Genomic DNA, 57,154 nt, shown 5'->3' with positions numbered 1-57,154 from the left:
ACCGCCTTGTATGTCAGTGCTACGCACTCACGCGGCAGGTATAATGAAAAATCTTGCATTGTCTTCGCCGTTTCCGCGGAGTCGAGGTAATCCTGAAGGATAATGAGCTCATAACATGGATAGTCAATTCAAATACTCTGATTTCGTCCCGGCCGACGAGAGTCATTCAAGCGTCTGTTTACAACCCGAACTTGAAAACCTGTTGGGGGACCTTCAGGGATTAAGCTATGCCTACTTTGCTGTTCCTCGAAATCGTGAAGCGGCTCCCCTTATTGTTTCAAATTATCCATCGCCCTGGCTGAAAGCCTATAAGGGAGCCAACTATCATTTGATCGATCCGATCATTCAACACGGTCTTAAAAGTTGCGCGCCATTTTCTTGGAGTGATGCGCTCCAGGCCGTTTCCTGTGACAAGAGTCGGGAGTTGTTTCGACGTTCCAGCCAATACCGGATCTGCTCCGGCGCCACCTTTATCCTGCATGACCCCTGTGGAGTGTTCAGTTCGTTGAGTCTTTGCAACGGCGGGCAGCAAGCCGACTTCGATCGCCGCATGGCCGACCAGCAGGGGCAGATACAGATGGCACTGATCCGCTTTCATAGCCGACTGTTGAGCCTGCGGACGGTGGATGAACTGTTTTCCAAACTTCAGAGTGGGCCACTTTCGGGCAAGGAGATGGGGGTGCTCAAGTGGGTGATGATGGGCAAGTCCTACCGGGAAATCGCGCTGATCTGCGCGATTTCCGAGCGTACGGTCAAATTTCACATGTCCAACATTTCCGGAAAACTGCAGGTCTGCAATGCCAAGCAGGCGGTTTATGAGGCTCGGCGCCAAGGCATCCTCTGACTCAGGCGCTGATCCGCTTGGGCTAACCGAGCGGTGTGTCGCGGATGTGCAGACGATGCGGCCACTGGCTTGCCTGCGTGGATGACAAGGGTTGCTTGCGCGCAATACTGGACATCAGCCGCTGACGATTGAACTCGGTTACCGGCATGTTCAGCAGCAGCACCTTTTCCCCCGGAGAGGCTTCGCCGGTATCCAGCACTTCGTAGTGCCAGCCGGCGTTGCGTACGACCCGTCCCATGGCATTGCTGACCACGGTGATGATCGATTCCAGGCCACTGCCTGCGGCATAGTTGTGCATGCAAAGAAGCAGCATTTCGGTCAGCGGTACCTGGGCCAGGCCGTGTTGGCGTGATCGGATCTTGTCGACGAAGAAGCGACTGGACTCGGCCATCAGCGCGTGTTTGGGCAGCTCGCAGCGGAAAAAATCACGGAACGGCCCTTCGACCATATAGGGATCCAGAGTGCTGATCAGGCGCAGGCCGGCCAAGGGGACACCCTCCCAGGTACCGATCAGGTAGGTCGTCCGCTCGCTGTCGTATTCATCGAACTCGATGCCGTTGTTTATATTGACCTTCCAACTTAAACGATCAGCGAATACTTCCTTGCGCAGGCGATACAAGTCGGCGACCCAGGCGTGGGGCGTCGCACTATAGTCAAGCGCGTGAAACTCGATAGCTTTCATGTTATTAACGTTCTTCCATGGGGACTGGCACTTAAGTACTAAGTGGTGCGGCTCGTACAGGTCGCGGGGGAATGAACTTCCGGGTACGAAAAATCAATCGCGCGACCATTGTTAGTTTATCAATGTCCGCCCAGCGGCAACCTGTACTTAGGTGCAGTTGCAGGTTGCATAATTTGATTTTCATCGCGCTATCTGCACCTAGATACAGTTGTTCTCTCTGGGTAACTACGGCAACTTATGCCGGGCAGTGGTTAAGCCCCCTATGACGCCGCAGCGCTGAACTTTTCAATGCTGGACGAATGTTCCAACCAAGGCGTCATGGCTTGTACTTGCGAGTGCTCCACTTGCCTATATCGCCGAACATGCCAATGACAGTCTGAGCGTCTGGATCAGGCTTATTCACGCTGTGCGGCATTCCAGTCAAGACATCGAAACAGGGAAGATCATGGAAAAGTCCGCTTCTTCAGAACCGCGCCGGGTCGTTGTAACCGGTTATGGCGCCATCTGCTCGCTCGGCGAGAATGTCGACGCCATCTGGGACGCAATGATGGATTACCAGGTCGGTTACCGTCAGCACAGGTTCGACGATCCGAGCATCCATGCGCGTTACTTTGGCTTTATCGATGACTTCGGTCGTGAAGCGATGCGTCCGTTTTCGAAGAAAATCTCCAAGATGTTGCCGTTGTTCGCCAAATACAGCCTGGTGGCCACCCACGAGGCGATCCGCATGGCGTTCGGTGATACGCCCTTGGATGAGATCGTTTCGCCCTTTGATCGCGGCGTGATCCTGGGCACCGGTTGGGGTGGGCTCGACACCGCCAACTGCAACAACAACGAATACCGTAAGCACGGCATCTCCACTTCCTTCGCCACCGTCATGTCGATGTGCAATGCCGCGACCGCCGGTATCACCATGAACTGGAACATGCGTGGTATCCAGAACAGCCCGGTTGCAGCCTGCGCCACGGGCACCATCGCCATTGGTGAGGCTTACGAGGCGATTCGCAGCGGCCGCGCCAAGGTGATGATCGCTGGTGGCAGTGAGTCCTTGAAAGAGCAGTTCAACGTCTGGTCGGTGGATGTCATCCAGGCCCTGAGCAAAGAGCAGGAAAACACGCGCCTGGCCTGCTGCCCGTTCAGCAAGGGACGCAGCGGCTTCGTGCTCTCCGAGGGCGCGGCTGTGCTATGCCTGGAGGACTATGAGTCGGCCCGGGCACGGGGCGTGAAGATTCTCGGCGAGATCACCGGCTACGCTAACTATTCGGACGCCTACGACATGACAGCCCCGGCCGAAGACATGCAGGCCCGGGTACGGGTGATCAATGACGTCTGCAAGCAGGCAGGAGTGCAGGCATCGCAGATCGACTACGTCAACCTGCACGGCACCTCGACACCGCTCAACGATGTCAACGAAACCCGCTCGATCAAGCTGGCCCTGGGGGACGCCGCATACGGCATTCCGATGTCCAGCACCAAGTCCTACACCGGCCACCTGATCGGTGCCGCCGGTTCCATGGAGGCGGTCTTCTGCCTCAAGGCCATGGCCCGTGGCACCATCCCGGCGACTATCCACATGGATGAGGCCGATCCTGACTGCGACCTCAACTACGTGCCCAACGAGCATCTGCATGGGCAGACCCTGAATAACGTGCTGAACCTGAGCTTCGGCTTCGGTGGTGCCAACGCCGGCATCATGCTGCGCAAGGTGGTCTGATCATGCAGTTGCAATTCGGAGCCGAGCAGATCGAGGCCTGGGCCGGCCTCTCCGGTGATCGCAACCCGATCCACTTCGACCGTGAGGCGGCGCGCCGCATGGACGCAGCCGATGTGGTGGTGCATGGCATGCTCGCGCTACTGCCGGTCAAGCATCGCATGGGGCGCGTCAATCAGGTGCTGCCCCAGGACTGGATGCAGTTCAAGGCGCTGCTCAAGGCTCCGGTGCTGCGTGACAGCCCGGTAGCCCTGTCGACCCGCGAGCGCAGCGACAGCACGGGGTTCAAGTTGCACTCGAGCGGCGGCGACAGTGAACACATGATCGGCCATGTACGTATCGTCGACGCGCCGGTCTGGTTATCCACAACCCCGGGATTCCTGCTGGCACGCGAGGAGGTCGCGGCCTGGCTCGCACAGTTTCGTGATGACCTGGGCCGGGGGGTCGATGATTGGGTCGCGCTCGATGCACTGATCTTTTCCCACTTCATTCGTAACCATCTGGGAGTGATCTTCGATTGCCTGTCCCCGCAGTTCCGTCAACGACAGCGGCCGGACCGGCTTGAGGATCTGTCTGATCACCTGGTGGTGCAGACCAGCCACCAGATCACCTTCTGCACGTCGCTGCGCTCGCTGGGCAAGTTGCAGACCGATATTCGCTGTGAGATCGACAACATCCACCTGATTGAAAGCCCTGGCAAGGCCGTGGGCACCCTCGATCTTGGGGTGCATGTCAGCGATCGCCACGTGATGACCATCACTCTCGGGCTGATGGCAAAGACACTTTCAACCCACCAAGGAGCTGTGCAATGACCACTGTAGAGAAAGTATTTGCTGTTGTTCGCGACCTCATTCTGGAACTCAAGGATGTCGACGAAAACGATGTGACCCTCGATACCAACATCGAATCGATGGCGTTCGATAGCCTGGACTTCGTCGAGATGCAGCTAGTGGTGCAGAAGAAGATCGGCGTGGCGCTGGATCCCGATTCGTTCGCCAGCCGCAAGATTTCCACGCTGCGCCAGCTGTGCGAGTTCGTGGTCGAGTTCAAGGAATCGGCCGCCGTCCCTGCCTGACTGGCAGGTCTACCGTTACGGATAGGAGCAAGGGAATGCCCACGCAGACCAATAGTGTATTCACCATTTCAGAAGCAAGGGAATCGAAGGTCCGCAAGCTGAGCGAGGTCTCGCACCACAAGACCATGGACCACGCGACCGTATTGCCCTGGGACCAGGAGGTCGATCGCAGCCTGTACCCGAAGGACCCCGATCATCTGTGGATCAACGGCACTCGTTTCTGTGAAGGCCTGAGCGAGGCACAGAAGCTGGAACTGGCCTGGCTGGAAACCGGCCGTGACATCTCCATGTTCATCTGGCTGGAGCAGACTATTCCGCCGCTGTACATGGGTTATGTCACCCAATTCCACGATCGCATCTCCCAGGACCTGCAGGAGTACCTGATGATCTTCTCCAAGGAGGAGATCGTTCACACCCTGACCTTCAAGCGCTTCATGGGCAAGGCCGGCCTGCAATTGTGGAACCCGCCGGTGGGTCTCTACGAATTGCTGACCGAGACACTGCCGAAAATGGAGCCCGCGGTGGGCGTGCTGTTCACTCTGCTGATCGAGTGGGTCGCGGAAATGGGTGCGATGCACACGTCCCAGGGCCCAGGCATCGAACCTATGACCCGTACCATGTTCCGTGAGCATCATCATGACGAGGCCCGGCACATCGCCTTCGGTCGCTGGATCAGCGAGTCGTTCTTTGAAACGGCCAGCCCGGAGTCCATCGCCCAGGTGAAGGCCATGAGTCGCAGAATCATTCCGGCGTTGATCGACATGTTCACCTATAACCCGGAAATCGCCCGGCACACCTCGTTTGAGTTTCCGATCGCGGTGGATGACAAGGCGAAGATCGAGGAGGTCTGGCGCTCGGCCCACAACGCCCGGCTCAATGCCATGCGCTTTGCCGAGATCTACGCCTGGGTCGACAAGTTGGGGCTGCGCCAATGAGCCAGCCGTCCTGGGACGCGATCTTCGTCGGTGCCGGGATCACCAGCCTGGCCTGTGCGGCCATGCTGGTCAAACGTGACCCCGGGGTGCGCTTGCTGGTAGTCGACAAGCATATTGTTGTCGGCGGGTATGCCTCCACGTTCAGTCGGCCGAAACAGGACGCGGTGTTCGACTGCAGTCTGCATAAGCTCAGTGGCATGGCCGAGGGCGGCAACCTGATCCGTATCCTGCGTAATCTGGAGCTGGAAGAGACACTGGACCTGGTCTATCCCCAGGACTACTTCTGCGCCTACCAGGACGGCATGGCGCTGCCGCTGGCCAATGACGCGGACGGTGTGCAACAGCTGTTGGTCGAGCGCTTTCCCCATCAGGCCGAGGCCATCGCGACCTTCTTCGAGCACGTTCGAACTTACGGGCGCAACGGCTACTACCAGTTCCAGATGCTGGACGGCACCTTTGAGCCGGACATGGCCCAGTTGCGTTTCGCGCATCGCAACCTGAAGCACAAGACCGTGCGTCAGGCGCTGCACGAGCTGTTCGACGATCCGTACCTGATCGAGATCCTGGCGGCACCGGGAATCTACGTCGGTGGCTACTCGGAAGACCTGGGCTACCTGTACTACCTGCATGTGGTGTACGCCACGCTCAACCGTGGCAACGCCTATGTCAAGGGCTCCTCCCAGCACCTGTCCAATCTGCTGGCGCAGCGGATTGAACAGGCCGGTGGGCAGATCCTGCTCAGCACAGGTGTCGATGGGGTGCTCACCGATGGGCAAGGCAATGCCACGGGCGTCAGCACCAATCGTGGCGTATTCCATTCTTCGCGGGTGTACATCAACGTTTCACCGCACTACGCGGTGCAGTCGCTGTTCGCGGCGGATGTGGAGCTGGCGGCCACTCGGGAGAAACTCACCGCGCTGAAACCGGCACGCTCGACCACCACGGTGTACCTGGTGACCGACCTGCCACCGGCGCAACTTGGCCTGCTGCATAGCGAATCTATGCTGTTCGCCAGTGATCCGGCGGCAGGCGCCGAGCTGCGCATGGCCGCCGAACGCAGCGGTTATGAGGCGGCGCTCAGTGAGCGGGCATTCTGGGAGATGTCGCCGATCGAGGTCACCAACTATCACGCCCTGGACCCGGCTGCGGGCCTGGTGGTGTGTATCAACGTGCTCGACTCGATCGCCCATTGGCCGCAGCGCCGCACAGCGCAATACCGCGCCAAGAAACAACGGGCCAGCGACACCCTGGTGGAGCGTCTGTTGAGCCAGGTGCCGGGGCTGCGCGGACATGTGCTGCATACCGAGGTTGCCACGCCCCACACCTATGTGCGCTTCACCAACAACACCGACGGTTCGGGTTATGGGGCGATGGTGGGTACCGATCTCAGCGGCCATGTATTCCATCACGGCTTCCCGGTGCAGGGCGTGCAGTTCCTCAGCGCCTGGGTGGCGGGTCCCAGTTACGAAGCGGCATTCGGTTATGCCGAGATGAAGGCCAGACAATGGAAGCGAGCATGAGCAAAAACGAGCAATCGACCGGTTGGCTGGGTGTCGCCATTTCCAAGCTGTTCATCCGGACAATGTTCCGCCAGGTACAAGGCTGGAAGCGCGACGTGCCAAGTCGTGCGGCAGGCTTTGTCGAAGTCGCACGCGACGGCAGCCGGCTCGAGGGGGCGTCCCTGCGCACCACCGCCATGCACCCTCGGGGCGTGGTGCTCTTGTGCCATCCGTTCCTCAAGTACGGCATGCATTACTTTTTCGAGAACAAACTGGATCAGGCGTTTCTCGACCAGGGTTATCACGTGGTCGCCTTCAACTTCAAAGGCTTCGGCCGCAGCACCATCGGCGGCCACGCGTTTGCCGACGATGTGCTGGCGATTGCCCGGCGAGTGACCCGGGACAACCCCGGCCTGCCCATCCACCTGGTGGGCTGTTCGTTTGGCGGCTATCACCTGTCCCATGCCCTGGCGCGCGATACCACGCCCTTTACCTCGGCGGTGCTGGACAGTGTGCCGGTTTCGGTGCGCAGCTACTTCACCCGCGGACCGCTGCGACTCGCTATGCGCTGGATCAGCGGCAGCCGTCTGGCGGTCCCCACGGGGACCTGTGCCATTGATCACTCGTTGCAGGGCGTGCGCGATCTACCGATCGCCTATTTCTACGGGCTCAACGACCGCTTTATCCCGGCTGCCAGCGTGGCGGGGCTCAGCCTGGATTGCGAGGCGCTACATATGGTCGGTTTCGAGGGCTGTCGTCACTTGGAAAACCACAAGAAGCATCGGGACCGCTACTTCGAGGAAATCTTCGATTTCTTCAATCGTGCAGAAGCTCAAACACCCGTCGTGCCCGCGTAACAACGGCAAGGACCATCAGGCTAAAGGATGTAGATCATGGATGTTCAGCAGTCTTCAAACGGCAAATGGGTGCTGGTCAGTGGCGGCAGTCGTGGCATTGGACGCGCACTGGTCTCGGCCCTGGCACGGGAAGGGTATCAGGTCGCTTTCACCTACCAGTCCTCGGCCGACGCGGCTTTGCAACTGGAGCGGGAAGTGGCGGCCAGCGGTGGCTGGGCCCTTGGGCATGCCTGTGACGGGCGGGACCACGGTTCGGTCGAGGCGGTGTGTGCACAGTTGGTGGAGACCCTCGGCGAGCCCTACGGCTTGATCAACAACATGGGGGTGACCGGCGATCAGCTGTTGCTGAAGTTCGATATCGAGCGTTACCGCGATGTGGTCGCGACCAACCTCGATTCGGCGGTGTATTTCAGTAAATGCCTGGCGCCGGCGATGGCCGCCGAGCGTCGCGGCAAGATCTTGCACATGTCCTCCGTCAGTGGGTTCAAGGGTAACAAGGGACAGTTGAGTTATTCAGCGACCAAGGCGGCGATGATCGGCATTACCAAGACCATGGCCCTGGAATTGGCGCGGTTCAAGATCAACGTCAACGCCATCGCCCCAGGTTTCATTGCCACGGAGATGGTCGAGCAGATCGCCGACCCGGTGCGCAAGTCGATCACCGACACCATCCCCCTCAGGCGCTTCGGTGAAGTGCGTGAAGTGGCGGCCTTGGCCAGCTTTCTGCTGTCGACCCAGGCCGACTACATCACCGGTCAGACATTCGTAATCGACGGCGGCCTGACGGTCTGATTTAGCTGTCCGGATCTGGCCGCAGAGCCTGGAGATGTAATGAGTCAAGAATACGATACCGTTTTCGTCGGCGCGGGCCTTGGCGCGCTGGCGAGTGCCAGCCTTATGGCGCAGCGAGGCCAGAAGGTACTGGTGGTGGAAAAGCACAATGTACCCGGCGGTTATGCCAGCAATTTTCGGCGCAAGGATTTCAACTTCGATGTTTCACTGCATTCGTTCGACGGCGTGGTACGTGGCGCCGAGTCGTTCAATGTCATCGAGGCCTGTGGCGTGGCGGACAAAGTCGAGTTTCTTCATCACCCGACCCTGTATCGCTATCGCTCTCAGGACATCGACATAACGGTTGGACACCGAGACCTGGAAGGTTACAAACGCGAGTTGTTCCGTTTCTTTCCCGAGGAAGTCGACAACATCAATCGCCTGTTTGCCGAGTCTCAGCGCAACTACAAGGACCTGTGCGGCTTTCTGTATTCGCGCAAACCTTTCTGGATGAGGTTGGTGGCCACGCCCATGATCTATCCGCGGGTGCTCAAGTATGGCCATGAAACGGTGGATCACTACTTCTCGCGTTTCACCTCCAACGAACGCTTGAAGGAAGTGCTGTCGGCGCAATGGAGCTACTACGGTCTACCGGCCAAGGACCTGGCGTTCGGGTACTTTTCCTATCCCTTTATCGACTATCTGGAGAACGGCGGCTATTCGATCAAGGGCGGCTCCCAGGCATTGTCCAATGCCCTGGTCGAAGTGATCGAGCAACATGGCGGCCGGGTCGAGCTGGAGTCAGCGGTCAACCAGATCGTGATTGAACGCGGGCGAATCGGCGGCGTGGTAACGCGCAAGTCGGGCAGGGTCAAGGCGCGCAATGTTGTGGCCAATATTTCGCCCCATGCGGTCGTGGCACTGGCTGGCGAGCAGCACTTCGACGCCAGGTACCGCTCGCGACTGCGCCGGCTCAAGTTGTCGGTGTCCGGGTTTCAAGTCTACCTGGGGCTCGATTGCCCGCTGAGCGAGTTGGGAGTGGGCCCCGAGGAGTACATCCACTTCTTCGCCCCGCAGAAAACCCAGCGCGAACAGTTCGAGCATATCCAGGCCGGGGAGCTGCATGGCGACAACACCAGTTGGTCGATCAACTACTTCTCCAACGTCGATGCTTCGATGGTACCGGCCGGAAAGTCCAGCCTGGGCCTGTTCACGCTGACGGGCGCCAGCGAGTGGCACTCGCTGGGCAAGCTCGACTACAGGCGCAAGAAGCTTGAACTCACCGAGCTGCTGATCGCCAACGCCGAACGAGTCATTCCAGGCCTGAGTCGGCACATAGAGGTCTGCGAGAGCGGCTCGCCACGCACCATGACCAAGTTCACCCATAACCCGGAGGGCGCGATCTACGGCTTCGAGCAGAACACCCGACAATCCGGCCTGTTCAACCGTTTCCCGCAGAAATACCCGGTCAAGGGGCTGTACCAGGTCGGGGCCTGGACATTCCCGGGCGCAGGTTTCATCGGGACGATGTTGTCGGCGCGTTTGTTGGTCGACCGCTACTTCTGAGTGGCGACTTCCCCGTCAAACCAGATTTTTACGAGACGCACCATGACCTACGTAGTGACTGACAACTGCATTCAATGCCGCCACACCAGCTGCGTCGATATCTGCCCCGCGGATGCTTTCCACCTGGGGCCCAACTTTATCGCCATCAACCCTCAGGAGTGCGTCGACTGTGGCCTGTGTCTGCCCGAGTGTCCGGAGGAAGCGATTCAGCCGGAGAACCAGCTCGATGACAGCAACCGGCATTTCATCGAACTCAACGCCGAGCTGGTCAAGCACTGGCCGGTGATCCTGCAGCAGATTGCGCCATTGGCGAACCATGAACACTGGAGCCGCAAGCCGAACAAGCTGCCCCACCTGATACGTGAGGCCGAGGCGGTCGATCCGACCCGTGACCACCACCTGGCCCATGCCTGATGCGCGACTGGAACCTTATCCATGCAAAGTTTTGATCGATTCAAGACCCTCGAAAGCGACACCTTTGACGTGATCGTGGTTGGCGCCGGCATCGGTGGCCTGACGGCTGCCGCGACCCTGGCCAATCGCGGCAAGCAGGTACTGGTGCTCGACATGCACTATGAAATGGGCGGCTGTGCCACGGTGTTCCACCGCAAGGGCAAGGACTATGAGTTCGACGTCGGCCTGCACTACATCGGTGACTGTGGCAAGCACGGTCTGATTCCGCGGATTTTGCGGGGTGCAGGTATCAATGATGGTGAAATCAAATTTATCGAGCAGGACCCGGAGGGGTTCGAAACCCTGTGTTTTCCCGACTTCCAGTTCGCGGTTCCCCGTGGCTATGAACGCTTTCGCGAGAAGCTGCTGGAGGCATTTCCCAAGGAGCGAGCGGGAATCAACCGCTACTTCAAGATGCTGCAGCAGGTCTGGGATTTCATGGGCATCCACTCGCGGCCGCTGACCGCGCTGTGGGTGCTGCCACGCTCTTGGATGCTGATGCGGCATGCCAAATCGACGGTGGCGCAGTTCCTCGACACCTGTACGCAGAATCAACGCCTTCGGGCCATCCTGACCGGGCAGCTGGGGGTCTATCACCAGCCGCCGAGCCGCGCGACCATGGCTGGCCATGCCGCGGTGGTCAACCACTTCCTGCAGGGTTCCTATTACCCCTCGGGTGGCGGCCAGATGTTCTCCGACAAGTTGGGCGAGGTGGTCGAGCGCAAGGGCGGCAAGATCCTCCTGCGATCCAAGGTCGAACGTATCCTGATCGAGAACGGTCGTGCCGTGGGCGTCGAGTTCAGCAACAAGCACTTGGGCAAGCGGGTGGTCAAGGCGGACGCGGTGATCTGCAACGCCGATATCAAGCAGGCCCTGCTTGGCCTGATTGGCCGTGAACACCTCAAGCCACAGACCGTGCGTCGTGCCGAACAGTTCGAGATGTCACCGGCCATGGGCGTGGTCTATCTCGGCATCGACATGGACCTCAAGGCCATGGGCCTGAAGAACACCAACTACCGCATCTACCCTGGCTGCGATTATGAGAAGGCCTACCGCGAGGTGTTCGCCGGAGAGTTTCCCGAGGAGCCCCATCTGTTCATCGGTAACGCAACGATGAAAGACCCGGATAACCCGGCCATCGCCCCGCCAGGCATCTATAACCTGCAGCTTATGTCGGCGGTGCCTTCCACCCCGCAAAGCTGGGGCGTGACCCAGGCCGAACTGACGGATGGCAGCTACCGGACCAACCCTGTGTACCTGGAGAAGAAAGAGTGGTACGCCCGCCAGCTGATTGCCCTGGCTGAACGGGTGATTCCGGGAATGTCGGGCCACATCGTGTATCAGGAAGTCTCGACCCCTTTTTCAGTGACGCGCTTTATCGGCTCCGAAGGGGGCACGTCCTACGGTCTGGCCTTTACCCCGGAGTACTTCCTGCACAACAGGCCAGGGGCCAAGACTGAAATCCGCAACCTGTACCTGTGCGGCGCATCGACCCGTACCGGGCATGGTATTTTTGGCGCCATGACTGGCGGGGTGGAAGCGGCCGCTGCGGTCTGCGGTCGTCACGTGCGCTACCAGGTGATGGACGTCGGCACCCGCGCCGAAGCGGCAACCAGCTGAGTACGTGGTCAAGGCGGGCCCTGCCGACGCGCCACGACGTCTATGGGGCTCACCGTGGCGCATTTGCATCAAGGAGCGATGGAATGGCAAACGAATACAACATGGCGCTGGTGATCGGCGCCGGGCTCAGCCTGCTGGCGGCCCTGATGCATGTCGGGGTGATCATGGGAGGGCCTTCCTGGTATCGCTTGTTTGGCGCTGGCGACCGCTTTGTGCGTGCGGCCCAGGCCGGTCGCTGGTTTCCCGCGGTGGTCACGACGGGGATTGCCCTCGTGCTCGCCGCATGGGCGGCGTATGCACTGTCCGGTGCCGGGGTGATCGATCCCTTGCCCCTGCTGCGCCCGGCATTGTGCGCGATCACCCTGGTCTACCTGCTGCGCGGCCTGTTGGGACCGTTCGCGCTGGCAGGCACTGGGCGTAGTATTCGCTTCATCGTGATCAGCTCGGCGGTCTGCCTGGTCTATGGGCTGGTGCATCTGTTCGGCCTGGTGCAAGTGTGGGATTCCCTTGCCTAGTGTCCTGTCTCAGAAATAAATTTCTAGCCTGAGCCATGCTTCTGTGGTCAGTCAGTGCCTGGAGTGATCACATGAACTCTCAGGACATCGTGCTCAGTGAAGACGAACAAATTGAACTGAGTCGATGCATAGGGTTGGCCACGATCAGTCCTCTTCGCTTTCGGGAATTTTTCCGAGAGCATCAGTTCCTTATTCGGTGCTTCAGAATTACAGGGACAAGAGACCATTCGAAAAACTAGCCGCTGGTCGAAAAGCAAGACTCCACCCAGGGTGTGGGCTGAAGTGTGGGCTGGCAGGTTTTTCCAAAAGCCAGAAACGACAAAGCCCTGAATAATCAGGGCTTTGTCGTATAAAGATGGCGGAGGCGATGGGATTCGAACTCATGGACCTGTTACAGTCGACGGTTTTCAAGACCGTTGCCTTAAACCACTCGGCCACACCTCCGTTTGCGTTGCGGGCGCCATAATACCTGAATGAAACACACTGTCAAACTCTCTGCGTAGCTTGTTACAGAGCGTCTGTTATGATCTTTGCGACTGAACGTTTCAAACCAACAGGAGTGTCGCCATGCGCGAACAGGATTACGCAGTTAATAACAGCGTGCAGGCTGAGCAGCTAGAGGTTAGCCGCGTCCTGCGCAACACATACGGCTTGCTCGCCCTGACCCTGGCATTCAGCGGTGTGACGGCCTACGTTGCCCAGCAGATGCGTGTTGGCTACCCGAACATTTTCGTGGTGCTGATCGGCTTCTACGGTCTTTTCTTCCTCACCAACAAACTCCGTGATTCGGCCTGGGGCCTGGTATCGGCATTTGCCCTGACCGGTTTCATGGGTTTCCTGCTGGGCCCGATCCTCAACCGTTACCTGGGTATGCAGGGCGGCGCTGAAGTGGTCAGCTCGGCTTTCGCGATGACGGCGCTGGTGTTCGGCGGTCTGTCGGCGTATGTGCTGATCACCCGCAAGGACATGAGCTTCCTCGGCGGCTTCATCACGGCAGGCTTCTTCGTGCTGCTGGGTGCGACACTGGCGGGCATGTTCTTCCAGATCAGCGGCCTGCAACTGGCGATCAGCGCAGGTTTCGTGCTGTTTTCCTCGGTCTGCATCCTGTTCCAGACCAGCGCCATCATCCATGGCGGCGAGCGTAACTACATCATGGCCACCATCAGCCTGTATGTTTCGATCTACAACCTGTTCGTCAGCCTGTTGCAGCTGTTCGGCATCATGGGCCGCGATGATTGATCGTAGGCATTAAATAAAAAACCCGCTCAGGCGGGTTTTTTATTACCTGAAATTCAGGGTCACTCCACAATGACGATGCTGCCGTCGGCTTGCTGGCGGTAGATGGTGTAGGGCAGCAGCAAGGTATCCATCGCCCCGGACACGACCACGTCGAGCAGCACGATAGCGGGGGCGGGACCATGTACCTGCGCATCCCGACCGTCTTCCAGGGGCGCGTTCAGGTAGCAGAAATCGTAGGTCACACCGCTGTAGATTCGTGGTACCGCGCCGCAATAACTCTTGTGGTCCTTGAGGCTTTTTGCAGCCACTTCGTCACCGCGCACAACCGTTTGAATCGTGCCGCAACCCGCCAGCAGCATCGCCACGAGTAGCATCGCCTGAATTTTCATACCGTCAATCCTTCGCCGGAAACCGTCAATCTACTTCAGGCTGAAATAAATATCACTCACGCCATCGGCGGTAACCGGCGCTTGACCGGAGTTTTCTTGACGATTGCCGTATTGGTTTCAGCATGGGTGTTGAGGCGGTCGAGCAGGGTGTCCAGTTGTTCCATCGAGCGCACATGCAGGCGCGCAATGAAACAGTCGTCGCCGGTGACCTTGTCGCACTCGGTGAATTCGGGAATGGCCATGATTTGCCGTTCCACTTCCTGCAATTGCCCCGGCAACGGGCGAATACGCACGATGGCCTGGAGTTGATAGCCAAAGCATCTCGGGTCGATTTCAACGGTGTAGCCCTTGAGCACGCCGCGTTCTTCCAGGCGGCGCAGACGCTCGGCAACACTGGGGGAGGACAGGCCACTGATTTGCGCCAGGGCCTTGAGCGAGCGTCGCGAGTCTTCCATCAGGGCCGTGATCAGCACCTGGTCGATATCATCGGTCATGGCGAAACCCTCTGTTAGGCATTTTTTCAAAACGGCCTTGATAAAAAAGGCAGATCTCGAGTTTAGCCTGCTTTTTGCTCTGGAGTAGCGTCTGGGGGCATTGGCATACTTTGGTCACAAACACAGGAGTCTGATGATGGACAAATCCCTACGCCGCGGTTCGTTCGAAATGACGGCCGCCATGCTGATCTCCGGCACCATCGGCTGGTTCGTGCTGGTGTCCGGGCAACCGGTGCTGGACGTGGTGTTCTGGCGCTGCCTGTTCGGTGCCGGCACCTTGCTGCTCATTTGCGCGGCTTTCGGCTTTCTGCGCCCTGGCATTCTGACCCGCACGACCTTCCTGCTCGCGGTGCTGAGCGGTGTGGCGATTGTCGGCAACTGGGTGCTGTTGTTCGCGTCCTATTCCCGGGCGTCGATTGCCATCGGCACCGCCGTCTATAACGTCCAGCCGTTCATGCTGGTCGGGCTGGCGGCTTTGTTCCTCAATGAAAAGATCACCGCGCAGAAACTGACCTGGCTGGGCGTGTCGTTTCTCGGCATGCTGGCAATTGTCAGTGCCCATGGCAGCCAGGGCGAGAGTGGCAGCGATTACCTGACGGGCATTGCCTTGGCGTTGGGTGCGGCGTTTCTCTACGCGATTGCCGCGTTGATCATCAAGCGTTTGACGGGAACTCCGCCGCATTTGATCGCGCTGATCCAGGTCAGCACGGGTGTGTTGTTGCTCGCGCCATTCGCGAATCTTTCGGTATTGCCCCAGGCACCGAGTGCGTGGGCCAGCCTGGTGACGTTGGGCATGGTGCACACCGGTGTGATGTACGTGTTGCTGTACGGCGCGATTCAAAAACTGCCGACTGCGCTGACGGGGGCGCTGTCCTTCATCTACCCGATTGCGGCGATTTTCGTCGACTGGTTTGCTTTCGGCCATCGTCTGGAGCCGCTGCAATGGATCGGTGTCGCGGCAATTCTGCTGGCCGCTGCCGGCATGCAACAAGGCTGGTCGCTGAAGTTTCGGCGCACGGTGACGCCGTAACCCGCGATCCAGGTGTCAGATGTTCCAGCGCGGCGCATTGCTGGCCAGTCGCTGGCGCATCTCGCCGACGTTGGCAGCCAGTTGTTGAGTCAACAAACGATAGCCGTCCAGCGTGTTGTAGACCGGCGCATCGAGGCTGACCAGCGGCAAATCCATTGGGCGATCGAGCCGTTGGGCGGCGCCTGATTTCAACGCCCTGGCCATACCGATCAATTGCACGCGAATCTGTCGATGCTCGGCTTTCAATGCCGTTTGCAGGAGCCTCATCGCCTCGGGGTCATTGGCATCCGGTCGGGTATTGCCGAGGATTTCCAGGGTACTGACGCACATGCGCAGGTTGCGCTGGATAGCATCCAGTTCGGTCATGGAAATCTTCACTTCCTTGGACACCGACGGCATCAGTGAGCGAAGTTGCACCATCACCGCGTTCAGGCGGGTCATGAGCTTGAGGTGTTCGTCGGCGGTGATGGCCTGGCCGTCAATGATGCGCCCGTAGATTTTCGCGCAATCGCGCAGCGCATCGGCCAGGTTGTAGCGCCAGGAATAAACCGCGTACAGCGGCAGGGCGAAGGAAAACGCCAAAGCCAGGGCAATGCCGATCAGGATATCCACCCCGCGCCACAAGCCATCGGTGACCGGGTTGTCGCCGTGCCCCGCGACGATGAACACGGTAATCGCCGACAGCAGCGCCGTGTAACCACCCTTGCCGATGGCGTGATACGAGAAAAAACCGCAGACCACCGACATCGCGAAATAGGTCAGCCAGGGCATCCCGAGCCAGGCCTGTTGTGCCACCAACGCCAGGCCGACACCGGCGCCGATCAAGGTGCCAATGGCACGCTCGGCGGCTTTTTTGCCGATGTTGCCGTGATGCTGCAAGCCGCCGATCACCACCAGCATCGTCACCGACGCCCACTCACCGTGGGGCAGATGGATGCCGGTGGTCAGCAGGATGGTCGCCAGCAATCCGAGCGACACCCGCACCGCATGGATTACCCGGGCATGGCGATAGCGCCGATACGGGTCCAGCAGCGGACGCAGCAATCGGCGCAACAGCGGTGGCAGTCGTTGGGCTCTGGATGTACTCAGGCTGGCTCTCCTCAGAAGATGTAGTCGGTGGTCAGGAAGCTCGAACTGCGGCCGCTGATGATCTCGCTGATCAGGTCCTTGTTGGTCTCCTGGAATTTGGTGGCCACCAGGGTGCGGATCGAAAACACCCGCAATGCGTCATGGACCGACAAGGTGCCTTCGGCGGAGTTCTTGCGACCATTGAAGGGGTAGGTGTCCGGGCCGCGCTGGCACTGGGCATTGAGGTTGATGCGCCCGACCTGATTGGCGAAGGTGTCCACCAGCCGGCCGACCGCCACCGGGTTGGTGCCGAAGATGCTCAACTGCTGGCCGAAGTCCGACTCCAGCACGTAGTCGATCACCGTATCCAGATGGCGGTACGGCACGATGGGGATGACGGGGCCGAACTGTTCTTCCTGATAGACCCGCATCTGCGGCGTGACCGGGTACAGCACCGCCGGGTAGAAGAACGATGCACGAGCCTCGCCACCGTTGGGGTTGACCACTTTGGCGCCCTTGCTCTCGGCATCCGCTACCAGAGAATGCAGATAGTCGACCTTGCCCGATTCCGGCAGGGGCGTCAGGGATACGCCACTTTCCCAGGGCATGCCGGGTTTGAGGTTGGCAAGCCGGGCATTGAATTTGTCGATGAAGGACTCGACCACGTCTTCGTGAACAAACAGGATCTTCAGGGCCGTGCAGCGCTGGCCATTGAATGACAGCGAGCCGGTCACCGCCTCACTGACCGCGTTGTCCAGATCCACTTCCGGCAGGACGATGCCTGGGTTTTTCGCATCCAGGCCCAGCGCCGCGCGCAAGCGGTGGGGTCTCGGATGGAGTTTTTTCAGGTCACTGGCGGCCTTGTTGGTGCCAATGAACGCAAAGATGTCGATCTTGCCACTGGCCATCAGCGCACTGACTGTCTCGCGGCCACTGCCGTAGATGACGTTGATCACCCCGGCCGGGAAGCTGTCGCGGAAGGCTTCCAGCAGCGGGCGAATCAGCAGCACGCCCAGTTTTGCGGGTTTGAACACTACGGTGTTGCCCATGATCAGCGCCGGGATCAGCGTGGTGAAGGTTTCGTTCAATGGGTAGTTGTAAGGCCCCATGCACAGGGCGACACCCATCGGCACGCGACGGATCTGACCGAGGGTGTCCTGTTCCAGTTCGAAACGGCTGGAGCGGCGGTCGAGTTCTTTGAGCGCGTTGATGGTGTCGACGATGTAGTCGCAGGTGCGGTCGAACTCCTTTTCCGAATCCTTGAGGTTCTTGCCGATTTCCCACATCAGCAACTTGACCACGGCGTCGCGCTGCTCGCGCATGCGCCCGAGGAAGGTTTCGACGTGCTGGATGCGTTCGGCCACGCGCATGGTCGGCCACAATCCCTGGCCCCGGTCATAAGCACGGACGGCAGCGTCGAGGGCGGTCAATGCGGTCTCGGCATCCAGCAGCGGCGTGCTGCCGAGGATCACTTGCTCGTCGCCATTGGCGCCGGTCAGGTACACCGGGCTGCGGACCTGGGCCAGTGGACCGTTCCAGGTTCTCAGTACGCCATCGACCAGGTACTCACGCTGCTCGGTCTGGCCGTCAAGGCGGTACTTTTCCGGGATGTCGGCGGGGCTCGGGAACAGGTTCTGGAGAATATTGGCTGTGGTCATGTCGCTACCCCTCTGGATTGGATAATGCACTGATGAATCGTTTTAGCAGACCTCAGCAACCCTTGTCATGACTCATTTCAGCGTTTTGCCGCACAGCGTGAAGGATCACGGATTCATCGAGCCCTACATTCATGGCCTCAGAAGCGCCCCTTGTTGGCCCCCAATGCCCTCAACCCGATTAACTGAAAAGCCTAGCCTTTGTTTGGCCTTGGGTGGGGGGGCTTCTGTGGCGAGGGGGCAAGCCCCCTCGCCACAGAAGCCCCTTTGCCACAGGTTCCTGGCCTCTGACGGCACACAAACCTTCGTACTCCGGTTAAACTCCGTGCTCTTTTTCAAGGAGTTCATATGAGCTATTACCAGCCGGGTATTCTCGCCACCCCCGTTCCGCCTCAAGCCCGCCATATGTTCTTCGCCCTCGAATCCGTCGAGGCATTGCCGGTTGCGCTCGACAACTTGATGCAACTGGTGGACGGGAAATCGGCTGTCGTCGGCTTCGGTGAATCGCTGGTCAATGCGCTGCACGTTCAGATCGATGGCCTGCGTACCTTTCCGGCGTTGACCGGTGTGGGCGTCGAAAATCCGTCGACCCAGCACGCGCTCTGGTGCTGGCTGCACGGTGAAGACCGTGGTGAGTTGCTCAACCGCAGCAACGTCATCGCCGCCGCGTTGGCCCCGGCATTGCGCCTGGTGCAGATGAACGAAACCTTCCGCCACATGACCGGCCATGACCTGACCGGCTACGAAGATGGCACCGAGAACCCCCACGACGAAGCCGCTGTCGCCGCCGCGCTGTTGAGCGAAGGCGCTGAGGGCCTGGTCGGTGGCAGCTTCGCCGCGATCCAGCAGTGGCAGCATGACTTGAAAGGTTTTCATGGGCTGTCGGCGGACGAAAAAGACAACATCATGGGCCGCCGCTTGAGCGATAACGAAGAGATCGACGACGCGCCGGTTTCCGCCCACGTCAAACGCACCGCCCAGGAAAGCTTTGCGCCTGAAGCCTTCGTGGTGCGCCGTTCGATGCCGTGGATCGAAGGCGACCGCGCCGGCCTGATGTTCCTGGCCTTCGGTTTTTCCCTCGACGCCTTCGAAGCCCAACTGCGCCGCATGAGTGGCCTGGAAGACGGCGTCACCGACGGTTTGTACCGCATCAGCCGTCCGATCACCGGTGGCTACTACTGGTGCCCGCCGCTCAAGGACGGTCGACTGGACCTGCGCGTATTGCGCATTGGCTGAGCACCAAGGAGAGCCTGTGAACCTGGTGCGCTGGGGCATGATCGGTTGTGGCAGTGTCGCGGAACGCAAAAGCGGGCCGGCCTTCTACAAGGCACCCGGATCGGCGTTGGTGGCGGTGATGGGCCGGCGCCTTGAAGTCGTCACCGACTACGCCGTGCGCCACGGCATCGCGCGGGTCTACACCGATGCGCAGGCGCTGATCAACGATCCCGAGGTCGACGCGGTGTACATCGCCACGCCGCCCGACAGCCATCACGCTTACGCCTTGCAGGTGGCCGCCGCCGGCAAGCATTGCTGCGTCGAAAAACCGATGGCGCTGAATGCCGGGCAAAGCCGCGAGATGACGCAGGTGTTTGCCGATGCCGGGTTGCACCTGTTCGTGTCCTATTACCGGCGTTCGCTGCCACGCTTCCGGCAAGTGCGGCAGTGGCTGCAAGAGGGGCGGATCGGTGAGGTCCGGCACTTGACCTGGACCCTCACCAAAGCCCCGTCGGCAGCGGACCGCAACGGCAGTGAAAACTGGCGCACCGATCCGGCGATTGCCGGTGGTGGCTACTTCGCCGATCTGGCCAGCCATGGCCTGGACCTGTTTCAGTACCTGTTCGGCGATATCGTCGAAGTCGCCGGGTTCACCGCGCGGCAGGCCGGTTTGTACGCGGCCGAAGATGCCGTCAGCGCCACTTGGCGGTTTGCCAGCGGGGCACTGGGGATGGGCTGCTGGAACTTCGTTGCAGACCGGCGCGAAGACCGGGTCGAAGTGATTGGCAGTAAAGGCCGGATCACCTTTTCGGTATTCGATGAACACCCGGTCGAGCTACACGCCGATGAACACCTCAGCCTGAACATCGAGCATCACGCACACATTCAGTGGCACCACGTACTGGGCATGAATGCGCATATCCGTGGCGAGGCGCAGCACCCGGCGGTGGCCGAACAGGCGCTGAAGACCGATTGGGTGATGGACCAGATCCTCAAGCGGCACTGAACCTTCAGATTTAACGCGGTCCTGTGGGAGCGAGCTTGCTCGCGATGACGTTGTGTCAGTCAGTATCAATGCTGGATGTGCCGACGCTATCGCGAGCAAGCTCGCTCCCACAGGGGACGGTGGTGAGTCTAACCTTATGCGCATTCGGTATTTCTCAATCGACATCACGGCTCTTTAAGATCACGTCATAACTCGTTATAACAAGTGATCCGCCATGACCGATAACGTTCTATCCCTGAGCAGCGTCCCGTTGCACACCCAGCTGCGAGACGTGCTGCGTACCCGCATCCTCGATGGCAAATACCCGCAAGACAGCCAGATGCCTTCCGAAAGCGAGCTTGGCACGTTGTTCAAGGTCAGCCGCATCACCGTGCGCCAGGCCTTGGGTGACCTGCAAAAGGAAGGGTTGATCTTCAAGATCCACGGCAAAGGCACCTTCGTCGCCAAACCAAAAACCTTCCAGAACGTCAGCACCCTGCAAGGCCTGGCCGAGTCCATGACCGGTCGCGGCTACGAGGTGATCAACCGCCTGCGCAGCTTCAAATTCATTGCCGCCAGCAAGCTCGTCGCCGAGCGTTTACAGGTCGCCGAAGGCGAGGTTGTGGCGCAGGTCAAACGGGTGCGCCTGATCAATCGCGAGCCGATTTCCCTGGAGATCACTTACCTGCCCAAGGCCATTGGCGAGCGCCTGGAAAAAGCCGACCTGGTCACCCGCGACATTTTCCAGATCCTGGAAAACGACTGCGGCCTGGCCCTGGGGCACGCCGACCTGGCCATCGATGCGGTACTGGCCGACAGCGACCTGAGCCGGGCGCTGAACGTCGAACCTGGTTCAGCAATCATGCGTATTGAGCGCCTGACCCACGATGTCGACGGTTGGCCGCTGGACTTCGAACACCTTTACTACCGTGGCGATGCCTTCCAGTACCGCCTGCGGATCGACCGGCAAAAAGGGGAGCAGGCATGACGCGCAGCACGCTGGAGCAGGAATACGACATCGTTGTCATTGGCGGCGGCACCGCCGGCCCCATGGCGGCGATCAAGGCCAAGGAACGCAACCGCGACCTGCGGGTGTTGTTGATCGACAAGGCCAACGTCAAGCGCAGCGGCGCGATCAGCATGGGCATGGACGGCCTGAACAACGCGATCATTCCTGGCCACTCGACGCCGGAGCAGTACACCAAGGAAATCACCATCGCCAACGACGGCATCGTCAACCAGGCCGCGGTGTACGCCTATGCCACCCACAGCTTCGAAACGATCGGGCAACTGGACCGCTGGGGCGTGAAATTCGAGAAGGACGAAACCGGCGACTACGCGGTGAAAAAGGTCCACCACATGGGCGCTTATGTGTTGCCGATGCCGGAAGGGCACGACATCAAGAAAGTCCTCTATCGGCAGTTGAAGCGCGCGCGGGTGAGCATCACCAATCGCCTGGTCTGCACCCGATTGCTGACGGATGAAGAGGGCGCGGTCAACGGCGTGATGGGCTTTGATTGCCGCACAGCTGACTTCCATGTGATCAAGGCCAAGGCGGTGATCCTCGCCTGCGGTGCCGCCGGACGCCTGGGGTTGCCGTCTTCGGGCTACCTGATGGGCACCTACGAAAACCCGACCAATGCCGGCGACGGCTACTCGATGGCCTACCACGCCGGGGCCGAACTGGCGAACCTGGAGTGCTTCCAGATCAACCCGCTGATCAAGGATTACAACGGCCCGGCCTGCGCCTACGTCACCGGCCCCTTGGGCGGCTACACCGCCAACAACAAGGGTGAACGCTTCATCGAGTGCGACTACTGGAGCGGGCAGATGATGTGGGAGTTCCATCAGGAACTGGAAAGCGGCAATGGCCCGGTGTTCCTCAAGCTCGATCACCTGGCCGAGGAAACCATCCAGAACATCGAAGAGATCCTGCACAGCAACGAGCGTCCGAGTCGCGGCCAGTTCCACGCCAATCGCGGTACCGACTACCGCACGCAGATGGTCGAGATGCACATCTCGGAAATCGGCTTTTGCAGCGGGCATTCGGCGTCGGGGGTGTGGGTCAACGAGAAGGCCGAGACCTCGGTCAAGGGCTTGTACTCGGCCGGTGACATGGCCGCCGTGCCGCACAACTACATGCTCGGCGCGTTCACCTACGGCTGGTTCGCCGGTAACAACGCGGCGGACTTTGTCGCCGGGCGTGAGTTTTCAGCGCTGGATGCCGCGCAGATCGAAACCGAAAAACAACGGGTCTACGCGCCGCTGGACCGCGAACACGGCCTGCCACCGGCTCAGGTCGAGTACAAGCTGCGGCGCTTCGTCAACGACTACCTGCAACCGCCGAAAGTGACCAGGAAGATGCAGATCGGCCTGCAACGCTTCAGCGACATCCAGCGCGACCTCGACCAGATCAAGGCCCACAACGCCCACGAACTGATGCGCGCCATGGAAGTCAGCATGATCCGCGACTGCGCCGAAATGGCCGCCCGCGCTTCATTGTTCCGCGCCGAAAGCCGCTGGGGGCTTTACCACCATCGCGTCGATCACCCACAACGCAACGACCGCGACTGGTTCTGCCATTGCCACCTGAAGAAAGACCAAAACGGTTTGATGAGCAGTTTCAAGAAAGCCGTCGAGCCTTACATCATCGCGCTGGATGCCGACGAGATGCAGGCCTACGACCGGCTGCGGGTCGGTGCCGATGCGGCTTGATGCCGACAACAAAAGAGAGACCGAACATGGCTTACCAACCCCAGGAAATCTTCTTTCGCTCCAACGCACCTGTCACGGTCGATGAGGACAAATGCATCGCCCACAAAGGCTGCACCGTGTGCGTCGACGTTTGCCCGATGGACCTGCTGGCGATCAACCCGGCCACGCAAAAGGCCTACATGGCCTTCGATGAATGCTGGTACTGCATGCCCTGTGAAAAGGACTGCCCGACCGGGGCCGTGAAAGTCGAGATCCCCTATCTATTGCGGTAATCGCTTTTGTAGGAGCTGGCTTGCCAGCGAAGACGCCAGAACAGACAACCCAAAACGCCATCCGGCAACCACCGGACGCTTGATTAAAAACACCCCTCGTTTCCCACCGCGCCCTGATCGTGGCGGAGACGAACATCCAATAAATGATTCGAGGGGAAACACTCATGATGTTGCGTGCAGCTTTGGCCGGTCTGGTACTGGCTTCATTCACCCTGTCGGCCTCGGCCGAAACCATCCGCATTGCCATCGGCACCCAGGACACCACCATCAACTGCGCCGCCGGCGGATTGTTGATTCGCGAACTCGGGCTGCTGGACAAATACCTGCCCCACGATGGTCCCTACAAAGACGCCCAATACGAGGTGCAGTGGAAAAACTTCACCAGCGGCGCCCCCCTGACCAACGAGATGGTGGCCGGCAAACTCGACTTCGGCGCCATGGCCGACTTCCCCGGCGCGTTCAACGGCGTGGCGTTCGAAACGGCGGGCAAGCACAGCCTGTTCATCAGCGTGCTGTCGGGCAGCATCAAGGGCAGCGGTAACGGCATTGTGGTGCCAAGCGCATCGGGCGTGCAGTCGCTGGCGGAGCTCAAGGGCAAGACCATTTCCGTGCCGTTCGCTTCCACCGCCCATGGCATGCTGCTGCGCGCCGTCGCGGCGCAGGGCTGGGACCCGCTCAAGGACGTGAACATCATCGCCCAGCCGCCGGAAGTCGCCGGCTCCGCGTTGCAGGCCGGCAAGATCGATGCTCACGCTGACTTCGTGCCCTTCGCCGAACTGTTCCCCAGCCGCGGTTTCGCGCGCAAGATTTATGACGGCGCCCAGGCCAACGCGCCGACCTTCCACGGTGCGCTGGTCGATCAGGCCTATGCGAAGAAGTACCCGGAAATCGTCGTCGCTTACCTGCGGGCGAGTATCGAAGCCAACCAGTTGCTGACGGCTGAACCGGAGAAATACAGCGAGTTGATCGCCAAGGTCACCGGGGTCGATGCCGAGGTCAATTACCTGTTCCATGGCCCTCTCGGTGTGCAGACCCGCGACCTGAGCTGGAAGCCGGAATATCGCCAGGCCGTGGGCACAGCCATCGAGACCCTCAAGCTGTTGAAGAAGGCGGATCGCGGTCTGGATCTCAACACCTTCATCGACGACCAATACATCCGCGCTGCCTTCAAGGCCTCGAACCTCGACTACAGCGCGCAGTTGGCCAATTACGCCCAGGCACCGCTCAAAGCCGTCGATGTCACCAGCGGTAAAACCATCACCGACTTCAGCCACGTGGCGGAAATCTGGGTGCGCGGTGAGCCGAAGGTTCGCCAGTACGCCTCGGCGCAAGCGGCGTTTGCCGCGCTGGCAGCCCTGAAGCAGGAAGGCAAAAACATCCGCGCGGTGTACGCCCAGGCCAGCGACAGCGGGATCAAGTTGCTGGCGGACCAGGCGTGGTTTGCCACCGACGGGAAAGGGCAACTGAGTGCGTTTTTGCTCAAAGGCCAGGCCCAGCAGTTCGCCACGGCCCAGGGCGGGAAGGTCTTTGACTTCACCGATGCCACTGCCCAGGCCGTGGCCGTTCGCTAACCGGCAAAACACTACAGTCCCCTGTAGGAGCGAGCTTGCTCCGGGCGGCGTTCCGACGAAAAACGTCCAGATAACGCGATCCTTCAGACAGAACGCATCATTGTTGGCGTTCTTCGCGAGCAAGCTCGCTCCTACAGGAGGCGGGTTAAGAGGAAAAATTGTGTACCGATCCTATTCACGCTGGCTCCCCAGAGTCGCTTCACTGCTGCTCTGCCTGCTGTTCTGGCAACTCGCCGCCAGCCACCACTGGAACCTCGGCCTGGTGACCTTCGCCAATGTCCCGACACCCGTGGCGGTCATTGAAGCCGCCCTCGGCCTAGGCGACTCGGGCAAGCTCGCGCAGCACCTGGGCAGCAGCCTCGGCCGGGTGTTCGCCGGTTACTTCGCGGCGCTGATCATCGGCGTGGCCCTGGGCCTGGCCATCGGTCGCTCGAAATGGGCCGAAGATCTGTTGCTGCCACCCCTGGAAGTACTGCGCCCGATCCCGGCCGTGGCGTGGATTCCCCTGGCAATCCTGATGTTTCCCTCGTCGGAGCTGTCGATGGTGTTCATCACCTTCACCGGCGCACTGTTCCCGATCCTGCTCAACACCGTGCATGGCGTCGAAGGCGTCGACCCACGGCTGATCGCCTCGGCGAAAAGCCTCGGGGCAGGGCGCCGGGCCATCCTGCTGGAGGTGATTCTTCCGGGCGCCGCGCCGAGCATCATCACCGGCCTGGCCATCGGCATGGGCACCTCGTGGTTCTGCCTGGTGACGGCGGAAATGATCTCCGGCCAATTCGGCATCGGCTATTACACCTGGGAGTCCTACACCATCCAGAACTACGCCGACATCGTCGTCGGCATGTTGCTGATCGGCGTGCTCGGCATGGGCAGCAGCCTGCTGATCAAGCGTCTGGGCGGGCTGTTCACGCCCTGGCATCGACCACGAGGAAAAGCCTGATGAGCGTTTTTCAACACCTGGAAGGGCGCATCGACATTCGCGGGCTGTCGATCAGCCTTGGCGAGGGAGCCGCGGCTTTCGAAGCGGTGCAGGGCCTCGATTGCCAGATCGAGCCGGGGCAGTTCGTGTGCATTCTCGGGCCGTCCGGTTGCGGCAAGTCCACCTTGCTCGGCGCGCTGGCCGGCCACCTGCAACCGCGCACCGGCACGCTCAACGTCGATGGCGCAGCAGTCTCCGGTCCATCGCCCCAGCGCGGCATGGTGTTCCAGCAGCACACCCTGTTTCCGTGGCGCACGGTGCGCGACAACGTGGCGTTCGGCTTGAAAATGCGAGGCGTCGGCAAGGTCGAACGGCACAAGGCGGCGGATGAAATCCTCGCACTGGTGGGCCTCGAAGGTTTTGCCGGGCGTTGGCCCGACCAGCTCTCCGGGGGCATGCAGCAACGGGTGGAAATTGCCCGGGTGCTGGTCAACCGTCCGAGCCTGTTGCTGATGGACGAACCCTTCGGCGCCCTCGATGCACTGACCCGATTGAACATGCAGGAACTGCTGCTGGACATCTGGACGCGCATCCGCACCACCGTGGTCTTTGTCACCCATGACATCGACGAAGCGCTGTTCCTCGCCGATCGCTTGCTGGTCATGAGCTCGCGCCCCGGGCGGATCATCGAAGACCTGCGCCTGGAGTTCCCCCGGCCGCGCAGCACGGAGCTGATGACCCGCCCTGAATTCTCGCATCTCAAGCGCCATTGCCTCGAACTCCTGCGACACGAAGACAGTCGGCAACTGCCGCGCCTGAACCCGCTCGGACTTCCCCCTGAAAACAAACTGCCGCGATTTGCCCTATGACCTCACTATTCGATGTAACCGATAACGACGACATTCTGGCCCTGCAACCGCGCCTGACCGACGAGGATGCCGGTGTGCGCCGGATCGCGCTGATCGAACTGGCCGATCTCGAGGAACCGGACGGCCTGCTGTGGTTGATCAATCGACTGGCCGAAGACCCGATTGCAGACGTTCGCGCCGAAGCCGCGCGGTTGCTGGAAGCCTGGGAGGACGCGCCGGTGGTCGAGGCGTTGTGCCAGGCGCTGACGGATCCATCCCCGGTAGTGCAGGTGGCCGCTGCGCAAAGCCTCAGCCTGCTCAAGAGTGAAGCGGCGGGCCGGGTCATTCTGCCGTGGACCGGGCACGCCGACAGCGGCGTACGCATTGCTGCGTTCCGGGCGTTGCGCGAGTTGCGTTGCCCCGATGCCGCCGAAGCGGCTGCCCGGGCACTGGACGATGCAAGCGCCAGCGTGCGCCGCGAGGCGGTGGGCGTACTCGGCTGGCTCAAGCAACTCGATGCCTTGCCGGCACTGGCGCGGCTGGCCAGCGCTGACCCGGACACTGAAGTTCGGCGTGCCGCCACCGGGGCCTTGGGCCTGGCGTCTGACGCACAGGTGCTGCCGGCCCTGCGCCAGGCCTTGCGGGACGCTGCCTGGCAAGTCCGCGAAGAAGCCGCCACCACCCTGGGCAAGGTCGGCCACCTCGACGCCGGCCCGGCCCTGATCGACGCCCTGGACGACGATTACTGGCAAGTGCGCCTGCGCGCCACCCGCAGCCTCGGTCGCTTGCGTTTTGTACCTGCGCTCGAAGCGCTGATCGACACCCTCGGCCACCGCATCAGCAACCTGCGCAAGGAAGCCGCGTTGGCCCTCGGCGAATTGAACGACCCACGGGCCATTGCGGCATTGCAGGACGCACAAGACGACGGCGACCCTGAAGTGCGCAAGGCCGTGCGCATTGCCTTGAGTCAACTGCAATGAACCCGCTGGCGATTGGCAATTCCCGCAGCAAACAGCAGTTGCGACTGAACTGGCCGGATGGTCGCGAGCAGGTGTTCGAACATGCCGAATTGCGTCGGCAGTGCCCGTGCTCGCAGTGCCGGGCGTTTCGGTTGCGGGGGATGGCGCCGTTGGTGGATGCGCGGGTTCAGGTGATCGAGTTGCACTCCCAGGGTTATGGCCTGCAACTGGTGTTCAGCGACGGGCATGAGCGGGGGATTTATCCGTGGGCTTATCTTGCCGGGCTTACCGACTGAATCGAACTCCATTCCTTATCGGGAGTTGTCGCGGTCTGCGGCAGCTCCCCCGTGTGCGCTTCCAGTTGCTTATGTTGCGAATACAGGTTCAGTAACGGCTCGGATAAACGCATCGTCCACAGTCTTTACGCCATACCGATGCATGAACTCACTACCATTGGCAAAGCGATTGAAGCGTTGCTGGCTAATCATATAAAAATAATCACAATGGTTAATTACCTCATCAACATTGTGCGATGAAACCAGAATAGCGGTGCCCTCCCTGGCGGTGCCGTGAAGGCATTGCCAAATATAGCGGCGAAATTCAGGATCTACACCGGCAGTAGGTTCGTCGAGAATCACGAAATCTGCAGACATTGAAAGAAGAGAGAGCGTAAAGAACCAGCGTGTCTCTCCGTAGCTGCACAGCGATGATTTTTTGTTCCATATGTCTTGGTATCGGTTAACTATCGCAGGGCTCCACGCACTTAGTTTTTCTAAGGTTGTTTCTTGTGTCATGGGCTCGCTTGATGACAGTGCAGTCACCATTTTAAAAATGTCACGCATGCGCAATGGTGGGGGGGTGGAGATGATTTGAGAAAGGTATAAAAAGTGACTGAAGTCGTTTTTTATGAAGCCGGACTTTGCTTTTTTAAGGTCGCAGACGATATCGAAAAAAGTTGTTTTTCCAGATCCGTTGGGCCCCAGAATGCCGACAATGTTACCTTGAGCAACCTCAAGAGATGCCTGGGTCAAGAGGGGGTTGTCTGTATAGGAGAAATCGATGCTCTGCGCCGTGAATTTTTTCATCAGTATCGGCTCCATACGGGATTGACTCTCAGGTGCTTGAACGTTCTGTGCAGTACTGAAATAAATAAAATAATTATTGCTGTCGTGATGAGTTTGTTGGATTCAAGACCTTGTTCCATTATCTGGCTTGCAAGTGTCAGTGGGTTTGCGAGGTTCAAAGTGTCGGTGATGGGGTTTGATCTGCTGGCACTCATTACGCCGAGAATCAGCATGCAGAACGAAAAAATGGAAAGCAAAGTGTTCGAGTTCTGAAAGTTGATCGGTAACAATGAAAATGCAGCCCCGAAAGTGCAAAACATGATAAAACAGATGTAAAAGCGTAGTGCGATATTCAGTAGTTCATTGAGGTTGTAGTTTTCAAATGGGAATTTGGTCGTTAAGTAAAAGGTTGTGCAGTAAGATATTGATATTAGCGAGTAGGCAGTGAAGTGCGATAAGAGAAAAATCAGTTTTGATTCCCTGGAGTAAATAAATGATCGGGTGAACCCGCTTTCCCTTCTTCCGATTATGTAAAAGGCGAATCCAAATAATGCGACACTAGAAGAGATATAAGCATAAAACCATGCTGAAATCGTAATGTAATTGCTCGAGAAATAGTTGGGGTCTTGCCTGGTTGTTGCAAAAAAATAGAACATCGCACAAGGTGATATCAAGATCCAGAAAAAGGCAATGGGTTCTTTTAATTGTTCTTTTATGAATATGGATACCAGGGAAGAAACTCTGGGTATAATATTTTTGGTCATTGGGTGGCGATTCTCCATGTTTGTTGTTTTTCATTTTGCTTTTGTTTTGGGGCGCCACTTGGTGTTAAGTGGTGTTGCAAGGATTAGTTGATTTTGCTGTTGGATGCAAGCGAGAGAACTTTGTGTTGTAGGGGGATTCCTGCATGTTTTTAAGATGCGTCCTGCATGATGTTAGGAATCTTAGTGGCTTGGTTTTGTTTTGGTGTGGATAGTTTTTAGCGTGGAACTGTGGAATTCCTTTTTGAATCTGTATTTTAGTTATCGGCAAGCAGAAATGATCTTGCTATGTTGAGTAGAATATTTCTGTAAGAATAAATGTGCGGTTTGTACTTTTTTTATGGATTTTTATTTTCTTGAGAGGCTAATTTTTTAGAAAGGCGACGAACGGTAGGCCTTATTTTTTGATCGTCCGTTTTGTTCGAGTACGGAGCGCTGGACGTTACGTTTGAACCGGCTTCCTGTAGGAGCTGCCGCAGGCTGCGATCTTTTTGCTCTGGTCTCAAGAGATCGCAGCCTCGTTTCACTCGACAGCTCCTACAAGTCCTTGCCAGGAAAAAGCCAAAAGAGTACAAATGTACTCCATGACGACTCTGACTCCCCGCCGTACCGCCATCCTGACCTTTATCCGCGATCGCATCGCCGAGCACGGTCAGCCTCCGAGCCTCGCTGAAATCAGCGAGGCGTTCGGTTTCGCCTCCCGCAGCGTCGCGCGCAAGCATGTGCTGGCGCTGACCGAAGCCGGGTTTATCGAGGTCAACCCGCATCAGGCCCGGGGCATTCGCCTGCTCGGGCAGCCGCCGCGTCCCGAATTGCTGGACATCCCGGTGCTTGGCCGAGTGGCGGCCGGTGCGCCGATTGGGGCCGATGCGGAAGTCCATAGCCGCTTGCTGCTCGATCCGTCGATCTTCTCGCGGGTGCCGGACTACATGTTGCGGGTGCGGGGTGACTCGATGATCGAGGACGGCATCCTCGACGGCGATCTGGTGGGCGTGCACCGCAGCCCCGAGGCCGTTAATGGCCAGATCGTCGTGGCGCGGCTCGACGGCGAAGTCACCATCAAGCGCTTCGAGCGGGTCGGCGATGTGGTTCGCCTGCTGCCGCGCAACCCGGCCTACCAGCCGATCATTGTCGAAGCCGACCGGGACCTGGCCATCGAAGGCGTGTTCTGTGGCCTGGTGAGGCAAGGCTGATGGGTGCCGTCGTTGCGCTGGATACGCTGTTCAATGGCGGCCAGGTCTGGAAGGGCCGGCCTGCGCCACCGGCTGCCAGCCCGCAACCCACCGGGCATGCTGCGCTGGACGCCGCGTTGCCCAGCGGTGGCTGGCCGGAGGCGGCACTGACGGAAATCCTGTTGGCCGGGCAGGGCGTGGGCGAGTTGCAACTGGTGTGGCCGACACTGGCACGGCTGTCGGCGGCGGGCGAGCGCATCGTGCTGGTGGCGCCGCCTTGTGTGCCGTACCCCCAGGCGTGGCAGGGCGCCGGAGTGGATCTGCGTCAGTTGTCGATCATCCAGGCCAGCGAGCGCGATGCGCTGTGGGCCGCGGAACAATGCCTGCGCTCGGGCAGTTGCGGCGCGGTGCTGTGCTGGCCGCACAAGGCCGATGACCGCGCCTTGCGCCGCTTGCAGGTGGCGGCGGAAACCGGCCAGACCCTGGCCTTCGCCTATCGTCCCCTCGGTGAAGCGATCAACCCTTCGCCAGCGGCCCTGCGCATTGCCATCGATGCCCGACCGGCACAACTGCGCGTGCTCAAGTGCCGCGGCGGCCTGGCCCGTTCGGCGCCGATTGCCTTCGCCGTGGGGCATTGAGGTTGCCATGCGCTGGGTCTGCATTGTTTTCCCGCAATTGGCGCTGGACGCGGTACTGCGTCAGCGCGCCGATCCCGATGAACCCCTGGCGTTGCTGACCGGCCCGGCCCAGCGCCGGGTGCTGCAGGCCGTCAACAGTGCGGCGCGGGCGCTGGGTTTGCGTCCCGGCCAGTCCATGAGCGCGGCACAGGCCTTGAGCAAAGGCTTTGTCACGGCCGAATACGACGCCGCTGAAATCGAACACTGGCAGCAGTTCCTCGCCGCCTGGGCCTATCGCTTCAGTTCCCAGGTCAGCGTGCATTACCCCCGGGCCCTGGTGTTCGAGATCGAATCCAGCCTCGGCTTGTTCGGTGCCTGGCCGCAATTCGAAGCGCTTTTGCGCCGTGAGCTCGACGAGCTGGGGTTTCGGCACCGCATCGTGGCCGCGCCCAACCCGGTGGCGGCGCGGGTGCTGGCCAATGCCTATGACGGTCTGGTGGTCCCGGACGATCAAGCCTTGCAGCATCACCTGGGGCAAATGCCCGTCGACCGGATCGGCCTCGAAGCCTCGGTCGCCACGGCCTTGTCGCGCATGGGCTTGCGCATCTTGAGCCAGGTGCAGGCGCTGCCCCGGCATAGCCTGGCCCGGCGTTTCGAGGCCCAGGTGCTCAAGCATCTGGATGCCCTGTCGGGGTTGCGGCGGCTGGCGTTGACGTTTTACCTGCCGCCGGACCGCTTCGATGTGCGTATCGAACTCAATTTCGATGTGCAGTCCCATCAAGCCTTGCTGTTTCCGTTGCGCCGATTGACCGGCGACTTGTCGGCGTTCCTCTGCGGTCGTGACAGCGGCGTACAGCGTTTCGACCTGCACCTGGAGCACGCCGGGTTGCCGGATACGCTCATCAAGGTCGGCCTGCTCAGCGCCGAGCGCGATCCGGCGATGCTCTTCGAACTGGCCCGGGGGCGACTGGAGCAGGTCCAGGTCGAGGCACCGGTACGCGGTTTTCGCCTGCGTGCCGAAGACCTGCCGACCTTTGTGCCCCAGCATCAGGAACTGTTCGACGATCGCCCGCAGCAGTCCTTGCCCTGGGAGCAACTGCGCGAACGCCTGCGTGCGCGGCTGGGGGATGACGCGGTGCATGGCCTGCGCTTCCAGGCCGACCACCGCCCCGAGTGTGCGTGGCAGGCCAGTGCCGACAGCCAGCCTTGCACGGTGCCGGCCGCGGTGAAGCGGCCGGGCTGGCTGCTGACTGATCCGCTGGCTGTGCATCAGGGCTCGGCGCGCATCCTCATGGGGCCGGAGCGTATCGAGTCCGGCTGGTGGGATGGCGACGACGTACGCCGCGACTATTACCTGATCGAAACCCGTGCCGGCCAACAGGGCTGGGCCTACCGGGCGGTCGGTGAGGACGGCCCGTTGTGGTTGCAGGGCTGGTTCGCATGAGCATCGACTATGCCGAATTGCACTGCCTGTCGAACTTCAGCTTCCAGCGCGGTGCCTCCAGTGCCCTCGAGCTGTTCCAGCGCGCGAAAAAGCAGGGTTATCAAGCCCTGGCGATCACCGACGAATGCACCCTGGCGGGCATCGTTCGCGCCTGGCAGGCGGCGAAGTCCGTGGAGTTGCCGCTGATCATCGGCAGTGAAATACGCATCGAGACCGGTCCGAAACTGGTGCTGCTGGTGGAGAGCCTCGAGGGCTATCAGGCGCTGTGCCGATTGATCACCCGCGCCCGGCGCCGCACGCAGAAAGGCCAGTATCAGGTGCTGCATGAAGACTTCAGCGAACCCTTGCCGGGATTGCTGGCGTTGTGGGTGCCGGACGCTGTCGATGCCTTTGAACAGGGCCGCTGGCTCAAGCAGGTCTTCGCCGAGCGACTGTGGCTGGCGGTGCAGTTGCATTGCGGTCAGGACGATGCCCGGCGCCTGGACGATCTGCTGACCCTGGCCAGGGAGTTGCGTATTCCTGCGGTCGCTTGCGGCGATGTGCACATGCACGCGCGCGGCCGGCGCGCCTTGCAGGACACCATGACCGCGATCCGTCATCACCTGCCGGTGGCCGATGCCGGGTTGCGCCTGCATCCCAACGGCGAACGCCATCTGCGCGGTCTCGATGTGTTGCAGGCGCTTTATCCGCCAGACTTGCTCGCGGAAACGCTGAACATCGCCCGGCGCTGCACCTTTGAACTTGGCCAGTTGCGTTACCAGTACCCCCGCGAACTGGTGCCGCAAGGGCACTCGGCCACCTCGTGGCTGCGTCATTTGACCGCGGAAGGCATCGAGTGGCGCTGGCCAAAAGGGCCGAAAAGCGAAGTGCTGGTGCAGATCGACAAGGAGCTGCAACTGATCGCGGAGCTGGGCTATGAAAGCTATTTCCTGACGGTCCACGATATCGTCCGCTTCGCCCGCACCCAGCACATTCTTTGTCAGGGGCGCGGCTCGGCCGCCAACTCGGCGGTGTGTTTTGCCCTGGGCATCACTGAAATCGATCCGGATCGCACCACGCTGTTGTTCGAGCGTTTTCTCTCCAAAGAGCGTAACGAACCGCCGGACATCGACGTCGATTTCGAGCATGAACGCCGCGAGGAAGTCTTGCAGTACGTGTTCCAGCGTTATGGCCGGGCCCGGGCCGCGTTGACGGCGGTGGTCAGCACTTACCACGCCGCCGGTGCGGTACGGGATGTGGCCAAGGCATTGGGCTTGCCGCCGGACCAGATCAACGCCCTGGCCGATTGCTGCGGTCACTGGAGCGATGAGACACCGCCCGTGGAGCGTCTGCGCGAGGGCGGGTTCGACCCCGAGAGCCCGATGCTGCACCGGGTGCTCCGCCTGACAGGGCAACTGATCGGCTTCCCCCGGCATTTGTCCCAGCACCCCGGCGGTTTCGTGATTTCCGAGCAGCCGCTGGACAGTCTGGTACCGGTGGAAAATGCCGCCATGGCCGAACGCACCATCATCCAATGGGACAAGGATGATCTCGATGCGGTCGGTTTGCTCAAGGTCGATATCCTGGCGCTGGGCATGCTCAGCGCGATTCGCCGATGTTTCGATCTGCTGCGCCGGCACCGGGGGCTGGACCTGAGCCTGGCGAGCATCCCGTCCGAAGATGCGGCCACCTACGAAATGATCGGTCGGGCCGACACCATCGGCGTGTTCCAGATCGAGTCCCGGGCGCAGATGTCGATGCTGCCCAGGCTCAGGCCGAAGACGTTTTACGATCTGGTGATCGAGGTCGCCATCGTTCGGCCGGGGCCGATCCAGGGCGGCATGGTGCACCCGTACCTGCGGCGACGGAACAAGGAAGAACCGGAGGCCTATCCGTCGCCGGAACTGGAAGTGGTGCTCAAGCGCACCCTCGGTGTGCCGCTGTTTCAGGAACAGGTCATGCAGATCGCCATCGTCGCCGCCGACTACAGCCCCGGCGAGGCCGACCAGCTACGTCGCTCCATGGCCGCGTGGAAACGCCACGGCGGGCTCGAACCGCACAAGGAAAGGCTGGCCGCCGGGATGAAGAAAAACGGCTACACCGCCGAGTTCGCCGCGCAGATCTTCGAGCAGATCAAGGGCTTTGGCAGCTACGGTTTTCCCGAATCCCACGCGGCCAGTTTTGCCTTGCTGACCTACGCCAGTTGCTGGTTGAAATGCCACGAGCCGGCGGCCTTCGCCTGTGCGCTGATCAACAGCTGGCCCATGGGGTTCTACAGCCCGGACCAGATTCTGCAGGACGTTCGGCGTCATCATTTGCAGGTTCGCCCGGTGGACGTGCGCGCCAGTGACTGGGATTGCAGCCTGGAGCCGATCGCCGGTGCGCAACCGGCGATTCGCCTGGGCCTGCGCATGATCAAGGGGTTTCGCGAGGACGATGCCCGACGCATCGTGGCGGCACGCTCCAAAGGCGCGTTTGCCGACCTCGCCGACCTCGGCGAACGGGCACGACTCGATGCCCGCGCCCAGGAGCAACTGGCCGATGCCGGCGCGTTGCGTGGCCTGGCCGGTGATCGCCATCGGGCGCGCTGGGAAGTGGCCGGGGTACAAAAGCAGCTGGGTTTGTTTGCCGGCCTGCCGAGCCAGGAGGAGGACGCGGTGGCGTTGCCCAAGCCCACCGTGGGCGAGGACCTGCAAGCCGATTACGCCAGTGTCGGCACCACCCTCGGGCCGCATCCGTTGGCCCTGTTACGCGGTGAGTTGAAGGCGCGACGCTGCCGCAGTTCGAAGGAATTACTGGACGTCGAGCACGGTCGGCCGGTCAGCATCGCCGGGCTGGTCACCGGCCGACAACGCCCAGCCACCGCCAGCGGCGTGACCTTCGTCACCCTTGAGGACGAGTTCGGCAACGTCAACGTGGTGGTGTGGCGCGACCTGGCCGAGCGGCAGCGCCAGGTGTTGGTCGGCTCGCAGTTGCTCAAGGTCGATGGCCGCTGGGAGAAGGAGGGCGAGGTACGGCATCTGATTGCCGGCCGCTTGAGTGATCTGAGTGAGTTGCTGGATGGCATCACCGTGCGCAGTCGGGATTTCCACTGACACATGCACTCCCCCTGTAGGAGCGAGCTTGCTCGCGATGGACTTGAGAGCGCCGCGTTCATTCAGAAAGCCCGCGTTATCGTTATCCACCATCGCGAGCAGGCTCGCTCCTACAGGGTTGTGTCATTGCGTGCTACTTGGTCAGCGGCCAAAACCGCTCCCCACCGCCCGGTGCATCCGTCCACGCCTGTAACGACCGTGTCGGCAGATCGAAGTAATCCCGCGTGCGCGCATAGCCATGCCCGCCCATGCGTCCGATGGCGTCGAGCCCCAGTTGATCGATGTACAGGGTTTTCGGGTCGATCAGTTCGTCCCGCACATGGGCCATCAGCACTTCACCGAAGATGATCTCCCGGGATTGGCCGATGGACAGGGCCATCATCCGCCGGCACTCCAGCGCCACCGGGGCTTCGCCGATGCGCGGGCATTTGACCGTGGTGCCGGGGATGGCGGTGAGGCCGGCGGCGGTCAGTTCATCGAAGCCGGGGGCGAAGGGCACGGCGCAGACGTTCATGGCTTCCACCAGGGCATCGCTGACGATGTTCACGGTGAATTCCTGGTTGAGCTGAATGTTGCGGGTGGTGTCCTTGGGGCTTTGGTCGCCGTAGTTTTCCACGCCCAGGGCGAGGATGGGTGGATCGGCCGACAGCGCATTGAAGAAGCTGAACGGCGCCGCGTTGACCCGGCCTTCGCCGTCGACGGTGGTGACCAGGGCGATCGGCCGTGGCACGACGCTGCCGATCAGGATCTTGTACTTGTCCCGTGGGCTCAATGTGCTGAAGTCGAAGCTTTGCATGGGCAGAAATCTCTAGAGAAGTGGATCAATCGCGCTCAGTGGCGAATGTGCGCTGTAGTCGTCGGCGAACGGGATGGCGGGCTGAAACAGGCTCTTCCAGTCCGGTTGGCCAAAGGCCCGGTCACTGTGGCTGCGCATCAGTTTTTCGAATTGGCGTTGGGCCTGGCGTTGCAGGGCGGGGTAGTCGACGCCCTCGACCTGGCCGTCCTGCATCACGCAACGGCCGTCGATGTAGCTGGCGATGCAGTCATCACCGCGCCCGGCCAGCACCAGATTTTTCAACGGATCGAAGAGAGGTCCCAGGTGCATCCCGCGCAGGTTGAACACGGTGATGTCGGCCTTGCAGCCCGGTGCCAGGCGGCCGAGATCGTTGCGGCCCAGTGCCTTGGCACCGCCGAGGGTCGCGGCGTTGTATAGGTCCAGCGTGCTGGTCAGCTCGTTGCCACCCTCCATCAGGCGAGCGATGTTCAATCCCTGGCGCATGTTGTCCAGCAAGTCCGCCGGCCAGGTGTCGGTGCCCAGGGCGAAGTTGATGCCCTTGGCCCGATAGCGGCCAAACGAATTCAGCGCCTCGCCGTCCCGGGCGAACACCACGGGGCAATGCACCAGGCTCGCGCCGCCATCCACCAGCCGTTGCAGGTCGTCATCGCCTCGGGTGTAGATGCCGTGGGGCAGCAGGCTGCGCGGGGTCAAAAACCCAAGCTGCTGCAACCAGCCCAATGACGAGGTGCCGCGCAGTTGCTCGACCATCGTCACCTCGCCGAGGCCCTGGCAGCAGTGCAAGCGCATCGGTGCGTTCAGTTCCCGACTCAGCGCGGCGGTGCGTTGCAGCAGCGCCGGGGTACAGGTCTGGATGCGATCGGGCAGCAGCGCGCCGCGAATCAGACCGCTGTTCGCACCGTCGAAATCCCGGAAAAACCGTTCGGCGGCATCGAGGCCGGCCATGCCCCGGGCTTCGTCCCAGTGGTGCGCAAGGGTTCCATCGGTGCGCCAGTAACTCATGCCGCTCATGTAGCAAGGGCCGAGGTAAGTGCGTAGCCCCAACTCGGCCACCACACCGGCTACCGCTGCAAATTCGTCATAGGTCTCGGCCCATTCGCGGTAGTACATCGAGGTGATCGGCATGGCGGTGGTTATGCCGTTGCGGATCAGCTGGGTGAAGGCGTAGCGGTATTTGAAGACTTCCTCTTCGGGGCTGTAGCTTTCCCGCGATCCACGCGCCAGATACTGCGCCGACCACATTCGGCCCATGGCGCGCTCGTCGCCATTATCCAGGGTCAGCACCGTGGAATCGAGATCGCCCAAGGCATCCAGATCGATGAAGCCGGGGCCGATCAACGCGTTGCCGTAATCGATCCACCGATCCACCGGCCCCGGATAACCGCGCCCGACAAACTCGATGCGCGAGCCTGTGAACACCACTTCGCCGTCGCGCCACAGCACATGCTGCGTGCCGTCGAAGCCGACTACGCAACTGGCCCGCAAGCCGATGCGCTTCACAGACGGCTTTCCAGCAAACGGCCACCCGTAGCAATTAACCGACCTGCGCGATAGACCTGACGCAGCGGTCGCGAAACCACGGCTTCGCCCAGCGTTTGCACCGGCATCAGCAGGAAGTCCGCCGGCTGGCCGATCTCCAGGCGATTGGCTTCGCAACCCAGCGCCTGGGCGCCGTTGACGGTCGCCGCTTCGAACGCCGCCGCCAGTTCTTCGTCCTTGTTCAAATCGAAACGGAACGCCAGCAACATCGCCCGTTCCAGCATGTCGCCGTTGCCCATGGGCGACCAGGCATCACGAATGCCGTCCGAGCCCAGGCACACATTCACGCCGGTTTCGCGCAAGGCCATGAATGGCGGCACCGCGCAATCGGCCGGGGCCGAGCTCATCAGCGAAATACCCAGCGCCGCCAGGCGCTCGGCCACCGGTTTGACCTGGCTCCACGGCAACATCCCCAGGCAATACGCGTGGCTGATCATCACCCGGCCCTGGCGGCCGTAGCGCTTGGTGTAGTCGGCGATCAGCGCGATCTGCCACAGGCCCAGCTCACCCTTGTCATGCAGGTGAATGTCGACGCCCCGGTCGAACTCGCTGGCCAGTTTGAAGACGAAATCCAGTTGTGCGATGGGGTCGTTGTCGATGCCGCACGGGTCCAGTCCACCGACGTTTTCCACACCCAGGGCCATGGCTTCGCGCATCAGTTCGGCGGTGCCGGGGCGACTGATCAGGCCGGTCTGCGGGAACACCACCAGTTGCAGGTCGATCAGGTCGCGGTATTTTTCGCGCAGTTGCTGCATGGCCTCGACATGATGCAGGCCGAACTCCGGATCGATGTCGACGTGGCAACGCATGGTCAGCGAGCCACGGGCGATGCAGTTTTCCAGCAGGGCACCGGCCCGTTGCGCAATCGGTGTGGTGACTTCGCGCAGGATGCGCCGTTCGTTGGCAATGTAGTCCTTGAGGGTCGGGCCGGCGCTGTTGGGGCGCCAGGGTTGACCCCAGAGGGTTTTGTCCAGGTGCACGTGGCTTTCCACCAGGGCGGGGGTGAGCAACTGGTTCTGGCCGTCGATGTCGGTGGCGAGCAGCTCGGTGGTCGAGGCCAGGCGGCGTTGGCTGAAGCAGCCGTTTTCGATCAGCAGGTCTTCGGCGGTTGAGCCGTAGGGGCGCACGTTGCGCAGCCAGCGGGGTTGACTCATTGCAAACCTCAAATTCAGTGGTGTCTTGGCGGGCCCCATCGCGAGCAAGCTCGCTCCCACAGGGTTTGGGGGTGTTCACAAAATGTGTGATCAGCACAAATCACTGTGGGAGCTGGCTTGCCTGCGAAGGCCACGACTCGGTTTCAAGTCAGGCAATCAGCCCTTGAGCTTGGCCCAAATGCGGTCCTGCAGTTCCCGCGCCTTGTTGCTGCATTCCTTTTCCGGGCGCAGGCGCGAGGCGAACTCGTCGGGCATGTTGATGGCGTCCATCACCCGCCATTTGGCGTCGATCAGCTTGTCGCTCTGGATGCCGTTGGCGTAGGCGATGGCGTTGGACACGGCGGCGGCGTTTTCCGGTTTCATCATCCAGTCGATGAAGATCTTCGCGTTGCCGGGGTGTGGTGCGCTTTTCGGTACGGCGAAGTTGTCCTGGAACATCGCCAGGCCTTCCTTCGGATACACGTACTTGATGGTGCTCTTCTGCAAGGTGGCCCGCGCTGTAGAACCGTTCCAGTTCTGCATCATGATCACTTCACCGGAGGCCATGCGGTCGACGGTGTTGTCCGAGCTGTACATCTTCAGGAAGGGTTTCTGTTTTTGCAGCAGTTCGAGGATGCGCTTGGCGTCCTGCGGGTTTTCGCTGCATTCGTCGACATTCAGGTAGTGGCTGGCGGCGTTGATCACGCTGCTGGAAGTGTCGAGGGCCGCGAGTTGGCCTTGCAGTTCCTTGCGCGGCTCGAAGAACTCTTTCCACGAGTCGTCGAGCTTGCCGCCGGGCACCCGGGCGCTGTCATAAGAGAACCCGGTAGTGCCCCACAGGTACGGTGCCGAGAACTTGCGACCGGGGTCGAAGCTCGGGTCGCGGAACGCCGGTTTGACGTACTGGAAGTTGGGCAGGGCGGAGGCGTCGATTTCCAGCAGCAGGTCTTGATTGATCAGGGTGCGCATGATCGATTGCGATGGCACGATCACGTCGTACGCCGCACCACCGGCCTGTAACTTGGCCAGCAGGGTTTCGTTGCTGTCGTAGCCGTCCATGGTGACCTTGATCCCGGTCTCCTTTTCGAACTTGGCCAGCAGGTCGACCGGGTAGTAGTCGGTCCAGTTGTAGAAGAACAGTTCCTTGGGCTCGGCGGCCTGGGCGGTGAAAACGGTGAAGCAACTGAGGGCCAGACCGGCGACGCCGTAACGCATGCTTTTCAGGATCATTGTTAACGCTCCAGGCTCATTGTTGTTTGCCGCGCTGTCCCAGCCAGAAGGCCAGCACCACCAGCACGATGGAAATCACCAGCATCAGGGTCGAGATCGCGTTGATCTCCGGCGTCACACCGGCCTTGATCGCCGAGAAGATGTACACCGGCAAGGTGGTCGAACCGGGACCTGCGACGAAGAAGGTCATGATGAAATCGTCGAGACTGACCACGAACGCCAACACCGAACCGGACAGCACCGCCGGCCACAGCAGCGGCAGGGTCACCCGGCGAAACACCTGCCAGGGGTTGGCATACAGGTCGTTCGCCGCTTCCAGCAGGCTCTTGTCCAGGTCGTTGAGCCGCGCACGGATTGGCAGGTAAGCGAAGGGAATGCAGAAGCCGATGTGGGCGACGATGACCGTCAGCAAACCGAGCTTGATCCCCAGCGCCATGAACAGCAGCAGGGTGGCGACGGCGGTGACGATCTCCGGCAGGATCAGCGGCAGGTTGATTCCGCCCTCGACCATTTTCTGCCCGTAGAACGGCCGATAAGTCGCCAATGCCGCGAGCAATGCAATGGCTGTGGCACAGACCGTGGCGATGCTGGCGACGATGATCGAGTTCAGCGCCGCGGTCTGGATCGACGGGTTGGCCAGGATGCGTCCGTACCAGGCGAACGAGAACTCGGTCCACACCGTCGCCGAGCGGTTGGCGTTGAAGCTGTAGGCGATCAGCACGAAAATCGGCAGGTACAGATAGGCCAGCATCAGCAGGCTGACTTCACGGGTCAGGGGCAGTTTCTTCAGGTGCAGGGCGATCATGCTTGGGCTCCTGGGCGTTGGGTCTTGGCGGCATTGCGGCTATAGAGGGCGTAGAGCACCAGGGACAGCAACATGATCCCCAGCAACAGGAACGACAGCGAACTGCCCAGCGGCCAGTTGCGCGCGGTGCCGAATTGCTGCTGGATCAGGTTGCCGATCATCAGCGTCTTGCCGCCGCCGAGGATCGCCGGGGTAATGAAGGCACCCAGGCTCGGTACGAACACCAGCAAGGCACCTGCGATCACGCCCGGCATCGACAGCGGCAGGATGATCCGGCGCAACGCGTGCCAGCGGTTGGCACCCAGGTCGTAGGCGGCTTCTACCAGGCGCCAGTCGAGTTTTTCCAGGGTCGAGTAGATCGGCAGGATCATGAACGGCAGGAAGCTGTAGACCAGGCCGACGCTGACCGCGAAGTCGTTGTAGAGCAGGGTGATGCCCCCGGCTTGCGGCAACAGCGCGTTGAGGCTCTGGGCAATCCAGCCGTGTTCGCGCAGGATGATCAGCCACGCATAGTTGCGGATCAGCAGGTTGGTCCAGAACGGGATGGTGATCAGCAACACCATCAGGTTGCGTCGGCGGGGCGTCAGGCTCGACATCCACAGCGCCACCGGGAAGCCGAACAGGAAACACAGGACCGTGGTGCCACCGGCCTGAAACACCGAGCGGATCAGTGCCTGGGCGTAGACCCAGTTCAGTTCCAGTTCACCGTCGAAACCTTCCTGGAAAAACAGCTGAACGTAACTTTGCAATTGCCAGTTGGCCTGCCAGTCGACGCCACCATAGACGTTGCGTGGCAACAGGCTGATGTAGCCCATGATGCCCAGCGGAATGGCGATCAGGGCCAACAGGGTCAGGAGCACCGGGCTGAGCAGCAGCGCACGGTTGAGGGCTGGAGAAGTGCTGCTGACGCTCATCTCAGGCCTCCATCAACAGGCAGGCGTGTGGCGGCAGGTTGACCGCGACGCGATCACCCACCACCCGGCCGTGGTTCAGGCCTTCGTTGTTCTCGCGCAGCATGACCTTGATGTCGTTGTTCAGGCGGCATTGGTAGAGCGTGGCCGTGCCGACATACAGCACGGCTTCGATCACGCCGCGCAGGTGATGGGGCTGCGTCGGCTCGACCAGTTGCGAACGCTCGGGACGGAACGCCAGTTGCACCTTGCTGCCGTCAAAGCCCTGGGCCAGGCAGGGGATTTCCACGGGCATGCCGTTGGGCACGAAGAGCTTTTCGTTCTGCTGGCCGCGCTTGATGTGGCCGGGGAGGAAGTTGATGTCGCCGATGAATTGCGCGACGAACTGGTGTTGCGGCCGTTCGTAGATCTCGTTGGGCGTGCCGATTTGCAGGATCTTGCCGGCGGACATCACGGCAATGCGATCGGACAGGGTCAGCGCCTCTTCCTGATCGTGGGTGACGAAAATAAAGGTGATCCCGGCTTCTTTCTGCACACGCTTGAGTTCGACCTGCATTTCCTTGCGCAGCTTGAGGTCCAGGGCCGACAGCGGTTCATCCAGCAACAGCACTTTGGGTTTCGGTGCCAGGGCCCGGGCCAGAGCCACCCGTTGCTGTTGCCCGCCGGACAGTTCGGCCGGTTTGCGCCTGGCCAGGTGCTGCATTTGCACCAGCGCGAGCATTTCCTCGACACGCTGCGCAATCAGCTTGCGATCAAGGCCCTGCATCTCGAGGCCGAAGGCGATATTCTGCGCAACACTCATGTGCGGAAACAGCGCGTAACTCTGGAACACCGTGTTGACCCGACGCTTGAACGGCGGCAAATCGTTGACCGGCTCGCCCGCGAGGCGAATCACACCGTCGCTGACGTGCTCGAAGCCGGCAATGGTGCGCAGCAAGGTGGTTTTGCCGCAGCCGGAGGGGCCGAGCAGGGTGAAGAATTCGTTGTCGGCAATGTCGACCGAGACGTTATCGAGGGCGGGTGCCAGCCCCGGATCGTCGGAATATCGCTTTGAGACGTTTCGCACTTCGATTGCTGTTGGATGACCCATTATGGTGCATTCCTCTAATTATTGTATGCAAAATCTGGATGCAATTTAGAAATACCCGGATTAATCTGCCCGTGCAAGCCCCTTTTTCAAAGGCTGTTCACTCGCCAGGGTTGGTTGCACAGGGCGCGAGGAGTTGATGAATGACGGAAAAGAAACTGGAAACCACGGTCGACCGCGTCTACCAAGGGGTTTACGAGGCGATCAGCAAACGCTCGTTGCGTCCGGGCATGAAACTCGGCGAAGCCTCACTGGCCGAGCTTTTCAATGTCAGCCGCACGTCCGTTCGGGCCGCGCTCAAGCAATTGGAGGCCGATGGACTGGTCACCACCGAGCCCAATAAAGGTGCATCGGTGTCGTTGCCGAGTGACGAAGAGATCCGCTCGTTGTTCGAAACCCGGCGTTTGATCGAGATCGGTATCGTCAGCGAACTGTGCCGTCGGCGTGATACAGCGGTGACCCAGGACCTGCGCGATCATTTGCTGCTGGAAGATGAAGCGCATCAGAGCGGTGATCACGAACGGCTGATTCACCTGCTCGGCGAGTTCCACATCAAGCTGGCCCGCAGCCTGAACAACCCGGTGTTGCTCGACTGGTTCCAAAAGCTGATTTCCCGGGCGTCGCTGTATGCCGCCGCACTGGATGACGACAGTCACGAGGCCTGCCGCGACGACGAACACCTGCGGCTGATCGAGTACATCGAGGCGGGCAACCAGAGCGCGGCCATCGAGCTGACCTGCATGCACTTGAATGGCATCGAGAAGGCCATTCTGGATGTCGCGGCAACCCTGAAAAGCAGTTACAACCCGCTAAAGCACCTGATTGAGGTGTAGACCCCTCTGAACACCAAACTTTAGGAGCGAGCCAGGTCCGGGCGGCGTTCCGACGATAACAACGGTACAGTCGACATGGATGTCGTCTGACGCACCGCTATCGTCGGAACGCCGCCCGGAGCCGGCTCACTCCTACAAGGGTTCTGCAAAGGCCCGCGAGAATCAGCTATACCTCTATGAAACGAATACTGTGCAGGATGCTCGAAACAAACGGGTGCAACTTACCGGGATAGAGTCAAACCATGCAGTTTCTCGAGGATAGCCACGGGTGTTCCGGGTGGAACGGCGAAATGGCCGGGCGCATTCGTGCGTTCGACTGGAGCCTGACCGAACTTGGCCCACTCGATTCATGGTCCAGGAGCCTGAGCAGCGCGGTGCAGTTGATGCTCGCGTCCTCGCTGCCGATGGTGATGCTCTGGGGGCAGCCCGGGTACATGATCTATAACGATGCTTACTCCAAGTTTGCCGGTGGGCGTCATCCGTACCTGCTGGGGTCTACGGTGGAGCTGGGTTGGCCAGAAGTCGCCGAATTCAATCGCCACGTAGTCGACACCTGCCTGGCGGGCGGCACCTTGTCCTATCGCAACAAAGAACTGGTGCTGCTGCGTGACGGGGTTCCGGAACATGTCTGGATGGACCTCTACTACAGCCCGGTGGCTGATGATGACGGACGTCCGGCCGGGGTCATGTCCATGGTGGTGGAAACCACGGAGCGGGTGATATCCGAGCACCGGCGACAAGTGGCTGAAGACGCTTATCGTGCGGATAACGAGCGGGTGCGCCTGGCATTGAACGCCGGTGCCTTGCTCGGTTCCTTTGTCTGGGACATCAAGACCAACGTGTTGTCGGGTGATGAGCGATTCGCTCGCACGTTCTCTTATCCACCCGGGCAAGACTTGGGCAATCTGTCACAGGAGATCGTCGAAGGGCGGATCCATCCGGACGACCGCAGCTGGGTCCAGGAACGGGTCACACTGTCGGTCGAGACGGGCGAACCCTACAACGTCGAGTACCGGATCCGGCGTCCCGACGGCAGTTACTTCTGGGTGCTCGCCAGCGGTTGCTGTGAATTCGATGAGCAAGGCGAGGCATTTCGTTTCCCTGGTGTGCTGATCGATATTCACGAACGCAAGACCGCCGAAGAATCCCTGCTCAAGTTCACCCGCAACCTGGAGCAGCGGGTGGCCGATGAGGTCGAGGCGCGGCTGGCGGCGGAAGAACAACTGCGCCAGTCACAGAAACTCGAAGCCATCGGTGGCCTCACCGGCGGTGTGGCCCATGACTTCAACAACCTGTTGCAAGTGATCGCTGGCAACCTGCACCTGTTGGCACGCCATGAGCCGAATAACCCCAATGTGCAACGCCGGGTCTCGGCGTCGATTGCCGCGGTCGAGCGCGGTGCCAAGCTGTCCTCGCAATTGCTTGCATTCGCCCGTCGCCAGCCGTTGTCGCCTGCGGTCTTCACGCTGCGGCAGATTTTCGATGGCCTGGCGGAGCTGTTGCAACGTGCCTTGGGTGAAACCCTTCAGGTGCACATGGCAGCGCCTGAGGATTCCTGGAATGTGTTTGTCGATCGCAATCAACTGGAAAACGCCATTCTCAACCTGGCGATCAATGCCCGGGACGCCATGCAGGGTGAGGGGACCATTGATCTTTGCGCGGACAACATCGTCCTGGGTCGCCAATTTTGCGCCGGCAAGGGCATTGCTGCCGGGGACTATGTACGGGTGTCCGTGGCGGACACCGGTGTCGGCATGCCGCCGCAGGTGCTGGCCCAGGCGTTCGAGCCATTCTTCACCACCAAGGCCGACGGTCAGGGCACCGGATTGGGCTTGAGTATGGTGTTTGGTTTCGTCAAACAGAGTGGCGGTCATATCGAAATTGCCAGCGCCGTCGGGCAGGGCACCCGGGTGCAGCTGTATTTCCCGCGCACCTTGCGCTCGGCACCCAGCGAAACACCGAACCCCGACGTGCCGCAACGGGGTGGCCACGAGCGTATCCTGGTGGTCGAAGACAATGAGGCGGTGCGGGTATCGGCGGTGGAGTTGTTGCGCGAAGAGGGTTATCAGGTCCTCACGGCCACCAACGGTGACGTCGCCATGCAAATGTTGCTGGAAGGGCTGGCGGTGGACCTGATATTCACCGACGTGGTCATGCCCGGCCTGATCAAGAGTTCGGACCTGGCGGCCTGGGCGAAAGTGCAGGAACCACCGGTGGCCGTGCTGTTCACCTCGGGGCATACCCGCGACATCATCTCGCGCAATCACCAGCTCAGCCCCGACACCCACCTGCTGAGCAAACCCTACAATCCCGAAGCACTCAGGCAAATGGTGCGCACGGTGCTTAACGGCTGAAACCAGTGGAGGCGCGGGTGCAGGCAAAGGTTTTATCGCCTGTGCGACAGGACGACGAACGGACGCCGCTGGTCTGACAGGTGGTCGACAGAACGGGCTAACCGAGGCCATTCTGATAGTTGGTGAACGCAATTGATCGCGTTTCGCTGCCGATCAACAAACGGAGGTGTTCCATGCCGGTGCCCCATGACCTTTATCAGGATCTGAAACGCTCAAAGGAAGAAGTCCAGCAGAAACGCACCAAGGATCCGTTACTGGATTCACTGCTTAACAAGTATTCCCAGGCGGATGCCGAAGTGGTGAAAGCAGAGGAGGCCAAGTCCAACGATGACACCGTAAGGAAACTCAAGGAGGCTCGCCTGCTGGTCAAGGACAAGATCGTCAAGCAACTGGGCTCGACATCCTGACCCAGCGTGCTGCCACCGACGAGCGGTGGCCGGAAAGTTGGAACGGCAACCAGAACCGGCACCTCGAATGCTCAGAGACCAATGTTACGGCTCTCAACGAGGTGCCTCATGACCCAGCCAAAATACCCCTGTGAACTGAACTCCGCCCCCTGTAGGAGCGAGCTTGCTCGCGATGGACGTCAACGATAACGCTGGTTGGCAGGTACCCCGCGGTGTTCTCGGGTTTATCGCGAGCAAGCTCGCTCCTACAAGGGGGCTTGAGTGAAATCAGATGCGGGGACTGCTCATTGCAATGCCTTGCCCAACGGCAAACGCACCATGTTCTGCGCTTTCAGCGAACCGAAATACAACCAGTCCCCATACTCGCGCACTGTGGTGATCGGTGAGTAGTTGTCGCTGCTGCCGTCCTGCAGGTTGGCAATCACTTTGCCCTCAAGGTCCAGACCCAGGGCAAACCCGCGATTTTCCACGGGTTTGGGCAAGACAGTCATCGCCCGCACGATCATCTTGCGCACGAACGGATGTGCAGCCGTGCCATCGAGCAAGGCGTTTCGGGGGGCATACAGTGCCACCCAGAACCGGTCGTGACCATTGAACGACAGATTGTCCGGCAGCCCCGGCAGGTTGTCGATGAACAGGTCATGGGTGCCGGCCTTCGGACCGCTGAGCCAATAACGGCTGATGCGGTAGGCCCCGGTTTCATTGACCAGTACATAGGCATCGTCCGGCCCCAGGGTCACGCCGTTGGCAAACTCCAGCTTATCCAGCACAACCGACGTTTTGCCGGTCTGGAAGTCGTAACGCAGCAGTCGACCGTCGCCGCCGTGTTCGAGCACGGCCTCACCGTCGTGGCCATAACCAAAGCGGCTCGAAGCATCGCTGAAATAAGCGTAGTGACCGGGTTTATCGATGGCCACATCGTCGGTAAAACCGAAGGGAACGCCGCCGGCCTCTGTGGTCAAGGCCACCAGACGCCCCTGGGCGTCGAGGGACAACAAACCTTTGACGGCATCGGCGATCACCAGCAGACCATTGGGATGCCGGGCCAGGCCCAATGGCCGGCCACCGGTATCGGTCAGGACTTTGGTGGTCTTGCCATCCAGGCTCGTGCGGATCAGGCGACCGTCGTGCAGGCCGGTGATGAGCGTGTCGTTTTCCAGCAACAAGGCTTCCGGCCCGTCGATGTCGGCGGCACCGACGCGTTCCACCCCCTTGAGCCGCTGATTGTCGGCGTAGATTCCGCTGGTGAGGGACGGCGCAGGTTGTGGCGTCCAGGCCACCGGTCGCACTTTGGTCGGCATCAGCAGCAGGAAGGCGCCGATGACGACGATGGCCAGCAACAGACATTTGAAGGTTCTGCTCACGCGCCGACCCCCGTCGCCGCCAGATACTTCTGCGCCATGTCGCGCAACGCCAGCATCGACGCCGCCGATTCCCGATCGATGCGCCGCTTGAGCAACAACCGGTTGGCAATCCGCATCGCCAGACCGCTGAATTGATACTCCAGGGTCCGGACGAAACGCGTGTCGTTGCCCTCGACATCGCATTCATAGGTCACCACCAGCGACAGGCCATGATCACCCTGGGCCCGGGCGCTCCAGCGCCGTCCGGGCAAGTACTCCGCTACCTCCCAGCGCAAGTGCCCGTCGCGGCCACCAGCGCGGATGTCCTCTTCGAAACGTGCGCCAGCATGCAACGGGCCTTTCGGCCCATCGATATGCAGCGACGACGGATGCCATTGCGGCCAAAGGGTCACGGTGCTGGCGTAGGCCAGTACATTGATCGGGTTTCCGGCAATGACAACCTGATGCTGCATGCGGGTCATGGGCGTTCTCGTCGGGTTGAGCGGCACAGGTTCCGGTTCCCAGTAGAGGGTGCCGAACAGGTAGTCCATCAGCGGGAAAACGATGTTGAAATTACGCTCCTGCATCAGTTCGCGGCGGTGATGCAGTTCGTGCAGCCGGCGCATCTGGCGGATCCACGGCAATCGTGTGACCCGGTTGTGCGACGGCAGATGCTCGCAGGCATGAAACACTTCGTAAGTCAGGTAACCGAGGACAAGAAGGCCGCCGACCAATCCGGCGACGTTGGTATTGATGTGCTTGAGCAGCCACCAGAGTGGCAGGGCGACGGCGAGGGTGTGCAGCACGATCAGCCATGCCGGAAACAGTATCACCCGCCAGTCGCGGGCGCTGTCGCAGGTCATGTGGCCGGGGGTGAAAAAGCTGTGGTGGTCGCCGGCGTGGCGGGCATAAAACAGCCGGGCGAAGCCCTTTCTATGATGACCCAGGTGGCGATGCACCCTGTACACGCCGAGGTTGAACAGCAGCAGCGTGACGGGCACCGCCAGCCATTCTGTTGGCCGCACCTGATGTACGGTGCTCCAGAAAGCGCTGATCGCCAGCGCCCCGAACAACAGGACAAAAGCGCCGTGCAGCCAAGGGTTGTAGAGCGGATGAATGTCGGCGCGGTAACGGCTGCGGAATCCTTCGGTGGTCTGCCTCACTGCAATCACCTGTCGTTTTTGTTATCTCTTTCAGATTAGCCGATCCCGGTGAATTGACGGGCCGAACCTTGAGGCCACAACGGCCATGATCCGGTGCAAACCGGTCTCAAGTCAGCGGGTCCCAGCGTTGCGACCAGTCTTCGTCGGAATCGATAACCTCGCGCAGCAGGTCGAAGGCCCGTTGCAGTGTCGGCGAGTCACGATCGCGCGAATAGACCAGATAGGTCGGGTAGTTGAATTCCGGCGCCTTGGGCACCCGTTCCAGGGCGCCGCTATCCAGATAACTTTGCACGACGCGGGTGCGAAAGTAGCCGCTGCCGCCGTTTTCGAGAAGGTACTGCAGGCCCAGCGGGCCAAGATTGAAGCTCAGCGCCGCCTTGGCTTTTTCCGGCAGGGCGGCGTCGTGCTGGCGTCGGAAGTCAGCGCCCCAATCGATGTACACGTAAGGATCTGGCTTGCCGGCCAGGCGCACGAGAATCAGTTTTTCTTCGAGAATTTGCTCAACCTGCAAACGCGGCCAATACTCGGGCTGATACACCAGCGCGGCATCCAGAACGCCCAACTCCAGTTGACGCAGCAGGTTTTCACCGTCACGGATTTCCATGCGCAAGGCGTGGCTGGGGATGTTTTTACGGATTTCGCCGGCCCAACCGAGCATCAGCGGGTTGCACAGGCTCACTTCGCCACCGATGTGCAGCACATCGCGATAGCCCTCGGGCAATGGCAAATCACGCCGCGCGGCTTCCCAGGTTTGCACCAGTTGATTGGCGTACACCACGAACGCTTCGCCATTGGGTGTCAGGCGGGCTCCGGCGCGGTTGCGCACGAACAGGGTACTGCCCAGTTTGCTTTCGAGTTTCTGCACCCGCGCGGTGATCGCGGTCTGGGTGACATGGAGCTTCTCGGCAGCCGCGGCCAGGCTGCCGTGGCGAACGATTTCGAGGAAGGTGCGGGCGAGGTCAATGTCCATGGGGTGGCCGGTGTGGAGATTGCCGACATTGTAAGAGCACCACCGAACCTGTGGCGAGGGGGCAAAAACGACGAATCCCGCGACTAAGGGCGGGATTCGTTTGCGGCCTTGCACGCTCCCGAAGCTCGGGAGCCGGGTGCTTACGACGGGAACAGTTCAGACAGTTTCATCGCCAGCATCATGTCGCCTTCAGCGCGCAGTTTGCCGCCCATGAACGCCTGCATGCCGTCAGTCGAACCGTCGACGATGCCTTCCAGGGTTTCGCCGTCCATCACCAGGGTCACCTGGGCGTCCGGGTTCTCGCCTTCCTGCAGTTCGCAGGTGCTGTCTTTGACGATCAGCGAGAAGTTCTTGGTGTCGTCGATGCGGAAACCGAAGACCAGGTCCAGACCGACAGCAGCGGCTGGGTTGAACTTGGCTTTCATTGCTTGTACGGCGTCTGCTACGGAGGTCATGGTTCGATCCTTTCTTGGGTAATAAGAGCTGGGTGATTACAGCCAGGGTCACAATAGTCCGGACTCAGCGAAACGTGATGAGTTCCGGGGTCTTCAACAGTTGCAGGTGCGCATGACCGTTGAAGGAAGCCAGAGACACCTCGCGACCACGAAACTTAAGCTGGTTGAGCGAGGTGTTGACGATTTGCCAGTTCAATTCAAAGGCCTGCCGGGCAGGCATTTGCGTAATCAGATGGAGCAGGGCGGTGATGGTGCCGCCGGAGGTGAATACAGCGATTTTCTGGGTGTTGTCGGCCTGGTCGAGGATGCGATGCAAGCCGGCCTGCACCCGCTCGACAAACCCCAGCCAGCTTTCCAGGCCCGGGGTGTCAAAGGTGCCGGCGAGCCAGCGTTCGATGATCAGGGCGAAGATACGCTGGAACTCACCACGGTTTTGCGCGGCATTGCGCAGGATGTTCAGGGCTTCGGGTTCGTCTGGCAGCATGGCCGGCAACAGCGCGCGGATCACCGCATCGGCGTCGAACTCGTTGAAGGCGCAGTCGGTTTCCAGGAGCGGCACCGGCAGGCCCACCGCGGCGAATTGTTCCAGCGCGCTGTTGGCCGTGTGTTGCTGGCGGCGCAGGTCGCCCGCCAGGCAGCGGTCGAAGCTGATGCCGAGTTCGGCCAGGTGGCGGCCAAGGATTTCAGCCTGTCGAATGCCGGTCGGCGACAGGACGTCGTAGTCGTCCGCACCAAAAGAGGCCTGGCCATGTCGAATCAAATAGATGCTGCCCACGTCCGCGTCATCCCGGTGCGTTGAAGGTTTGGCGAGGTTATGAGGATGGCGGTGTACTGTCAATTAAAAAACATACGCTTGTTTGAAATGCCCGTTACAGGCCTGCTGCCAGAGGTTTCACGGCTGGTCGCAAGGTCGGCGCATGGGTATGCTGGAGGTATCCCGCGCGCGTTCGAGCCGCGCATCGTTTGAGGAGTCCCCGTGGAGTTTTTTTCCGAGTACGCCATTTTTCTGGCCAAGACCGTGACCCTGGTGATCGCCATTCTGGTGGTCCTGGCCAGTTTTGCGGCCTTGCGCAGCAAGGGACGGCGCAAGTCGTCCGGCCAGTTGCAGGTCAGCAAGCTCAATGATTTCTACAAAGGGCTGCGCGAGCGCCTGGAGCAAACCTTGCTCGACAAGGACCAGCTCAAGGCCCTGCGCAAGACGCAGGCTAAAACCGACAAGAAACAGAAGAAAAAAACCGAGGCCAAACCCCGGGTGTTCGTGCTGGATTTCAACGGCGATATCAAGGCTTCGGCCACCGAAAGCCTGCGCCACGAAATCACGGCCTTGCTGACCCTCGCCACACCGAAGGACGAAGTGGTGCTGCGCCTGGAAAGCGGCGGCGGCATGGTTCACAGCTACGGGCTGGCTTCTTCGCAACTGGCGCGCATCCGCGAAGCCGGCGTGCCCTTGACCGTGTGCATCGACAAGGTCGCGGCCAGTGGCGGCTACATGATGGCGTGCATCGGCCAGAAGATCATCAGCGCACCCTTCGCGATCCTCGGCTCGATTGGCGTGGTGGCGCAGTTGCCCAACGTCAATCGCCTGCTGAAAAAGCACGACATCGATTTCGAAGTGCTGACCGCCGGTGAATACAAGCGCACCCTGACCGTGTTTGGCGAAAACACCGAGAAGGGGCGGGAGAAGTTCCAGCAGGATCTGGACATTACCCATCAACTGTTCAAGAACTTCGTGTCGCGCTATCGCCCGCAGCTGGCGATCGATGAAGTGGCCACCGGCGAAATCTGGCTCGGCGTCGCGGCGCTGGACAAGCACCTGGTCGACGAACTCAAGACCAGCGATGAATACCTCGCCGAGCGCGCCAGCAAGTCCGAGCTCTATCACTTGCATTACACCGAACGCAAAAGCCTGCCAGAGCGCATTGGCATGGCCGCCAGCGGCTCGGTCGATCGCGTGCTGCTGAGCTGGTGGAGCCGTTTGACCCAGCAACGCTTCTGGTAAGCCTTTAGCGGGCGTCTGCAACAAGATCAAACCGCGGATTTTTCGCGGTTTTTTTCGCCCGGAATTTCAGGTTTGTCATTTTCCTGTGGCCGCCGCGAAACGTCCTAACTGATCAGCCGAGCATTCCGACTTACGCTTGAGTCGCCGCTGGTTATTCTGGTGATTCCCAATAGTTTGCAATGGAATGCACATGAATAATCACGCCCATGGCGGTGCCCCAACACCCAATGTCCTGATGCACAACGAACTGAAGGCCGCGGTGGAGACCGCACTACCGCAAACTCCCGCTCAGTTTGGCGAGCGCTTGATCAAGGAAAAGTGGGGAGCCGACATTGATCCGCAGGCAGCCCTGCTGGTAACGCTCGACTATAACTACCATGGGCATCCTCCAGAGAACGGTATCCATCAGGGGCAGGTGGGGAGTTCCCGCACCCTGATCCAGGCCCTGCTTGGCAATTATCAGACGGTGGGTGATGGGCGCTTCGGCGAAACGGTGTTTGGTCTGTACACACCGCCCGACATCGGGCCGTCGGTGCGCATTGTCGAGAAGGTCGATGAGTTTGCTTATGTGGGCAGCGGTAACCACGACACCTATGAAGGCATTTACCGCGCCACGGTTCCGCAATCCTATGGCCCGCACACGCAAATCAATCTGCGGCCTGCCGATTTCAAACAGTGGGTCTGGGGGTTGTTTCTTTCTGATCGATACCAGGCTTATCTCGATCAGGCCTGGCCGTCGGACGCGGTCATCGCTGCTCCCGGTCCTTATGCCCTGAGGACATCGGTCAAGACTGCTTTCGTCATGGCGGCGTGGCTGCAGCATCATGAATACTGCCTGTCAAAAAAAGGCTTGGAGCTGGCCATGCGGGCGGCGGGGCTGCCGCCGGATCAAGCATGGGAAGGACTGACGATCGGACAATTGCAAGCGCCGACGCAACTGTCAGCAAGCGTCGAGGCTAGCCGTTTGAAGCTCTATCGATACACGGCGAGGGATATCTGGTGCTACCGAGACCGATCCAGCGACCGAGTGCTGTTGTATATCCCTGGCAACTCTTCACCCCTTCATGAATTCGCCGATAGGGGGCAGCTGCGTCAATGGCTAGTCGAACAGGGCAAGGCTACCGAAACGAAGCAGGCACTGGCTGCGCACTTCGCCGACGAGGAACGCGAGGACGGTACGTTTCATGCCGGAGTGCTTACAGCGCTCGATGGCATGGCGATTTTCCCGCGACAGCATCACTTGACCAAGGAGTCGGGCTTCTTCAATAACGATGGTTATTGGGACCCGGCCGACTACATCGGCGTCGACCTTGCTTCCTCGAACACTGATCCGTTTGCGCAGTTGGTTCTCAGCATGAAGCAGGCGGCCATAGCCAGTAAGCAAACCATTCGCGACGATGCTCAGGTCAATCGCGACAATTTGAGTGCTGTCGTCGAGCCGATTGTGCAGTGGGTGAACCGTTTCGGTCCCTTGGCGTTATTTGTACCGGGAGGCGAGGGGTTGTTGGCCCTGGCCGGACTGATCGATGCCGGTTTTGGCCTGGATCAGGTTATTAGTGGCAAGACGGCCAGTGACCGTTCTCAGGGGCTCACCCGTACAGTGTTTGGCTTGCTCAATGCGCTGCCGTTGGCCGCAGGCGTCGCCTCGCTTAGCCGCGAAGGGGCGGATGTGGCTACGCTGGTCAGGACAGAGCACGGCGGAGCGGAACCGTTGGCGCAGTCCGGTTCCAGGGCGATTTCCGAATCAGCTGCGATCGAAACACCAATCCTGTCGTTGCCGACCCGTGTTGACCTTTTGCGTGGCGTCGGTGCGCCTGTAGGGACTTTCAGTGATGAGGTGCTGGCACAGATCGGCAAGGTCAGCGCGGTCGATGACGACATGCTGCGTCTGATGCAGGCAGGGCGAACGCCGACGCCTTTGCTGGCCGACACCGTCGACCGCTTCAGGATCGATCAAGAGGTCGCCGCGCTGGCTGATCCATCTACCGCTCCCGCCGAGTTGTTCAACCGTCGGTATCAGACGTTGCAACAGACGGAACACCAATGGGTCCGGTTGTTTCAACGGCAGTATCCCAATCTACCCAGAGCCGCCGTGGAGCAAATGCTCGATCGTTACGGCGTCGACTTCACGGCAGCCCCGGAACTCGCCGAAGCCAGGCAATTATTCAAACAGCTGGACAGCAAGGCGCGCCAATACCAGCAGCATGTGCGCCTCGATCGGGCTTATGAAGGGCTCTTTCTAAGGTCAGTGGTGAGTTCCGAGTCAGACACGCTGGCCTTGCATTCGCTGAAAAATCTGCCCGGGTGGCCAAAGGGGCTGCGAGTCGAAGTGCTTGATGGTTCCATCACAGGTCGTGTCCTGGATCGTAGCGGTCCACTTGATGCGCCCGAGTGTCGACGTCTGATCAAAGTGGGAGCCCGCTACCAGCATCATGGCCTGTCCAATGCGCCCACGAATTTGTATGAGGCGCTGGTTGGCGTGCTGTCCGAAGATGAGCGTTCGGTGTTGCAACTGTTGTCCTCGGACCCGGGCGCCGAGCTAAAACTCAAAATCAGCAACCATGCGTTGTCTCGTACCGAACTTGTCCTCGGACTGCATAGAATGGACTCAGGGCTGCCTTTCGAGGGACAGGGATTGAAAGGTGGCAGCTTTGGCTCATCGCAGGCTGTGACGTTGGCGCAGGATACGCTCAGGTTGCAGTACAAAGAGTTCTATCCCGAGTTTTCCGACGCCGACGCCAATCAAATGATGCAGCGGCTGGGGAGCAGGGCTCAGGCGTACCTTGACGAGCAGAAACAGCTATTGCAGCAACTGCACGTGGATCTGGAAACATGGTTCGATCAAGTGGCGGCAGACATTGACGATATGGACGTCGACTTCCTGCAAATGGGTGATCCCGGAACGGAAGGACTCACTCACCTGCAAATCGGATTACGCAATGCAGAACTACTGCAGGATACGATGACGTATGAACGTGAAACCAGAGGCGAGCTGGGTGATGAACTGGTTGCCATCTTGCAAAAGCGGACGCCGCAGCAAAACAGCCACTACTCCGGAGATCATGTTGTCGGCTTTACGATAAATATGGGTTACGAAGACTTTCATCGACTGCCGGCGCTCAACGCCCGATTCGATGATGTGGTCGAGCTGAAGCTGAACAACTTCCATTTAGTCGAACGAGAAACCCTCGATGGTTTTCTGCAATGCTTTCCCGATTTACGTACCTTGAATCTGCAAGAGACCGATCTGCGATTGGCCAATATCAACGGACAACTGGAAAGTGTATTACCGTCTGTGATCCCACAATTGCAGCACCTCGAATCGCTGAATCTGCGGGCAACGCAGCTGACTTTTCGGGAAGATACTGCCGCGCAGTTAAGTCAACTGGTTAACCTTCAAGCGCTGGATCTGAGCTATAACCCGTTGGGTGTGCCTCCCTTAGTGCTGGGGATGAACCAGTTGCGAACGTTGAGGCTCAACGATACGGGAATCTCTACGTGCCCCGTTGGTGTGATGAATCAGCCATACATGACGCTGCTGGATTTGAGGAATAACCAGATTCATCGCGTTCCGCAGGCGATACTCGATCAGGCCATCTCGAGGGACCGAGTACTGCTGTGGAACAACCCGCTGACCGATGAGGACACCCTGCAGCGGCTGGTCACGCATCGAGAGCAAACGGGTATCAACTTGTGGCTGAGTGCGCCAGGACCTGACTATTCGGATCCGGTGGCCTGGTTGAACGGGGTTGAAGTCACGCAGCGAAGCGCCCGGCTTGGGGTCTGGCAGCGTCTGGCACTCAGGCAGGGCGGCGGGCGGTTTTTAGGGACCGTGAATACATTGACGCTTACCGCGGATTTCCGGGTCAATTATCTGGATCTTCAGGCCCGAGTCTGGCGTCTGTTGACCGACGCCGATGCTTCGGATGAATTGTGGGTACGATTGACCCTGAATCCATCGATACCGGTGGGCGCTTTCGATAACCCGCTTGCGGTGTTCACGGCACTGGAAACCGGTGCGCAGCTCTACCGGGACTGGGTGGCTTTGGGGCAACCGATTCCGATGTGACGATAGCAGTTTTGGGGTAACACAGCGAGACGATAAAG

51 protein-coding genes and 1 tRNA gene are annotated in these 57,154 nt (G+C 60.3%); 33 read left to right on the top strand and 19 right to left on the bottom strand.

Annotated features, from left to right (window positions below):
* Positions 1-115 precede the first annotated feature (115 nt).
* Complete coding sequence (locus AC1DKH_RS18895; protein WP_477756595.1) at positions 116-844, top strand: autoinducer binding domain-containing protein; 729 nt, start codon at positions 116-118, stop codon at positions 842-844.
* Between the two features lie 22 nt (positions 845-866).
* Here the strand turns inward: AC1DKH_RS18895 and AC1DKH_RS18890 are convergent, their stop codons facing one another.
* Positions 867-1,526 carry an acyl-homoserine-lactone synthase gene (locus tag AC1DKH_RS18890; RefSeq protein ID WP_477760329.1) on the bottom strand — a complete coding sequence of 220 codons (660 nt, stop codon included), beginning with the start codon at positions 1,524-1,526 and terminating at the stop codon, positions 867-869.
* 445 nt (positions 1,527-1,971) lie between these two features.
* On the opposite strand from AC1DKH_RS18890, the gene AC1DKH_RS18885 reads away from it, so the two are divergent.
* The 11 genes from AC1DKH_RS18885 to AC1DKH_RS18835 all read left to right on the top strand — a co-directional run bounded on the left by AC1DKH_RS18885 (position 1,972) and on the right by AC1DKH_RS18835 (position 12,528).
* Positions 1,972-3,240 (top strand): beta-ketoacyl-[acyl-carrier-protein] synthase family protein, encoded by a 1,269-nt coding sequence (locus tag AC1DKH_RS18885; protein ID WP_108217402.1) that lies wholly within the window; start codon positions 1,972-1,974, stop codon positions 3,238-3,240.
* A gap of 2 nt (positions 3,241-3,242) precedes the next feature.
* Positions 3,243-4,049, top strand: a complete 807-nt coding sequence (locus AC1DKH_RS18880; protein ID WP_477798915.1) for a MaoC/PaaZ C-terminal domain-containing protein — start codon at positions 3,243-3,245, stop codon at positions 4,047-4,049.
* Complete coding sequence (locus tag AC1DKH_RS18875) at positions 4,046-4,312, top strand: acyl carrier protein (RefSeq protein ID WP_108217404.1); 267 nt, start codon at positions 4,046-4,048, stop codon at positions 4,310-4,312. The genes AC1DKH_RS18880 and AC1DKH_RS18875 overlap by 4 nt, the downstream gene beginning before the upstream one ends.
* A gap of 35 nt (positions 4,313-4,347) precedes the next feature.
* Positions 4,348-5,247 (top strand): diiron oxygenase, encoded by a 900-nt coding sequence (locus tag AC1DKH_RS18870; RefSeq protein WP_223462822.1) that lies wholly within the window; start codon positions 4,348-4,350, stop codon positions 5,245-5,247.
* Positions 5,244-6,767 carry a phytoene desaturase family protein gene (locus AC1DKH_RS18865; RefSeq protein ID WP_477798914.1) on the top strand — a complete coding sequence of 508 codons (1,524 nt, stop codon included), beginning with the start codon at positions 5,244-5,246 and terminating at the stop codon, positions 6,765-6,767. Before AC1DKH_RS18870 ends, AC1DKH_RS18865 begins: the two co-directional genes overlap by 4 nt.
* Positions 6,764-7,603, top strand: coding sequence for an alpha/beta hydrolase (locus AC1DKH_RS18860; RefSeq protein WP_477755714.1), 840 nt, complete (start codon positions 6,764-6,766; stop codon positions 7,601-7,603). Before AC1DKH_RS18865 ends, AC1DKH_RS18860 begins: the two co-directional genes overlap by 4 nt.
* A gap of 36 nt (positions 7,604-7,639) precedes the next feature.
* Positions 7,640-8,395: an SDR family NAD(P)-dependent oxidoreductase gene (locus AC1DKH_RS18855; protein WP_223462825.1), complete on the top strand. Its 756-nt coding sequence runs from the start codon at positions 7,640-7,642 to the stop codon at positions 8,393-8,395.
* A gap of 39 nt (positions 8,396-8,434) precedes the next feature.
* Complete coding sequence (locus tag AC1DKH_RS18850) at positions 8,435-9,940, top strand: phytoene desaturase family protein (protein WP_108217409.1); 1,506 nt, start codon at positions 8,435-8,437, stop codon at positions 9,938-9,940.
* A gap of 42 nt (positions 9,941-9,982) precedes the next feature.
* Positions 9,983-10,354 carry a ferredoxin FdxA gene (fdxA, locus tag AC1DKH_RS18845; protein WP_477798913.1) on the top strand — a complete coding sequence of 124 codons (372 nt, stop codon included), beginning with the start codon at positions 9,983-9,985 and terminating at the stop codon, positions 10,352-10,354.
* Positions 10,355-10,375: 21 nt separating this feature from the next.
* On the top strand, positions 10,376-12,013 hold the full coding sequence (locus tag AC1DKH_RS18840) for a phytoene desaturase family protein (RefSeq protein WP_477798912.1): 1,638 nt from the start codon (positions 10,376-10,378) through the stop codon (positions 12,011-12,013).
* Between the two features lie 83 nt (positions 12,014-12,096).
* On the top strand, positions 12,097-12,528 hold the full coding sequence (locus AC1DKH_RS18835) for a hypothetical protein (protein ID WP_477798911.1): 432 nt from the start codon (positions 12,097-12,099) through the stop codon (positions 12,526-12,528).
* Positions 12,529-12,884: 356 nt separating this feature from the next.
* On the opposite strand, the gene AC1DKH_RS18830 is transcribed toward AC1DKH_RS18835, so the two are convergent.
* A tRNA-Ser gene (locus tag AC1DKH_RS18830) sits at positions 12,885-12,972 on the bottom strand.
* 123 nt (positions 12,973-13,095) lie between these two features.
* On the opposite strand from AC1DKH_RS18830, the gene AC1DKH_RS18825 reads away from it, so the two are divergent.
* The gene (locus AC1DKH_RS18825; protein ID WP_007995889.1) at positions 13,096-13,767 is read left to right on the top strand and encodes a Bax inhibitor-1/YccA family protein; all 672 of its coding nucleotides are present in this window, start codon (positions 13,096-13,098) and stop codon (positions 13,765-13,767) included.
* Positions 13,768-13,826: 59 nt separating this feature from the next.
* On the opposite strand, the gene AC1DKH_RS18820 is transcribed toward AC1DKH_RS18825, so the two are convergent.
* Together AC1DKH_RS18820 and AC1DKH_RS18815 are read right to left on the bottom strand one after the other, a co-directional pair.
* Positions 13,827-14,156 carry a YceK/YidQ family lipoprotein gene (locus AC1DKH_RS18820; RefSeq protein ID WP_477756988.1) on the bottom strand — a complete coding sequence of 110 codons (330 nt, stop codon included), beginning with the start codon at positions 14,154-14,156 and terminating at the stop codon, positions 13,827-13,829.
* 56 nt (positions 14,157-14,212) lie between these two features.
* Positions 14,213-14,650 (bottom strand): Lrp/AsnC family transcriptional regulator, encoded by a 438-nt coding sequence (locus AC1DKH_RS18815; RefSeq protein WP_477756987.1) that lies wholly within the window; start codon positions 14,648-14,650, stop codon positions 14,213-14,215.
* Between the two features lie 136 nt (positions 14,651-14,786).
* Between AC1DKH_RS18815 and AC1DKH_RS18810 the strand changes: the two genes are divergently transcribed.
* Positions 14,787-15,680 carry a DMT family transporter gene (locus tag AC1DKH_RS18810; protein WP_477760328.1) on the top strand — a complete coding sequence of 298 codons (894 nt, stop codon included), beginning with the start codon at positions 14,787-14,789 and terminating at the stop codon, positions 15,678-15,680.
* A gap of 15 nt (positions 15,681-15,695) precedes the next feature.
* Here AC1DKH_RS18810 and AC1DKH_RS18805 read toward each other — a convergent pair whose 3' ends face one another.
* On the bottom strand, positions 15,696-16,736 hold the full coding sequence (locus tag AC1DKH_RS18805) for an FUSC family protein (RefSeq protein WP_477798924.1): 1,041 nt from the start codon (positions 16,734-16,736) through the stop codon (positions 15,696-15,698).
* 44 nt (positions 16,737-16,780) lie between these two features.
* Positions 16,781-18,406 (bottom strand): NADP-dependent glyceraldehyde-3-phosphate dehydrogenase, encoded by a 1,626-nt coding sequence (locus tag AC1DKH_RS18800; protein ID WP_477798910.1) that lies wholly within the window; start codon positions 18,404-18,406, stop codon positions 16,781-16,783.
* 345 nt (positions 18,407-18,751) lie between these two features.
* Here AC1DKH_RS18800 and AC1DKH_RS18795 point away from each other — a divergent pair, with 345 nt between their 5' ends.
* The 10 genes from AC1DKH_RS18795 to AC1DKH_RS18750 all read left to right on the top strand — a co-directional run bounded on the left by AC1DKH_RS18795 (position 18,752) and on the right by AC1DKH_RS18750 (position 28,186).
* Positions 18,752-19,639 (top strand): Dyp-type peroxidase, encoded by an 888-nt coding sequence (locus AC1DKH_RS18795; RefSeq protein WP_477798909.1) that lies wholly within the window; start codon positions 18,752-18,754, stop codon positions 19,637-19,639.
* A gap of 16 nt (positions 19,640-19,655) precedes the next feature.
* The gene (locus tag AC1DKH_RS18790; RefSeq protein ID WP_477798908.1) at positions 19,656-20,624 is read left to right on the top strand and encodes a Gfo/Idh/MocA family protein; all 969 of its coding nucleotides are present in this window, start codon (positions 19,656-19,658) and stop codon (positions 20,622-20,624) included.
* A gap of 214 nt (positions 20,625-20,838) precedes the next feature.
* Positions 20,839-21,591, top strand: coding sequence for a GntR family transcriptional regulator (locus AC1DKH_RS18785; RefSeq protein WP_477798907.1), 753 nt, complete (start codon positions 20,839-20,841; stop codon positions 21,589-21,591).
* Complete coding sequence (locus AC1DKH_RS18780; RefSeq protein WP_477798906.1) at positions 21,588-23,318, top strand: fumarate reductase/succinate dehydrogenase flavoprotein subunit; 1,731 nt, start codon at positions 21,588-21,590, stop codon at positions 23,316-23,318. The genes AC1DKH_RS18785 and AC1DKH_RS18780 overlap by 4 nt, the downstream gene beginning before the upstream one ends.
* Before the next feature lie 26 nt (positions 23,319-23,344).
* The gene (locus AC1DKH_RS18775) at positions 23,345-23,590 is read left to right on the top strand and encodes a 4Fe-4S dicluster domain-containing protein (protein WP_003180418.1); all 246 of its coding nucleotides are present in this window, start codon (positions 23,345-23,347) and stop codon (positions 23,588-23,590) included.
* Positions 23,591-23,754: 164 nt separating this feature from the next.
* Entirely contained in the window at positions 23,755-25,161 is a 1,407-nt protein-coding gene (locus AC1DKH_RS18770; RefSeq protein WP_477798905.1) for an ABC transporter substrate-binding protein, read from the top strand.
* A 160-nt stretch (positions 25,162-25,321) separates the two neighbouring features.
* A complete protein-coding gene (locus AC1DKH_RS18765) occupies positions 25,322-26,104 on the top strand; it encodes an ABC transporter permease (protein ID WP_477798904.1) in 783 nt (260 codons plus the stop codon).
* The gene (locus tag AC1DKH_RS18760) at positions 26,104-26,952 is read left to right on the top strand and encodes an ABC transporter ATP-binding protein (protein ID WP_477798903.1); all 849 of its coding nucleotides are present in this window, start codon (positions 26,104-26,106) and stop codon (positions 26,950-26,952) included. Before AC1DKH_RS18765 ends, AC1DKH_RS18760 begins: the two co-directional genes overlap by 1 nt.
* On the top strand, positions 26,949-27,911 hold the full coding sequence (locus AC1DKH_RS18755) for a HEAT repeat domain-containing protein (protein ID WP_477798902.1): 963 nt from the start codon (positions 26,949-26,951) through the stop codon (positions 27,909-27,911). Before AC1DKH_RS18760 ends, AC1DKH_RS18755 begins: the two co-directional genes overlap by 4 nt.
* A complete protein-coding gene (locus AC1DKH_RS18750; protein ID WP_477755703.1) occupies positions 27,908-28,186 on the top strand; it encodes a DUF971 domain-containing protein in 279 nt (92 codons plus the stop codon). The genes AC1DKH_RS18755 and AC1DKH_RS18750 overlap by 4 nt, the downstream gene beginning before the upstream one ends.
* A 69-nt stretch (positions 28,187-28,255) precedes the next feature.
* On the opposite strand, the gene AC1DKH_RS18745 is transcribed toward AC1DKH_RS18750, so the two are convergent.
* Positions 28,256-28,975 (bottom strand): AAA family ATPase, encoded by a 720-nt coding sequence (locus AC1DKH_RS18745; protein ID WP_477798901.1) that lies wholly within the window; start codon positions 28,973-28,975, stop codon positions 28,256-28,258.
* A 1,315-nt stretch (positions 28,976-30,290) separates the two neighbouring features.
* Between AC1DKH_RS18745 and lexA the strand changes: the two genes are divergently transcribed.
* Genes lexA through AC1DKH_RS18725 form a run of 4 tightly spaced genes read left to right on the top strand, consistent with a single transcriptional unit; the run spans position 30,291 to position 36,022 of the window.
* A complete protein-coding gene (gene lexA, locus AC1DKH_RS18740) occupies positions 30,291-30,908 on the top strand; it encodes a transcriptional repressor LexA (protein ID WP_347906995.1) in 618 nt (205 codons plus the stop codon).
* Complete coding sequence (gene imuA / locus AC1DKH_RS18735; protein WP_223462842.1) at positions 30,908-31,525, top strand: translesion DNA synthesis-associated protein ImuA; 618 nt, start codon at positions 30,908-30,910, stop codon at positions 31,523-31,525. Before lexA ends, imuA begins: the two co-directional genes overlap by 1 nt.
* Before the next feature lie 7 nt (positions 31,526-31,532).
* Complete coding sequence (locus AC1DKH_RS18730; protein WP_477798900.1) at positions 31,533-32,948, top strand: Y-family DNA polymerase; 1,416 nt, start codon at positions 31,533-31,535, stop codon at positions 32,946-32,948.
* Positions 32,924-36,022: an error-prone DNA polymerase gene (locus AC1DKH_RS18725; RefSeq protein ID WP_477798899.1), complete on the top strand. Its 3,099-nt coding sequence runs from the start codon at positions 32,924-32,926 to the stop codon at positions 36,020-36,022. The genes AC1DKH_RS18730 and AC1DKH_RS18725 overlap by 25 nt, the downstream gene beginning before the upstream one ends.
* Before the next feature lie 133 nt (positions 36,023-36,155).
* On the opposite strand, the gene AC1DKH_RS18720 is transcribed toward AC1DKH_RS18725, so the two are convergent.
* From AC1DKH_RS18720 to AC1DKH_RS18690, 7 genes are all read right to left on the bottom strand, one after another.
* A complete protein-coding gene (locus AC1DKH_RS18720; protein WP_477798898.1) occupies positions 36,156-36,818 on the bottom strand; it encodes a flavin reductase family protein in 663 nt (220 codons plus the stop codon).
* 12 nt (positions 36,819-36,830) lie between these two features.
* The gene (locus tag AC1DKH_RS18715; RefSeq protein ID WP_477798897.1) at positions 36,831-38,318 is read right to left on the bottom strand and encodes an amidohydrolase family protein; all 1,488 of its coding nucleotides are present in this window, start codon (positions 38,316-38,318) and stop codon (positions 36,831-36,833) included.
* Entirely contained in the window at positions 38,315-39,511 is a 1,197-nt protein-coding gene (locus AC1DKH_RS18710) for an amidohydrolase family protein (RefSeq protein ID WP_477798896.1), read from the bottom strand. Before AC1DKH_RS18710 ends, AC1DKH_RS18715 begins: the two co-directional genes overlap by 4 nt.
* 156 nt (positions 39,512-39,667) lie before the next feature.
* On the bottom strand, positions 39,668-40,720 hold the full coding sequence (locus tag AC1DKH_RS18705) for an extracellular solute-binding protein (protein ID WP_477755206.1): 1,053 nt from the start codon (positions 40,718-40,720) through the stop codon (positions 39,668-39,670).
* A gap of 16 nt (positions 40,721-40,736) precedes the next feature.
* The gene (locus tag AC1DKH_RS18700; protein WP_007995935.1) at positions 40,737-41,525 is read right to left on the bottom strand and encodes an ABC transporter permease; all 789 of its coding nucleotides are present in this window, start codon (positions 41,523-41,525) and stop codon (positions 40,737-40,739) included.
* Entirely contained in the window at positions 41,522-42,439 is a 918-nt protein-coding gene (locus tag AC1DKH_RS18695) for an ABC transporter permease (RefSeq protein ID WP_477764018.1), read from the bottom strand. The genes AC1DKH_RS18700 and AC1DKH_RS18695 overlap by 4 nt, the downstream gene beginning before the upstream one ends.
* 1 nt (position 42,440) lies before the next feature.
* Entirely contained in the window at positions 42,441-43,526 is a 1,086-nt protein-coding gene (locus tag AC1DKH_RS18690) for an ABC transporter ATP-binding protein (protein ID WP_477755208.1), read from the bottom strand.
* Positions 43,527-43,666: 140 nt separating this feature from the next.
* Here AC1DKH_RS18690 and AC1DKH_RS18685 point away from each other — a divergent pair, with 140 nt between their 5' ends.
* From AC1DKH_RS18685 to AC1DKH_RS18675, 3 genes are all read left to right on the top strand, one after another.
* Complete coding sequence (locus tag AC1DKH_RS18685; RefSeq protein ID WP_007987445.1) at positions 43,667-44,356, top strand: GntR family transcriptional regulator; 690 nt, start codon at positions 43,667-43,669, stop codon at positions 44,354-44,356.
* A 242-nt stretch (positions 44,357-44,598) separates the two neighbouring features.
* Complete coding sequence (locus AC1DKH_RS18680) at positions 44,599-46,710, top strand: hybrid sensor histidine kinase/response regulator (protein ID WP_477760322.1); 2,112 nt, start codon at positions 44,599-44,601, stop codon at positions 46,708-46,710.
* A 173-nt stretch (positions 46,711-46,883) separates the two neighbouring features.
* On the top strand, positions 46,884-47,117 hold the full coding sequence (locus AC1DKH_RS18675) for a DUF465 domain-containing protein (protein WP_046038510.1): 234 nt from the start codon (positions 46,884-46,886) through the stop codon (positions 47,115-47,117).
* Positions 47,118-47,401: 284 nt separating this feature from the next.
* Here the strand turns inward: AC1DKH_RS18675 and AC1DKH_RS18670 are convergent, their stop codons facing one another.
* The 5 genes from AC1DKH_RS18670 to AC1DKH_RS18650 all read right to left on the bottom strand — a co-directional run bounded on the left by AC1DKH_RS18670 (position 47,402) and on the right by AC1DKH_RS18650 (position 51,823).
* Entirely contained in the window at positions 47,402-48,481 is a 1,080-nt protein-coding gene (locus tag AC1DKH_RS18670; protein WP_477798895.1) for an SMP-30/gluconolactonase/LRE family protein, read from the bottom strand.
* Entirely contained in the window at positions 48,478-49,623 is a 1,146-nt protein-coding gene (locus AC1DKH_RS18665; protein ID WP_477798894.1) for a sterol desaturase/SRPBCC family protein, read from the bottom strand. The genes AC1DKH_RS18670 and AC1DKH_RS18665 overlap by 4 nt, the downstream gene beginning before the upstream one ends.
* A gap of 106 nt (positions 49,624-49,729) precedes the next feature.
* A complete protein-coding gene (locus AC1DKH_RS18660) occupies positions 49,730-50,593 on the bottom strand; it encodes a LysR family transcriptional regulator (protein ID WP_477798893.1) in 864 nt (287 codons plus the stop codon).
* A 140-nt stretch (positions 50,594-50,733) separates the two neighbouring features.
* Complete coding sequence (locus AC1DKH_RS18655; RefSeq protein ID WP_477798892.1) at positions 50,734-51,048, bottom strand: SCP2 sterol-binding domain-containing protein; 315 nt, start codon at positions 51,046-51,048, stop codon at positions 50,734-50,736.
* Between the two features lie 64 nt (positions 51,049-51,112).
* Positions 51,113-51,823: a histidine phosphatase family protein gene (locus AC1DKH_RS18650; RefSeq protein WP_477798891.1), complete on the bottom strand. Its 711-nt coding sequence runs from the start codon at positions 51,821-51,823 to the stop codon at positions 51,113-51,115.
* Between the two features lie 201 nt (positions 51,824-52,024).
* Between AC1DKH_RS18650 and sohB the strand changes: the two genes are divergently transcribed.
* Both sohB and AC1DKH_RS18640 read left to right on the top strand, forming a co-directional pair.
* Positions 52,025-53,047, top strand: coding sequence for a protease SohB (sohB, locus tag AC1DKH_RS18645; RefSeq protein WP_477755525.1), 1,023 nt, complete (start codon positions 52,025-52,027; stop codon positions 53,045-53,047).
* A gap of 190 nt (positions 53,048-53,237) precedes the next feature.
* Complete coding sequence (locus AC1DKH_RS18640) at positions 53,238-57,116, top strand: dermonecrotic toxin domain-containing protein (protein WP_477798890.1); 3,879 nt, start codon at positions 53,238-53,240, stop codon at positions 57,114-57,116.
* The last annotated feature ends 38 nt before the right edge of the window (positions 57,117-57,154 follow it).

The organism is Pseudomonas sp. 05L36, from assembly GCF_056398125.1.
The sequence above is the reverse complement of the archived record's forward strand: the minus strand, read 5'-3'. Positions and strand labels throughout refer to the sequence as shown.

What these genes read in the sequence shown, in the direction of transcription:
- AC1DKH_RS18815 (WP_477756987.1), bottom strand. Translation starts at nt 14,650, where the DNA reads ATGACCGATGATATCGACCAGGTGCTGATCACGGCCCTGATGGAAGAC.
- AC1DKH_RS18785 (WP_477798907.1), top strand. Translation starts at nt 20,839, where the DNA reads ATGACCGATAACGTTCTATCCCTGAGCAGCGTCCCGTTGCACACCCAG.
- AC1DKH_RS18730 (WP_477798900.1), top strand. Translation starts at nt 31,533, where the DNA reads ATGCGCTGGGTCTGCATTGTTTTCCCGCAATTGGCGCTGGACGCGGTA.
- lexA (WP_347906995.1), top strand. Translation starts at nt 30,291, where the DNA reads ATGTACTCCATGACGACTCTGACTCCCCGCCGTACCGCCATCCTGACC.
- AC1DKH_RS18895 (WP_477756595.1), top strand. Translation starts at nt 116, where the DNA reads ATGGATAGTCAATTCAAATACTCTGATTTCGTCCCGGCCGACGAGAGT.
- AC1DKH_RS18870 (WP_223462822.1), top strand. Translation starts at nt 4,348, where the DNA reads ATGCCCACGCAGACCAATAGTGTATTCACCATTTCAGAAGCAAGGGAA.
- AC1DKH_RS18750 (WP_477755703.1), top strand. Translation starts at nt 27,908, where the DNA reads ATGAACCCGCTGGCGATTGGCAATTCCCGCAGCAAACAGCAGTTGCGA.
- AC1DKH_RS18780 (WP_477798906.1), top strand. Translation starts at nt 21,588, where the DNA reads ATGACGCGCAGCACGCTGGAGCAGGAATACGACATCGTTGTCATTGGC.
- AC1DKH_RS18745 (WP_477798901.1), bottom strand. Translation starts at nt 28,975, where the DNA reads ATGAAAAAATTCACGGCGCAGAGCATCGATTTCTCCTATACAGACAAC.
- AC1DKH_RS18800 (WP_477798910.1), bottom strand. Translation starts at nt 18,406, where the DNA reads ATGACCACAGCCAATATTCTCCAGAACCTGTTCCCGAGCCCCGCCGAC.
- AC1DKH_RS18675 (WP_046038510.1), top strand. Translation starts at nt 46,884, where the DNA reads ATGCCGGTGCCCCATGACCTTTATCAGGATCTGAAACGCTCAAAGGAA.
- AC1DKH_RS18875 (WP_108217404.1), top strand. Translation starts at nt 4,046, where the DNA reads ATGACCACTGTAGAGAAAGTATTTGCTGTTGTTCGCGACCTCATTCTG.
- AC1DKH_RS18705 (WP_477755206.1), bottom strand. Translation starts at nt 40,720, where the DNA reads ATGATCCTGAAAAGCATGCGTTACGGCGTCGCCGGTCTGGCCCTCAGT.
- AC1DKH_RS18860 (WP_477755714.1), top strand. Translation starts at nt 6,764, where the DNA reads ATGAGCAAAAACGAGCAATCGACCGGTTGGCTGGGTGTCGCCATTTCC.
- AC1DKH_RS18760 (WP_477798903.1), top strand. Translation starts at nt 26,104, where the DNA reads ATGAGCGTTTTTCAACACCTGGAAGGGCGCATCGACATTCGCGGGCTG.
- AC1DKH_RS18890 (WP_477760329.1), bottom strand. Translation starts at nt 1,526, where the DNA reads ATGAAAGCTATCGAGTTTCACGCGCTTGACTATAGTGCGACGCCCCAC.
- AC1DKH_RS18680 (WP_477760322.1), top strand. Translation starts at nt 44,599, where the DNA reads ATGCAGTTTCTCGAGGATAGCCACGGGTGTTCCGGGTGGAACGGCGAA.
- AC1DKH_RS18770 (WP_477798905.1), top strand. Translation starts at nt 23,755, where the DNA reads ATGATGTTGCGTGCAGCTTTGGCCGGTCTGGTACTGGCTTCATTCACC.
- AC1DKH_RS18855 (WP_223462825.1), top strand. Translation starts at nt 7,640, where the DNA reads ATGGATGTTCAGCAGTCTTCAAACGGCAAATGGGTGCTGGTCAGTGGC.
- AC1DKH_RS18850 (WP_108217409.1), top strand. Translation starts at nt 8,435, where the DNA reads ATGAGTCAAGAATACGATACCGTTTTCGTCGGCGCGGGCCTTGGCGCG.
- AC1DKH_RS18700 (WP_007995935.1), bottom strand. Translation starts at nt 41,525, where the DNA reads ATGATCGCCCTGCACCTGAAGAAACTGCCCCTGACCCGTGAAGTCAGC.
- AC1DKH_RS18820 (WP_477756988.1), bottom strand. Translation starts at nt 14,156, where the DNA reads ATGAAAATTCAGGCGATGCTACTCGTGGCGATGCTGCTGGCGGGTTGC.
- AC1DKH_RS18880 (WP_477798915.1), top strand. Translation starts at nt 3,243, where the DNA reads ATGCAGTTGCAATTCGGAGCCGAGCAGATCGAGGCCTGGGCCGGCCTC.
- AC1DKH_RS18640 (WP_477798890.1), top strand. Translation starts at nt 53,238, where the DNA reads ATGAATAATCACGCCCATGGCGGTGCCCCAACACCCAATGTCCTGATG.
- AC1DKH_RS18655 (WP_477798892.1), bottom strand. Translation starts at nt 51,048, where the DNA reads ATGACCTCCGTAGCAGACGCCGTACAAGCAATGAAAGCCAAGTTCAAC.
- AC1DKH_RS18660 (WP_477798893.1), bottom strand. Translation starts at nt 50,593, where the DNA reads ATGGACATTGACCTCGCCCGCACCTTCCTCGAAATCGTTCGCCACGGC.
- AC1DKH_RS18825 (WP_007995889.1), top strand. Translation starts at nt 13,096, where the DNA reads ATGCGCGAACAGGATTACGCAGTTAATAACAGCGTGCAGGCTGAGCAG.
- AC1DKH_RS18755 (WP_477798902.1), top strand. Translation starts at nt 26,949, where the DNA reads ATGACCTCACTATTCGATGTAACCGATAACGACGACATTCTGGCCCTG.
- AC1DKH_RS18685 (WP_007987445.1), top strand. Translation starts at nt 43,667, where the DNA reads ATGACGGAAAAGAAACTGGAAACCACGGTCGACCGCGTCTACCAAGGG.
- AC1DKH_RS18885 (WP_108217402.1), top strand. Translation starts at nt 1,972, where the DNA reads ATGGAAAAGTCCGCTTCTTCAGAACCGCGCCGGGTCGTTGTAACCGGT.
- AC1DKH_RS18710 (WP_477798896.1), bottom strand. Translation starts at nt 39,511, where the DNA reads ATGAGTCAACCCCGCTGGCTGCGCAACGTGCGCCCCTACGGCTCAACC.
- imuA (WP_223462842.1), top strand. Translation starts at nt 30,908, where the DNA reads ATGGGTGCCGTCGTTGCGCTGGATACGCTGTTCAATGGCGGCCAGGTC.
- fdxA (WP_477798913.1), top strand. Translation starts at nt 9,983, where the DNA reads ATGACCTACGTAGTGACTGACAACTGCATTCAATGCCGCCACACCAGC.
- AC1DKH_RS18690 (WP_477755208.1), bottom strand. Translation starts at nt 43,526, where the DNA reads ATGGGTCATCCAACAGCAATCGAAGTGCGAAACGTCTCAAAGCGATAT.
- AC1DKH_RS18865 (WP_477798914.1), top strand. Translation starts at nt 5,244, where the DNA reads ATGAGCCAGCCGTCCTGGGACGCGATCTTCGTCGGTGCCGGGATCACC.
- AC1DKH_RS18775 (WP_003180418.1), top strand. Translation starts at nt 23,345, where the DNA reads ATGGCTTACCAACCCCAGGAAATCTTCTTTCGCTCCAACGCACCTGTC.
- AC1DKH_RS18720 (WP_477798898.1), bottom strand. Translation starts at nt 36,818, where the DNA reads ATGCAAAGCTTCGACTTCAGCACATTGAGCCCACGGGACAAGTACAAG.
- AC1DKH_RS18795 (WP_477798909.1), top strand. Translation starts at nt 18,752, where the DNA reads ATGAGCTATTACCAGCCGGGTATTCTCGCCACCCCCGTTCCGCCTCAA.
- AC1DKH_RS18810 (WP_477760328.1), top strand. Translation starts at nt 14,787, where the DNA reads ATGGACAAATCCCTACGCCGCGGTTCGTTCGAAATGACGGCCGCCATG.
- AC1DKH_RS18835 (WP_477798911.1), top strand. Translation starts at nt 12,097, where the DNA reads ATGGCAAACGAATACAACATGGCGCTGGTGATCGGCGCCGGGCTCAGC.
- AC1DKH_RS18840 (WP_477798912.1), top strand. Translation starts at nt 10,376, where the DNA reads ATGCAAAGTTTTGATCGATTCAAGACCCTCGAAAGCGACACCTTTGAC.
- AC1DKH_RS18695 (WP_477764018.1), bottom strand. Translation starts at nt 42,439, where the DNA reads ATGAGCGTCAGCAGCACTTCTCCAGCCCTCAACCGTGCGCTGCTGCTC.